Raw genomic sequence first — 55,607 nt, forward strand, 5'->3', positions numbered from 1 at the left:
CACGGCCTCGACGGTCGCCATATCCTGTGCGGCAACGGTTCGGACGAACTGCTCGGGCTTCTGTGCCAGTGCTATCTGGCGCCCGGCGACGAGGCGATCCACACTGAGCACGGATTCCTGGTCTACCGCATCCAGATCCTGGCGCGCGGCGCGACGCCGGTCGCGGTGAAGGAGACCGACGCCACCGCCGATGTCGACGCGATCCTCGCCGCCGTCACGGGGAAGACGAAGCTGGTCTTCCTCGCCAATCCGAACAATCCGACCGGAACCTATCTGCCCTTCGACGAAGTGCGGCGGCTGCATGCCGGTCTGCCCGGCCACGTCATCCTCGTCCTCGACGCCGCCTATGCCGAATATGTCCGGCGCAACGATTACGGCGCCGGCATCGAACTGGTGTCGTCCTCCGAGAACGTCGTGATGACCCGCACCTTCTCCAAGATCTACGGCCTCGCGGGCCTCAGGATCGGCTGGATGTACGGGCCGGAAGCGATCGTCGATGCGCTCGACCGGGTGCGCGGGCCGTTCAACCTCAACGCTGCGGCCATCGCCGCCGGCGCCGCGGCGATCCGCGAGCGCGCCTTCATCGAGAGCGCCATCGACCACAACACACGCTGGCTGGAATGGACCACCGGTGCGCTGGAAGGTCTCGGTCTCACCGTGACGCCGAGCGTCGGCAATTTCGTCCTCGTCCACTTCCCCGACGCGCCCGGCCGCACCGCCGCCGACGCCGACGCCTTCCTGACGTCGAAGGGCTTCATCCTGCGCCGGGTCGCCGGCTACGGCTTTCCCAATGCGCTGCGCATGACCATCGGCACCGAAGAGGCCAATCGCGGCGCGGTCGCCGCCCTCGCCGATTTCCTCGGCCGGGGGCAGCCATGAGCGAGCCGCTGTTTCAGCGCGTCGCGCTGATCGGGATCGGCCTGATCGGCTCGTCGCTGGCGCACAACATCCGCGCCCGCAAGCTGGCCGGCCATGTCGCCATCACCACCCGCCGCGCCGCGACGCTGGCGCGGGCCGAGGCACTGGGGCTGGGCGACAGTTACCATCTCGACGCCTCGGACGCGGTCCGGGACGCCGATCTCGTCATCCTGTGCGTGCCCGTCGGCTCCTGCGGCGCGGTCACCAAGGAGATCGCCGGCGCGCTGAGGCCCGGCGCCATCGTCAGCGATGTCGGCTCGGTGAAGGGCGCCATCGTCCAGCAGATGCAGCCACATCTGCCGAGCCATGTGCATTTCGTCCCGGCCCATCCGATCGCCGGCACCGAGCAGTCGGGACCGGATGCCGGCTTCCTCGAACTGTTCGACAATCGCTGGTGCATCCTGACACCGGTCGAGGGCACCGACGAAGCCGCCGTCGCGAAGCTGCGCGCCTTCTGGGAGGCCTGCGGCTCGGACGTCGAGATCATGACGCCGGAGCATCACGACCTGGTGCTGGCGATCGTCAGCCACGTGCCGCATCTGATCGCCTACAACATCGTCGGCACCGCCGCCGATCTGGAGACGGTGACCCAGTCGGAAGTGGTGAAGTTCTCGGCCTCGGGCTTTCGCGACTTCACCCGTATCGCCGCCTCCGACCCGACCATGTGGCGCGACGTCTTCCTGACCAATCGCGACGCGGTGCTGGAGATGCTGGCGCGGTTTTCCGAGGATCTCGCCTCCCTGCAGCGGGCGATCCGCTGGGGCGACGGCGAGACCCTGTTCGACCTGTTCACTCGCACCCGGGCGATCCGGCGCGGCGTCATCGAGGCCGGGCAGGATACCGCCAAGCCCGATTTCGGCCGCGACCACTCCCCGGCCCCCTCGGCGCCGCCCACCCAGACGCCAGAAGACTGATCAGCGCAGCGGCGGGATCCGGCCGAGCGGAACGACGCCTGCGGCGACATTGCCGTTGCGCACATTGAGGCCGATAACGCTGCGGCCGTTCTCGCTGCGTCCGGCAAAGGACAGCGCCGTGGCGATGGTCTGGGCCGGCGACGCCAGCTCCGGCGCGGCCGCCGCGACCAGCGCCGCGATGCGCGCGGGGTCCTGGACGGCGAGCTCGAAATCGCCGCTCAAGAGGCCATCGACGCCCACCGAGAACTCGCCCGACAGCGCCATTTCGGCGTCGCCGAAATCGATCGACAGCATCCGCAGCGCGCCCTCGCGGCCCGCCATGAGCTCACCCAGGGTCTCCCCGGCGGCCCGCCCGCCGAGCCAGTCCGCCGCGCCGCGGATGGTCAGGTCGAGACCGGCCGTCGCCGGCGGCACCTCTGAGAGTTGTGGCGCCAGGCTGCGGGTGTCGCGGCTCGACAGGGCGACGTCGAGATCGCCGTCGCGGCGCCGCAGATGCGCCTCGACCCGCGCGGCCTCGGCCAGCGGCAGGCGGTCGGCGGCCGGCTGGGTCAGCGCCACCACCGGCGCCTCGATCGTCAGCGCGGCCCGGTCCAGCCCCTCGGTCCAGAAGGACGCGCTCGCCTGCGCCAGTTGCCAGCGCAGCTCCAGCGGCGGCGCGTCCGCCGTGTCGACGATCAACGGCGCGTCCAGCTCGGCGACGACGCGGTTCGGCTGATAGATCTGGGCGGCGGTACGCAGCGCGCCGGACGTCGCGCGCACGCCGTCGCGCGGCGCGTCCAGCGTCACCGCGTCGCAGCGCAGGCCGAGGCGGAACGGATAGCCGAAGACCGCCTGGTTGGCGCAGTCGATCGCCGTGCCGCGCGCCCGTGCATCCTCGATCACCCGGGCGACACGCGTATCGAGCTGGTTCGCCAGATAGTACCAGGCGCCCGACAGGCCCGCCGCCAGAAGCACGACGATCGCGATGATCCAGAGATAGGCGCGACCGGCTTTCCCGGGTCCGCCGCTTGACGTCGCCATGGCGTTATCCTTTGAGGGCCCGACCGATATCGCGGACGGGCGGGGCATTTCGAGGGCAATGGACGATTTGTGGGTATTTGGCTACGGCTCGCTGATCTGGCGGCCGGGCTTCGACTTCACCGAACGCCTGCAGGCGCGGCTCGGCGGCTATCACCGGGCCCTGTGCGTGCGCTCCCACGTCCATCGCGGCACGCCGGAAAAGCCGGGGCTGGTCTTCGGCCTCGACCGGGGCGGCTCCTGCGTTGGCATGGCGTTCCGCGTGCCGGCCGCCGAGCGGGAACCCACCATTGCCTATCTGCGCGAGCGCGAATTGGTCACCCATGTCTATCGCGAGATGACCCTGCCGGTCCGCCTGACCGACGGCCGCAGCGTGCGGGCCCTGACCTATGTGGTCGATCGCGGCCACAGCCAGTATGCCGGCCGCGTCACGGTGGAGCATGCGGCCACGGTGGTGCAGCGCTCGCACGGCCAGTCCGGTGCCAATGTCGACTATGTGACGAGCGCCCTCGACCACATCCACGAGATGGGCTTGCGGGATTCCTGGCTCGAACAGGTGGTCGCGCACCTCCACCGCTAGTCCCGCCACACGCGCCTCAGACGTCGCGCGAGCCCTGCGACGCCGGCAGATGGCCGTCGCTGGCATAGGCCTCGGCCATCAAATCGGCGGAGCGCGTCTCGATGGAATCGCGCAGATGCGACAGGAAGTCGGCGCGGTTCAGCCCCGGTTCGATGATTGGCAGATAGTCGGCACGGATCGTGCCCGGACGCCGCAGGAAGGCGTGGCGCGGCCAGTAGAGGCCGGAATTCAGCGCCACCGGCACGACCGGCACGCCGACATCCTCGTATAGCCGGAACACGCCCTGGCGGTAGTCGGCGATGGCGCCGGGCGCGGTGCGCGTGCCCTCAGGAAAAATGACGATCTGCCGGCCCTCGGCGACGGCCTTGCGGGCGCCCTCGATCATCGAGGCGACGGCGCCGCCGCGCTTGGCCCGGTCGACGGGGATCATCCCCATGCTGGCGGCCAGCCAGCCGAACAGCGGAATGCGCATCAGCTCCTTCTTCAGGATGAAGGTCGGCCGGTCGAGATCGGGAATGATGGCGAAGACGTCCCAGAAGGACTGGTGCTTGGCGGCGATGATCGACGGGCCCGCCGGCACATGCTCGATGCCGGTGATCTTCGAGCGCACGCCGCCGACATGCTCGAGCAGCCAGACGCTGGAGCGCGCCCAGTTCTTGACGACCCACCAGCCCGTCGCCTCCGGGCCGAAGAGCATCAGCGGCCCGAGCACGATCATCTGGACGATCAGATTGGCGTAGAACAGCACGTTGAAGGCGTGCGAACGGACGAAGATCATGGCTGGAAGCGCCTCCGGCATGGGTCGGCGCGGCAGGGACGGACAGGATGGCAGGCCGGCGACGTGCCGACGCCATACGACGTCGGGCGGCGAGAATCGAGGGGCTGAGCGGCGGCCGGCCTCAGGGATCGAGACCGGCGAGTTCGGTGGCGACGCTGTCGGTCTGGGCGACGCCGAAGACCAGCCGCACCCGTGCGGCGATCAGCTTGGCATATTCGGTCAAAAGCACGCGCAGGCCCGCGGTGTTGGGCATCAGTTCGGCCGACCAGAGGTCGTCGCGGCGCACGGCATAGGGCGTGACGGAGCGCAATTCGCCGATGCGGTCGAACTCGCGCAGCGACCGCGGCATGTGATAGTCGCTGGTCACCAGGATGAGGTCGCGGAAACCCTGCTCGCGCGCCCAGTTGCGGGCGATCTCGGCATTGCCGACCGTGTTCAGCGCGGCATAGTCGAGATCGACGCAGCAGGCGAAGAGGTCGCGGTCGGTGTCGGTCATGCGGGCCAGCGTCGCGGCGCTGGTGCCCGGATTGACGCCGCTGATCAAGAGCCGCCGGCCGCGCCCCTCCTTCAGCAGGTCGATCGCCTGGTCGATGCGCAGCGCGCCGCCGGTCAGAACGACGATGCCGTCCGCCGCGCCGATCGGTGCGGGCTTGGCCAGGAGGCTCACCTCCTCGGCAAAGCGCACGAAGCCCCCGGCCAGATAGCCGCCCAGAAGCACGCCGACGAGGACCGCCGCAAGGCACAGCCGTCGCACGCCCCTCGGCATCCAGCGATGCGACCGGCGCACCGGTTTGTCGCCGGGCGCGTCGCGGCCGGGGCCGGAAGAATGGGGGTGGGCCGATGACGCTAGGATCATCGGATCATGTTCCTCTCGGAATGCGACATCGCTTTGTCCGTGTCCTCGTCCTGAGACGCAGTCTTTCCAGTCCAGGGTTAACCGGAGCTTACCGCTCGACCGGCGAGATCATGTCGATCTCCGCGAGATGACGGACCACAGTAAGGCGAGACGTAAACGCCGTCAGCCCCCCCACGGTTGCAACGAGGGCGACGACGCCGACATAGCCGATCCAGCCGATCGAGAAGGACCCGAACAGGGCGCTGATCTGGTCGGCCTCGGGCGTCGCGGTGTTGCTCGCCGTCCAGAACCCCATCATCGCGAAGAGGACCAGCGCCGTCGCGCCGCCGATCACCGCGCCGACGAGGCCGAGCCGCAGGAAGTGGCGCTCGAACTCGCGGGCGATGAAGGCCGAGCGGGCGCCGACGAAATGCAGCACCTCAATGATGTGGCGGTTGCCCGACATCGCCCCGCGGGTCGCGAAGACGACGGTCAGCGTCGTCGCCACCAGCACCAGCGTCAGGACGCCGACGCCGACCAGCACTGTCGCCCGCGCCATGGTCACCAGCCGCGACACCCAGGCGCGGTGATCGTCGAGCTCGGAGGCCGGCACCTCGCTCTGCAGCCGCGCCACGAGGGCGACGAAGTCGGGCGGCGAATCCTGGTCGATGGAGATGATCACCAGCCGCGGCACCGGCAAATCGTCGAGATTGAGCCCGTCGCCGAGCCAGGGCTCCAGCAGCCGGCCGGTGGCCGCGTCGTCGAGAATGGTCGCGCCGGTGACCCCTTGCGTCGTCAGCGCGATGCGCCGCACGTCGGCCAGCGCCGCGGCCATGTCGACGCCGTCGTCGGGCAGCACCTGCACGGTGATCTCGCGGGAGATGTCGTTCTGCCACTGGGACGCCGTGTCCGAGACCAGCGTCACCGCGCCGACGGTCAGGCTCGCCAGGAAGGTCATGATGGCGATGACCGTCATCAGGGCGCGGCCTGCGACATTGGCGCGCGGCACGATCGGCGCCGGCTTGTCCTCGCCGGTCGGGCCGACGAGCCGCAGCACATATTCGCGCAGGTCGATCCAGTGGTCGGCGAGATCAATCATAGATGTCGAGGCGTCCGTCCGAGAGGACCAGGCGGCGCGCGGCCACCTGCTCCATCAGGTCGAGATCGTGGGTGGCGATGACCACCGCGGTGCCGGTGCGGTTGAGCTCCATGAACAGGCGCAGCAGCCGGCGGGCGAGCGGCGGGTCGACATTGCCGGTGGGCTCGTCGGCCAAAAGGATGTCCGGCTGGTCGATCAGCGCCCGGGCGATGGCGGCGCGCTGCTTCTCGCCGCCCGACAGCACCACCGGCGAGGCATGCAGGCGTTCGCCCAGCCCGACCCATTTGATCAGGTCGATCACGTCCTGCCTGTAAGAAGCCTCCTCGCGGCCGCGTACCCGCAGCGGCAGCGCGACGTTCTCGTAGGTCGACAGATGCTCGAGCAGGCGGAAATCCTGGAAGACGACGCCGATGCGCCGGCGGATCGACGGCAGGTCGGTGCGCGACAGGGTCGAGGCGTCACGCCCCAGGACCGTGATCAGGCCGCGGGTCGGCTTCAGCGCCAGGAACAGCATGCGCAGGAGGCTGGTCTTGCCGGCGCCCGACGGGCCGGTCAGGAACTGGAAGGACTGGCGCTTCACCTCGAAGGACAGATCGCGCAGCACCTCCGGCCCCATGTCGTATCGAAGCCCGACATTCTCGAACCGAATCACTGCACAAAGCCCCTGTCTTGTCGCCCTCGATCGTCCAGATGCACCGGACTTGTGGTGAATGTTGGCCGTCCTAACCGGCGAGCGCCGCGACGGCCACCCCGACGCCGGATTCACGGTTTGTTAAGCATAAATCCTTACCGATTGCTGAACGCCGAAGCACAGAGGATGCGATGACCGACTTTCGCACCAACGCTGACACGCGCCGGGCTCCCCGCCGCGCCATCATCATCGACGGCGAGGCCGAGATCGTCGGCCGCCAGGCGCTGCCGCGCCATGCCTCGACGCTCCGCCAGATCGCCCACGAGCCGGCCGGTACCGAACCGATGCCCGCACCAAGCGGGCGGCCCTTCGGACGCCGCGCGACCGGCCATGGCCATGGCGGCTTTCCCGACGCCGCCGCCGAGGAGCGCGACCTGCTGCGCCAGGCGTTCCTGCTGTCGCGCCATGCCTCGCGGCCCGCACAGGACGCCCCGGCCCGCTCGTCGCTTGCCGCGCGCGCCCGGCGGCTCAGCCCCGGCCGTGCCGTCCTCGTCGTCGGCGGCTTCCTGGTCGGCCTCCTCGCCGCGCCGGTCCTCCTTCTGTCGATGCCCGATTCGCCGGTCGCCGCTCCCTATGCGGTCACCAGCGCCTCGGGCCTCGTCCTGCGCCATGTCGATGCCAGCGTCGTGCCGCGCGGCAGCGGCGCCGTCCTGTCGGTCGCCGGCGTGATCGCCAACGACACCGCCGGTCCGCTGACCGTTCCCACGCTCCGCATCGCGCTGACCGATGCCGGCGGCATCACCCGCAGCAAGCCGTTGAACGCGCAGATTTCCGCCCTGCCGGCCGGACAATCGGTGCGATTCCTCTCGGCACTGGCGGTCGCGGATGATACAGCGGGCGACATCAGCGTCGAATTCGAAGACACAGGAGCGGCTGACCGGTGATTACCGTCCGCGGCAAACAGATCGAGCCGCTCTACAGCGTCGAGGAGATCGCGAAGACCGTCGACCGGGTCGCCGGCGAGATCGCGGCCGTGCCGGCCAAGGACCTTCTGGTCATCTCGGTGCTGAAGGGCTCCTTCGTCTTCGCCGCCGACCTGATCCGCGCCCTGCACCATGCCGGGCTCGCGCCCGAGGTCGAGTTCATCTCCCTGTCGAGCTACGGCGCCGGCACCGAACCCGGCGAGATCCGCGTCCTGCGCGACGTGGAGAGCGAGGTCGCCGGCCGCACGGTGCTGCTCATCGACGACATTCTGGAATCGGGCCGCACGGTGAAATTCGCCCGCGACCTGATGCTGTCGCGCGGCGCCGCCGAGGTGCCGATCGCCGTCCTGCTCGACAAGCCGATGCGCCGCAAGGCGGATATCGAGGCCGATTATGTCGGCTTTTCCTGTCCCGACCAGTTCGTCGTCGGCTACGGCATGGATGTCGGCCACGCTTTTCGCGAACTGCCTTTCGTCGGCCGCGTCGTCGACTGACGGCGCCTACCATCGCCTGCCGGACGACCGCCAGAGCGGCCGCCGCCATCTGGCTGCGACGATCGAAAGCCTCGACATGCAAGCTTTGCGCAAGGATTGTGCCTTAGAAGCGCAATTTGGTGTTGCGTAGGCAGACGATGGGAGACCCCTCTTGGCGAGGATTCTGATCGCGGAAGACGACGCCGGTGTCCGCCTCCTGGTTTCGCGGGCGCTCGGGCTGGAAGGTCACGAGGTGACCGTCGCCGAAGACGGCGAAATGGCGCTGGACGTTCTGGTCGAACGGGACGGCGCCTTCGACTTCGTCCTGTCCGACATCCGCATGCCCTGCCTCACCGGCATCGAGCTCGCCCACGAGATCGCCGCCTCCTGGCCGCATCTGCCGGTGCTCCTGATGACCGGCTATGCCGAGCAGATGGAAGCGGCCGAGGATCTGACCGCGATCATCGAGGGCGTGGTGGAAAAGCCGTTCTCGATCGCCGAACTGCGCCGCGAGGTCGCCCGCATCCTGGCTGAACGCGCACAGCAGGGCGACACCGCCGACGCCCCCGCCGCACCGCATATCCGCCGCTGCGCCTGACGCCGCGAATACAGCCGGCCTCTATACCTGACATGCGATGGAAGATACCGCCGCGGCGCTGAGGCGTCGCAGCGGCGATGTCGTCCGACGGCTGATCGGCCTTACGGCGTATCGAGCAGCCGCTCCAGATAGTCCCGTTCCATCTGCGGCGACAGCGCGTCGCCGAGCCGGTTGCGGATGGCGTCCAGGATCTCGCGGGCCCGTTCGGTGTCGATCTCGTCCGGCACGCCGACATCCTGCCCGAAATCGGGACCCTGGGTCTGGCGCTGGCGGCCCAGCGGATCGCGGCCGGAGCGCTGCTGGGCGCCGTTGAAGCCCTGCCCCATCTGGCCGCCCTGTCCCTGCATGCCCGGCTGGCCCTGCCCCTGCTGCATGGCCTCCTGCATCTGCTGCATCATGTCCTGCGCGCCGCGGCGCATGGCTTCCATGGCGCGGCCCTGCTGGCCGACCGCCTCGCCGTCCTCGCCCTCGCCCAGCGCGCCCTCGGCCTTGCCCATCGCCTCGCCGGCCTCGCCGAAGCCTTCCGACGGCTCCATGCCCATGCCCTGCATCTGCTCCTGCAGCGCCTGCAGCTCTTGCTGAAGCTGGCCCTGCTGCTCCTGCAGCTGCTTCATCATCTCGCGCAGCTGTTCGGCCGTGAGCGGCTCGCCCTGTTCGCCCTGCTGGCCCTGCTGCCCCTGCTGCTGCTCGCGCTCGATCTGGCGGCGGCCGAGGTCGAAGGTCTCGTCCATCAGCTGCTGCTGGCGCTGCAGCAATTCGCCCATCTTGTTCATCTGCTGCTGCATGGCGTTCTGTTCGCCATTCTGCGGCTGGCCGGGGCGCATGGCCTGCAGATTGTCCATCATCTGCTGCAGTTCGGAGAGAAGCTGCTGGGCCGCTTCCTTGGAGCCGGACTTCGCCAGATCCTCGATGCGGTCCATCATGCGCTGCAGATCCTGCGGCCGCAGCTCCTGCATGTCGCCGGCCTGCATCTGGTCCTGGTTCATCGGTGGCTGGTTGCGCATCGCCTCGGCCAGCGCCTGCATGTATTCCTGCATGGCCTCGCGCAGTTCCTGCATCAGCTGGTCGATCTCGGCATCCGACGCACCGTTCTCCAGCGCCTCGGAGAGCTGCTCGCGGGCATCGCGCAGCCGCCGTTCGGCCAGTGACAGATTGCCGTCCTCGATGCCCAGCGCGATCTCCCACATGAAGTCCACCGCCGAGACCAATGCCGCGTCGTCATAGGCGGTAGCGATGCGGGTGCGCACGGCCTTCAGCGCCAGATAGGTCGCCGGGCTCTCGATGAATTCGTCGCCGCGCAGGGTCACCGCGTCAAGCATCTGCACGACGCGGGCCGTGCTGTCGGCGTCCAGCGCCAGGATGCGCCGCTGCTCGACCACGGCGCGGGCCAGCGGGTTGGAGAAGCGCCGCTCGGGCAACGTCAAAGTCAGCGCCTCGGAGCGGCCCTCCTGCCCGGCGTCGTCCACCGCGACGAGGGTCATCGCCACCTCGGCGCCGGCATAGGGGCTCTCGGTCAGGTCGGCGCTGGTGCGGCCCTCGGCCGTGCCCTTGGTGCGCCGCGGCAGCGCCAGCCGGATCTCCGGCGGCGCGATCAGCGGCCGCGCATCCGCCGACACGATGTCGTCGGTGACGTCGATCGCGGCATTGGCCTGCCGCACGCCGTAATCGTCGGTGACCTTGTAGGTGAGCTGCAGCGCACCGTTGCGCGCCACGCCCGGCTCGCCCTCGAAGGCAATCTCGGGGTCGAGATCGGGCGTCACGTCGAAGCGCCAGCGGCCGAGGGTGGTGAAGGTGGTGGTCAGCGCCGCCTCGCCCGGCATGTCGAGGGCATAGGCATATTCGCGCGGGCCGGCCGGGGCATCGGCATCGGAATCGCCAGCCTCGTTGGCGTCAGCAACCTCGCCTTCGTCATCGGCGACCGGCGCGATGGCGATCGGCTCGGCGCCGGCCGGGGTGAAGCTGAGCTCGGCGTTGGAGCCGTCGGAAATCCGCACCTCCAGCTCGCTGCCCTCGGGCACGGTGACGGGCGCGTCCGAGGCGACGACATCGGTCAGGAAGATCGGCGCGCGGCCGGTATAGGCCGGCGGCGTCACCCAGGCGTCGACCCGCGCCGAGGCGACGCTGTCGGCCGCGTCCGGCGCCAGCGCATCGACGACGCGGCCGCCGCCCGGACCGAAGGAAAAGGCGAAGGCGGTGACCAGCAGCAGCGCCACCAGCGCGCGCAGGCCATAGGGGTCGATCCGCTCGGTTCGGGTGGCCGGCGCACCGCCGCTGAGATCGCGCAGCCGCTCGGCCATGCGGCGCTGATGGGCGCGCCACAGCGCGGCGGCAAACGGATCGGCGCCGACGGCGCGCTGGTCCTGCGCCTGCAGCGGCTGGTGGGCCAGCCGGCTCGCCGCTTCGACGCGCGCATCCACTGCGGCCGCGCTCGGCAGCCGCAGGCCGCGGTTGCGCCACAGCGCCGCAAGACCGAGCCCGGCGAGAATCGCGATCACCGCGACGCGGGCGAGGAAGGGCAGGGTTGCGAACAGGCCGAACCAGGCGAGGATCAGGAACACCGCGACGAGGCAGGCGAGCGCCAGCACCAGCGGCCAGGCGCGCTCGATCAGGAGCGCCGCCCAGGCCATGCGCCGCGTCGCCGCGACACGCCCGGACGCGGTCCAGTCGCTCTGCCGCTCGTGTCGCGCCATGGGGCCAGCCTCGTTCGTCGCAAGTTTCAGCGAGCGTAACAGTTTTTACGGCGAAGACGAGGCGGGTGACGCAGCTGTGAAGCGGCCAAAAGCCTCAGTCGTCGCCGCCCAGCCAGGGGGGCAGACGGTCCAGCGCGATCATCTCGTCGATGGTCTGGCGCGGCCGGATGGCGTGGAAGGCGTCGCCCTTGACCAGCACCTCGGCGATCAGCGGCCGGGAATTGTAGGTGCCCGACTGCACCGCCCCGTAGGCGCCGGCCGAGGACAGATAGACGAGGTCGCCGGCCTTCACCGCCGGGATGTCGCGGGCGCGGGCGAAGTAGTCGCCGCTCTCGCAGACCGGGCCGACCACGTCGGCGACGAGGCGCGGCGCGTCCGGATCGTCGATCACCGGATGGATGTCGTGCCAGGCATCGTAGAGCGTCGGGCGGATCAGATCGTTCATGCCGGCATCGACGATGACGAAGGTCTTGCCCTCGGCTTCCTTCACATAGACCACCCGGGTGACCAGGATGCCGGCATTGGCGGCGATCAGCCGGCCGGGCTCGAACACCACCTTGCAGTCGAGGTCGCGGACATGGCGCTTGACGATCTCGGCATAGGCCGGCGGGGCCGGCGGCGGGGTGTTGGTGCGGCTGTAGGGCACGCCGAGGCCGCCGCCGAGATCGACATGGGCGATGTCGTGGCCGGCGCCGCGCAGCCGCCGCACGAGGCCCGCCAACCGCTCGAAGGCCTGGTCGAAGGGCTCCAGCTCGACGATCTGGCTGCCGATATGCATGTCGATGCCCGACACCGCGATGCCCGGCAGCGACCGCGCCCGGTCGTACACCGCCTCGGCCCGCTCATAGGCGATGCCGAACTTGTCGGACTTCTTGCCGGTGGAGATCTTTGCGTGGGTGCGCGCGTCGACGTCGGGATTGATGCGGAACGAGACATGCGCCGTGCGTCCGGCCGCCACGGCCCGGGCGGCGATCATCTCGAGCTCCGGCTCCGATTCGATGTTGAAGCAGAAGATGCCCGAGGCCAGCGCCAGGTCGATCTCCGGCACGCTCTTGCCGACGCCCGAGAACATGATCTTTTCGGCCGGGATGCCGGCGCGCAGCGCCCGCAGCAATTCGCCGCCCGATACCACGTCGGCGCCGGCGCCGAGTGCCGCCAGCGTCTTCAGCACCGCCTGGTTGGAATTCGCCTTCATGGCGTAGCAGACCAGCGCGTCGATATCGGCGAAGGCCTCGGCGAACACCGTGTAGTGGCGCGTCAGCGTCGCGGTCGAGTAGCAGTAGAAGGGCGTGCCCACGTCATGGGCGATCGTTTCGACGGAAACGTCCTCGGCATGCAGGACGCCGTCGCGGATTTCGAAATGGTTCATGGCAGGTCAGACGGCACTCGGAAGAGGGGCGGGAACGGCTCAGTTCAGCAGCGGATCGAGGATGAAGCCGCTGCTGGTGGCGCCCTTGTTGCGGCTCACCTCGGCCGGTCCGATGGCGGTGTCGTCCTGGATGCGCGAGACGCGCAGCGCGCCCGAGGCCGAGCCTGCCGTGCCGAAGCCGCTGCTGGCGTTGTTGGCGGCGACCGCGTCGGCGCCGGCCGATGCCCCGGTCTGCCCGGAGGACGGCGCCACCGGATTGTTCTTGATGCCGCAGCCCGCCAGCATCGCCGCAGCGGCGACAAGCAGCAGCGGCAGATAGGTCCGGCTCGATCGAATGGTCATGTCGTCACCCCTCGCCGCGTCCCGGCGTCAGCTTCCCCGTCAGCGGTCATAGCGATTTCCCGGCGGAAAATCACCACCGCCGCGATCGTCATCGCGCGTCGGTCGCCATCCGCTCGCGCCAATAGGCGACCTGCGCCCGCACATTGGCCGGCGCGGTGCCGCCGAAGCTGGTGCGGCTGTTGACCGAGGCGTCGACGCCGAGCACCGAGAACACCGCCTCGCCGATCCGCGCATCCAGCTCCCGCAGGCTGTCCAGCGGCAGCTCCTCCAGCCCGACGCCGCGCGCTTCGGCCAGCGCCACCGCCCGGCCGGTGACGTGATGGGCCTCGCGGAACGGCATGCCGAGTTCGCGCACCAGCCAGTCGGCCAGGTCCGTCGCGGTGGAGAAGCCGTGGCCGGCCGCCTTGCGCATCGCCTCGGTCTGGATGGTCATGTCGCGCACCATGCCGGTGGCAGCAGCCAGCGCCAGGGCCAGCGAATCGATGGCGTCGAAGACCTGTTCCTTGTCTTCCTGCATGTCCTTCGAATAGCTGAGCGGCAGGCCCTTCATGACGGTCAGCAGCGAGATCAGCGCGCCGTTGATGCGGCCCGGCTTGGCGCGCACCAGTTCGGCGGCGTCCGGGTTCTTCTTCTGCGGCATGATCGACGAGCCGGTGGAGAAGGCGTCGGACAGGCGCACGAAGCCGAATTGCGGCGTCGACCAGATGACGATCTCCTCCGCCAGCCGCGACAGATGCGTGCCGCAGATCGCCGCCACCGACAGGAATTCCAGCGCGAAATCGCGGTCGGACACCGAATCCAGCGAATTGCGGGTCGGCTCGCGAAAACCGAGAGCCTTCGCCGTCATGTGGCGGTCGATGTCGAAGCCGGTGCCGGCCAGCGCCGCGGCGCCCAGCGGGCATTCGTCCAGCCGGTTCACCGCGTCGCGGCAGCGCGACAGGTCGCGGGCCGCCATCTCCACATAGGCGAGGCAGTGGTGGCCGAAGGTCACCGGCTGGGCGACCTGCAGATGGGTGAAGCCCGGCATCACCGTGTCGGCGTGGTCCTCGGCCTTGGCGAGCAGCGCCTCGATGAAGCCGGTGAGCGCCCGGTCGAGGGAGAAGAACGCGGTCTTGACGTGCAGCCGGAAATCCAGCGCCACCTGGTCGTTGCGCGAGCGCGCCGTATGCAGGCGCCCGGCGGCGGGGCCGATCAGCTCGGCCAGCCGCGCCTCGATGTTCATGTGAATGTCCTCGCGCTCTCGCGAGAAATTGAACCGGCCGGCCTGTATCTCGCCGCGGATCTCCTCCAGACCCGCCGTGATACTCTCTGCGTCATCCGCCGTGATGATGCCCTGTTGCGCCAGCATGGCGGCATGGGCTTTCGAACCGGCGATATCCTCTTCATAAAGCCGGCGATCGAAATCGATCGACGCGTTGATTTCTTCCATGATCGCGTCGGGACCCGAGGCGAAGCGTCCGCCCCACATCGCGTTGGCGGCACCGGGGACGTTGTCGGGATTCTGGCTCATGGACACTCGAAAGGGCTCTTGACGACATGTCCGAAGCAAAACGATCGACTTCGAACGGGCGGCGGCTCGGTCTCATCGCCGCGGTCGCGCTGGTCTGCGGCATCGCGGCGGGTGGTGCCGTCCTATACGTGAGCGAGAGCGGGTCTGGCAACGAAACCGCCAGCGCCTGCCCGGCCGATGCCGCGATCACCGCGGCGGTGGATGCCGAGGCGCGCGGCGAGGTCGCCGCGGTGCAGGCGCTGGAAACGCCCTTCGACGTCTCGGCCATCGCCTTTTCGGACGGCGACGGCCAGCCCGTCACCCTCGCCGACTTCTCCGGCAAGACGCTTCTGGTCAATCTGTGGGCCACCTGGTGCGTGCCGTGCCGCCAGGAGATGCCGGCGCTGGACGAGCTGGAGCGCCAGGAAGGCGGCGACGATTTCGCCGTGGTGCCGATCAATGTCGACATGGGCGATATCGAGAAGCCGAAGACTTTCTACGCCGAGACCGATCTCACCGCCCTGCCCTTCTATCGCGACGAGACCATGGGCGTGTTCAACGATCTGAAGCGCGCCGGCGTCGCCTTCGGCCTGCCGATCTCCCTCGTCGTCGGCCCCGACGGTTGCGCCCGCGCCGCGATCAACGGCCCGGCCGAATGGGCCAGCCCCGACGCCATCCGCCTGATCGAGGCGGTGAAGGCGAGCGGGACGTCGGCCTGATCGGCAAGCAGGCCGTCAAGGACTGACAGACTTGGACAACTCGCCAACCTTTCGATCGAACTGCAAATCCGAATCGGGTGCGGCGCAACATGGCTAGCGAATCGTGCGAGTCGGGCGTATGAGAAGATGTTGTTGCATCTGACGCAACAGCAGGTTGGGCTGGGAGGAACCACCGAACCTAAGTGAAAACAGATACTTACGTGAACACTCCGAGGCTATCCTCAGAGTGCCCTTCCGTGCGTCTTGCCTCGCTGAACAGTTTAGTTCAGATCATTGGTCGACGGAATTGGAAAAGCCCTCGAACCGCCAAGTACGAGGGCTTCCAATTTACCCGCACGATTTGAGGTCGGGCGCGGGCGCATAGGTATATGCAGGCTCTTTCTGAGTCATATCGATTGCAGCGTCAAGCCCGATCTCGCTCTAGAGCGAAAGGCTCGACACATGGCCCACTACTACAACAAGCCGTCTTACCGTCTTACCTTTGAAGACGCGATCCAGATCCATCTGATGCTGCTGGACGGTTGGTTCAACAACCGGATTGCCGCGCATTTCGATGTGAACCCCGGCCGCGTCTGCGACGTCAAATACGGTCGCCTTCACGACGGTAGCTACGCCGAAGCAATGCGAATCCGATCGGCAGCAGCCTAATCGTCTTTCCGGGCGGCCTCCGTGTGGCCGCCCGGTCCAGCCGGACGGCGGTGAGCGCCACCGCCAGGGCCGCCAGCGGGAACAGCGCAGCGGTCCAGGTGACGTAGCCGAGGCCCGGACCGGAATCGATCACCAGGCCACCGGCAAAGGCGCCCACGGCATTGCCGAGATTGAAGGCGGCGATGTTGAAGGACGAGGCGAGGCTTTCGCCGGCGCCGTCCGCCTTGGACAACACCCACATCTGCAGCGGCGGCACGGTGGCAAAGGCCGCCGCCCCCAGGAGCGTCACGGCGACGAGCGCGGTCACCGTGCCCTGCAGCGCCGGCCCCATCAGAACGAGCACCACGAAGAGCGCGATGAGACTGCCGATCATCGCGGGCACCAGTGCCCTGTCGGCCAGACGACCGCCGAGCAGGTTGCCGGCCACCAGCCCGCCGCCGAACAGCAGCAGGATCGGCGAGATCGCGGCCTCGCCGAAACCGGTGATGCCGGTCAGGAGCGGCGCGATATAGGTGAAGACCGCGAAGACGCCGGCATAGCCGAGCACCGTCGTCAGCAGGCCGAGCAGAACCGGCCGGCGGCCGAGCGCCTTGAGGTCGGCGCGCCAGTCGTCGGCGGCCTCCGGCCTGCCGTCCCGGGGCACGGCCCAGGCGATGACGACCGTGGCGAGAATGCCGACGATCGCCACTGCCCAGAAGGTCGCGCGCCAGCCGGCCGCTTGCCCGAGCCAGGTGCCCAGCGGTACGCCGAGGATGTTGGCGACGGTCAGGCCGGTGAACATCAGCGCAATGGCCGAGGCGCGCTTGTCGGCGGGCACCAGCTTCGTGGCGACGACCGAGCCGACGCCGAAGAAGGTGCCGTGGGCGAAGGCGGTCAGCACCCGTGCGGCCATCAGCAGCCCATAGGTGGGCGCCAGCGCACAGGCGACATTGCCGGCGATGAAGATCGCCATCAATGCCAGAAGCACGGTCTTGCGCGGCCAGCGGCTGGTCAGGATGGTCAGGAGCGGCGCGCCGACGACAACGCCGATGGCGTAGCCGGAGATCAAAAAGCCGGCGGCGCTGGTCGAGACGCCGAGATCGGCGCCGACATCCAAGAGCAGGCCCATGATGACGAATTCGGTGACCCCGATACCGAAGGCACCGGCGGTCAACGCATAGAGAGCAAGAGGCATGACGAAATCCCTGATGATGAACAGGGCCGTCAGATGACAGCTTGTGCTTTGATGAAGTAGACTGCCGCCAGGAACAACATTCAGGACTTCACGTCACAAATGCCACGCCCCGACGCCAATCGCTTTGCCGAGATGGAGGTGTTCGCCACGGTGGTCGAGCGCGGCGGCTTCTCGGCGGCGGCGCGGGTCTCGGGCATGTCGGCCTCGGCGGTCTCCAAGCTCGTCGCGCGCCTGGAAGCGCGGCTCGGCACGCGGCTTGTCCATCGCACCACCCGGCGGTTCCAGCTGACGCCGGAGGGCCAGGGCTTCTACGACCGGGCCGTGGCGATCCTCGCCGATCTCTCCGACGCAGAACGGGCGGCCGGTGCCGGCGAACGGCCCGCCGGGCGCGTGCGGCTCAATTCCAGCGCCTCCTATATCAGCCATGTCCTGGCGCCGATCCTGCCGGATTTCCTCGCCCGCTATCCCGAGATCGGCCTCGACATCGTGCAGACCGATCAGGTCGTCGACCTCGTCGCCGAGCGCACCGACATCGCCATCCGCGCCGGCCCCATGCCGAGTTCCAACCTGATGGCGCGCAAGCTCGGCCAGACGCGCATGATGATCGTCGCCGCGCCCGGCTGGGTGGCCCGGCACGGCCTGCCGCGCACGATCGCGGAGCTGGAAGCGCACGAACGGCTGGGCTTCGGCTATGCGCGGGCGATGAAGGGCTGGCCGCTCAGGAGCGACGCCGGCGAGGCGGTCACCCTGCCGACGCTTGGCCGGGTCCAGATCAATGACGGCGAAGGCCTGCGGCGCCTGGCGCTCGCCGGCGTCGGACCGGCGCGGCTGGCGGCCTTCACCATCCGCGCCGACATCGCCGAAGGCCGGTTGGTGCCGCTCCTCGAAGACGCCAATCCGGGCGACGAGGAAGCATTTCACGCCGTCTTCATCGGCCAGTCCGCCAGCCTCCCCGCCCGCGCCCGCGCCCTGCTCGACTTCCTCGCCGAACACGGACAGGTCAGCTGAGCGACGAACGGCGCTGACACGGCCCTCCGCCGGGATGCCATGGGCGTGTTCAACGAACTGAAGCGCGCGGCGTCACCTTAGGCCTGCCGATCTCCCTCGTCGTCGGCCCCCACGGCTGCGCCCGCGCCGCCATCAACGGCCCGGCCGAATGGGCTCGCCAGGCGCAATCCGGCTGATCGTCGCGGTGAAGGCCAGCGGGGGGGACAGTTTGATCTAAAGCATATCGCATCGAGGCGGTATTCCACCTCACACATCACACGGAAATCGGGTAGAGTTAGCACTCCACAACGGGAGGGTGCGGATGGCCTTCAATCTTTTTATCGCCTACGACTTGCACACGCCGGGGCAGAACTATGATGAGGTGCGAACCCGCATCAAAGACTTGGGACAGTGGCACCAGTTCCAGCTATCCCTTTTCTACGTCAACACCACCTATGATCCCGTAGCGGCTTACAACCACATCATCGCTGTGATGGACGGCAACGACAAACTCGCGGTTGTCGACGCCGCAGGCGGGGTGGTCACCACTTGGGATCGCCCTCCCATCGACGCGATAAACGCCATCTGGACCCAGCGATAGACTGAATCGTGCCCCGTTTCCGTCACGTTGAATGGAAAGCATGGCTCTCTCCACCAAGAAGCCCGGCTATCAAGCTGCGCTTGCTGCGAAGGAAGGTAAAAAGTTGAAAAGAGAAACGCCGTGGGTTTGCCCACACTGCCACTATACTCCGCTGGTAGCCCGCGAAAATCGAGGCGCGCTATTTTACGACGACCGTGACGTCATGGGTCTATGTCCGATTCTACAGGAACAAGCGGCGACTAACAAACCGAGAAAGTGTCCTCACTTAGATTCAATTGCAGATAGACGACTGATTTGGGGCTAGCGTTTAGTCGTCTTATCCGTCTCGTCTTTCGCCGGCGGTGCCTTCGCGATCCGCTTTAGCGTTGCGTCGAATCACTCTGCGTCGTCATCTGTTTTCAGTTCGCGAGCTGCCTCGCGGAATTTATCAGTCTACCTTTTGAGCTTTGGCAACTTCGGGCTCCCGTATGTCCTTTTTCCCGGCGAAGAGAGCCCCGTCGGTCAGGTTATCTGGAATGCATATCTTGAGAAAATCTCCGTCGTCGCGTTTTATCTGACCATCCAGATGCAGTAGGTCAGATCCATCATAGGTGTGAATTTCGTCCAAGTTCCACAGAATAGCTGAGGCTAGATGGATCGCATCAGTCGGCTTCTTTAATAGTTCATGCGTTCGCGCCAACGTTTTTGCAAGACGCGCAACTTCCGTATCGACCTGAATTTTTTTAACAAAACTCTGATCAAACATATTGTCGATTAATGCATCATGCTCGGGCAGAAGGTGGCTTAGTTTCTTTTCGCACCTCGTCTTATAGACTTCAGCTAATGACAAAGTGCTGGTCCATATTTGGACCTCTCCTCGCTCTGCCATCTTCCAGACAATTTCGAGCTCCCGAAGCTTTCTGGACTCCTTACTAACAAGGCCTAGCCAAGCGCACGCATCCCAATAAACATTGCGCACCTTAGCCAAGCTTGCCATCCCAGAAATCGCTTAAGTGCTCATTCGGTGATCGACCTTCTGTTAAATCGATATTCCGAATATCAGATAGCCGAACCGGGGCCGGCTGAATGTCGTGAATCTTAGTCGCTCTAATACGACTGATCTGGCCCAGCTTATTGTAGAATATCTGCCCTCGGATTCTTACTCTTTTTCCAGTCCAAACTTCTGACCAATTATGTGTTGGCCCCGCATCTCTTGCAGCTTCCTCTGATAAAACACAGGGGATCACAGTGAGAGATTTTCGCTCTTTGACATAAAGGGCTGGCTGAGAATAATAGGTTTTCGCTTCAGAAACGTTCGCCTCGATCGATCCCCATTCCTCGCGGCTAAGATCAATGTCGTCAAATTGACTCTGCAGCTCTCGAAGCTCCAAAGCATTAAGACCAGAGCGAGCGGTCTTTTCTACGATCACCGGACGAGGCAGGTCATTATATGCGTCAATTGTAGTACGTCCAACGCCATTTAAATTTCGGCGCAAGAAGGATTTAGCTAAAGAAGCCTTTTCGAAAATCCAGTCATCCGCCGTACCGTTGGATAAGCGGTTCATGCCTTCCACAAACCGTCTCTTTCCGCGATGAGCGATCGGCCCTGCTTCGATAGAAGGATCAACGGAGTAAGCTTCAGCCGTCGCCGTAGCCGGACTGTTTTTGGACATCGCGACTAGGCGCCATTTAACAGCTTCTCCGCCCTGCTCCTCGCAGATAGCTGCAGTTACTAAGTCGAAGGCGTCGATAAATTGGCGCAGAGCATCGTTTACCGTAAGAGGGCCATCCTCTCCGATGTTCGACTCCACCTGGACGGTTAAGCGCTCGACCGTCATTGAACCTCCGACGCCAAAGCTAGCACGGATGCTTTGGGTTGTGCATCAGCTTCACCGTCGCCTCTTAGATATGAGGTGCTGCTACCGCGTCGGGACCGGCGTCTCGCCGCGATAGTCGTAGAAGCCGCGGCCGGCCTTGCGGCCGAGCCAGCCCGCCTCGACATATTTCACCAGCAGCGGACAGGGCCGGTATTTCGAATCCGCCAGCCCGTCATGCAGCACCTGCATGATCGACAGGCAGGTATCGAGGCCGATGAAGTCGGCGAGCTGCAGCGGGCCCATCGGATGGTTGGCGCCCAGCTTCATGGCGGTGTCGATGGATTCGACCGAGCCGACGCCCTCGTAGAGGACGTAGATCGCCTCGTTGATCATCGGCAGGAGGATGCGGTTGACGATGAAGGCCGGGAAATCCTCCGAGACGCTGATCGTCTTGTCGAGGGCGGTGACGTAGTGGCGCGCCGATTCGAAGGTCGCGTCCTCGGTGGCGATGCCGCGCACCAGCTCGACCAGCTTCATCACCGGCACCGGGTTCATGAAGTGGATGCCCATGAACCGCTCGGGGCGGTCGGTGGCCGAGGCGAGCCGGGTGATGGAGATCGACGAGGTGTTGGTGGCCAGGATCGCGCCGGGCGCCAGATGAGGGCAGATCTCGCGGTAGATCTTGCGCTTGACCGTTTCGTCCTCGGTCGCCGCCTCGATGACGAGATCGGCGGTGCCGAGCGCCGCCGTGTCGGTGGTGGTGGCGATCCGCGCCATCGCCGCGTCGCGGTCGGCCTCTGTGATCTTCTGGGAGGCGAGCTGGCGGTCGAGGGTGGCGGCGATCTTGTCGCGGCCGGCGCTGGTGCGGTCCTCGGCGATGTCGTAGAGCGTCACGCCGTAGCCGGCGAGGGCCGAGACATGGGCGATGCCGGAGCCCATCTGCCCCGCGCCGACGATGCCAACGTGCTTGATACTGTCCGCCATCTCGCCTTCGCTCACCTTCGATGTTGCGTCGCGAACCTAGCGGCGGCGCGCGGCTTCGTCAAAGCCGCGCGCCGGACGCTCAGAGCTTGTCCTTCAGCTCGGGCAGGATCTGGAACAGATCGCCGACGAGGCCGTAATCGGCGACCTGGAAGATCGGCGCTTCCTCGTCCTTGTTGATGGCGACGATGATCTTGGAATCCTTCATGCCGGCCAGATGCTGGATGGCGCCGGAAATGCCGACGGCGATGTAGAGATCGGGCGCCACGACCTTGCCGGTCTGGCCGACCTGCCAGTCGTTCGGCGCGTAGCCGGCATCGACCGCCGCGCGCGAGGCGCCGATCGCCGCGCCGAGCTTGTCGGCGACGGGCAGCAGCACCTCGTCGAACTTCTCCTTGGAGCCCAGCGCGCGGCCACCCGACAGGATGATCTTGGCGCTGGTCAGCTCCGGCCGCTCGCTGTGGGCGAGCTTTTCCTCGACGAAGGTCGACAGGCCCGGATCGCCGGCCGCGTCCACCGCCTCGACGGCGGCCGAACCGCCGCTGCCGGCGGCCTGGAAGCCCGAGGTGCGCACGGTGATCACCTTCTTGGCGTCGCTCGACTTCACCGTCTGGATGGCGTTGCCGGCATAGATCGGCCGCTGGAAGGTGTCGGCGCCCTCGACGGCGACGACGTCGGAGATCTGCATCACGTCGAGCAGCGCGGCGATGCGCGGCGCGACGTTCTTGCCGGCGGTGGTGGCCGGCGCGACGATGGCGTCGTAGCCCTCGGCGAGCCTGACGACGAGGTCGGCCAGAGGCTCGGCGAGGCCGTGGGCATAGGCGTCTGCATCGGCATGCAGCACCTTGGCGACGCCGTCGAGCTGGCCGGCGGCCTCGGCGACGGCGGCAGAGCTTGAACCGGCGACCAGCACATGCACGTCACCGCCCATCTGGGCGGCGGCGGTCAGCGCCTTGGCGGTCTGCTCGGACAGGGTCTGGTTGTCGTGTTCGGCGATGAGAAGCGTGGTCATGATCGCGGGTCTCCCTGGCATCCGGCGGTCGCCTGCGCGTTCCGCGCGCGGCCGGCCGGCATCCAATCCTTCAAGGCGCGTGCTCAGAGCACGCCGGCTTCGTTCTTCAGCTTGTCGACCAGTTCGTCGACGCTGGCGACCTTGACGCCGGCCTCGCGCTTGCCCGGCTCGGCGGTCTTCAGGATCTCAAGCCGCGGCGTGATGTCGACGCCGTAATCGTCCGGCGACTTCTCCTCGAGCGGCTTCTTCTTGGCCTTCATGATGTTCGGCAGCGAGGCGTAGCGCGGCTCGTTGAGGCGCAGATCGGTGGTCACGATCGCCGGCATCTTCAGCGCCACGGTCTGCAGGCCGCCGTCGACCTCGCGGGTCACGGTCGCCTTGCCGTCGGTCAGCTCGATCTTGTTGGCGAAGGTGCCCTGGCTCCAGCCGAGCAGCGCCGCCAGCATCTGGCCGGTCTGATTGCAGTCGTCGTCGATCGCCTGCTTGCCGAGAATGACGAGGTCCGGGCTCTCGGCCTCGACCACGCCCTTGAGGATCTTGGCGACGGCCAGAGGCTCGGTCGGCTGGTCGGTCTTGACCAGGATGCCGCGGTCGGCGCCCATGGCCAGCGCGGTGCGGATCGTCTCCTGCGCCTGCTGCGGGCCGACGGACACCGCGACGATCTCCGTCACCGTGCCGGCTTCCTTCAGGCGGATCGCCTCCTCGACGGCGATCTCGTCGAAGGGGTTCATGCTCATCTTGACGTTGGCGAGGTCGACGCCCGTGCCGTCCGGCTTGACCCGGATCTTCACGTTGTAGTCGACGACGCGCTTGACTGCGACGAGAACCTTCATCGGTCGTGTCTCTCCCTTTGTGGGCGCCGAGCGCCCGAAAGCCTCATGTCCTGCCCGGCCCGGCTGCCGCCTGTAGCTGTCAGCGCGCAGGCGACCGGAGCCGATTGGCCGCGAGATATCTGACTTTTACGTAATGGTCAAAGTTTCGCGGTCCCGTAGCGGCCTTGTGCGGTTCCCGCGCCGATCTTGCAAGTGCCGGGTCACGATGGCCCGGTGTCGCCTGCCTCCAGTTCCACCGCCCGCGGCGTCTGGATCTGGCGGTCGAACAGCACCACGCCGCGCCGGCGCAACACCAGCGTCAGCGCCGCCCCGGCCAGGATGCCGCCGGCATGGGCGGCATAGGACACGTCCTCGGCGCCCGACGCGAACAGCACGAACTGCAGGCCGATCCACACCATCAGCAGCAGCCAGGCCGGCAGGTTCAACGGGATGCGTCCGAAGGCCAGCACCCAGACCCAGACCCTTGGATGCAGCATCAGATAGGCCGCCGCGACGCCCGACACCGCCCCGGACGCGCCGATCAGCGTCGCCTCCGAGCCCGGAAACATCAGCGCATGCAGCCCCGCCCCCGCCGCCGCGCAGGCGAGGTAGAAGACGAGGAACTTTACATGGCCGAAGGCGTCCTCGACATTGTCGCCGAACACCCAGAGGAACAGCATGTTGCCGCCGATATGCCAGATGTCGAGATGCAGGAAGGAATAGGTCAGGAAGTTCAGCCAGCCCGGCACCGCCACATAGGCCGGCGGCAGCTCGGCATAGCCGTTCACCACCGCCGGGATGAAGCCGTAGGAGATCTCGAAGGCCGACAGGAACGCCCCGGTCTCGCCGCTCGCCTTGGCGAACAGATAGACCAGCGCATTGGCCGCGATCAGCCCCACCGTCACATACTGGAAGCGGATATGACGCAGGCGGTTGGCGTCGTAGAAGGGGACGAACACGGCAGACCTTTCAGGCTTTGGGCCGAGGGCGTTTGGCCGGAGGCTTTTGGCCGAACTTTTGGCCGAGGAACTTCTGGCCCGGCTCTTGGCCGAAGGCTTTCGACCCTGGCGCTCTTGGCCGGGCTCCCCGGCCAAAGCGCAAGCCGAAACCTCCGCCCCCGCGACGGCCTGCGACCCCCTGTCACCACCGCCGGATGCCGGGCCGCGGAACCTCCCGGCCGCACGGCCCGCGCGGCGATCCCGACGCCTCAGCGGCTGGCGCCGGGCACCCACAGAACATCCGCCTTGCCGTCGTCATTGGCAATGCGACCGGCGACGAACAGATGGTCGGACAGGCGGTTGACGTAGCGCAGCGCGACCTCGGCGACCGTCTCGCCGTCCTTCTTCGCCAGCGCGACCATCAGCCGCTCGGCCCGCCGCGCCACGGTGCGGGCATGGTGCAGATGGGTGGCGGCGGGCGAGCCGGCCGGCAGCACGAAGCTCTTCAGCGGCGCCAGCCGCCCGTTCATGGCGTCGATCTCGCGCTCCAGCGCGTCGACCTGCGAGGCGACGATCTTCAGCGGCTCGTAGGGCAAGGGCTCGCCGGTCTCCGGCGTCGCCAGTTCCGCGCCGAGATCGAACAATTCGTTCTGGATGCGCGCCAGCATGGCGTCGAGCTCGCCCTCGGCATGCAGCCGCACCATCCCGAGAACGGCGTTGAGCTCGTCGATCGTGCCGTAGGTCTCGACCCGCAGATCACTCTTCAACCGCCGCTCGCCACTGCCGAGCCCCGTCTCCCCGGCATCGCCGGTGCGCGTGTAGATCTTGTTCAGCTTGACCATGATGTCTCCGGTTTGGCGACATCATAGGGGATAGGGCGGCGGGGGACAGGGGTGGGATGAGGACAACATCAATACGGCTTCACATTATGGTCGCGAACCATTTACCCCCATCTATAGCTTCGTTGCGTTAAAGCGCGCGTCTTTGAAAAAGGATATATTTCCCCGTATCTGCAGCGCGCTACCCGCCATTAGTCTCGCAGCCTCCAATGGGCGGACCCACCGATTATCGCCGGCTCTACTGAAAATCTATTCTCTGGCGCAGATGAATATTTTATGAGTTGAAATATATCGTTTAGTATTGGTTTAGCGCTGGCTACGTAGCCATGCCCCCACCCCAAAGGCTCCGTTCTTCCGACATCAATCGTATCAATCTGGTTGAACAAGAAAATTGGCGGCAGCAAGCCGACCCGAGCGTAACTGTGAAGCCAGCCCGAGGCGGACAACGCAAAATCGCTTTTGCAGATGTATGAGGTTGTGCGACCGGAGTTTAGAACCACATGATGTGCGAGGTTCAACATTACATCTTGATCTACATCCGCTGCCGCTAAAATAATCTGATTTATCTTCTTCAATTGGCTTGGTTTTTTGTATCCAATAATTTCCAGCGCCCCCGTCACACAACGACACCCCATACTATGGGCTATAATGTTAACGCCGATGTCGCCAACGTTTTCTATGTACTCTAGGATATAGTCGGCCAGCTTGTATTTGCTTGCCTCTACGGTCGCCTCATCGGAAGCATACCCGTTAATGGTTCCTTTCGATGGCCAACTGAACAAGCTAACCCCACGTTCCAAGCCGAGATCAAATCCGATCTGGGCCGCCCAGAGAATTGCGCTTTCGAAATCAGTGTTGTATCCATGTATCAATATGGTCGGAGGCGATGATATTTTAGATCGAGAAAAATTTTCCCGGACAATTTGCCAATGAAGTTCCCCGTCGAGGGAAACGAGCTTCCTGATCTTCAACCTATCATCACCCTTGTATAGTCTCTTCCAGAAGGGTGACCCAATCGATCCAACCTTGTGAGACTTTGGGACAAAAACTTGGCAAGATCCATAGTGCAGCGTATCGCTACGGTCACATCCGAACGAGATATCCGCGGACATCGGAATTATATTTCGGTTTGTCGCGTAGACGACATGGTAGGTAGGTTCCCTTATCTCCGGCGCCCTCCTCCGCAACTGCGTCCATGCGAGACTTCCGTACTCTGAAACGTATGCGTCGGATGGGGTGACTTGTTCAATGGTTTCTAGAACTTGAACTCTTTGGGGCGCCGGTATTGTTAGTGGCTCCACGGATGCTCCCGCGAAGTTTGCGCCCTCCAATTGTGCATCGCGAAAATCTGCGCCGTAAAAATCTGCGCTTGAGAACTCAGCACCAAGAGCGATGACGCGCGAAAGATTCGCTCTGTTGAACTTCGCATTCCGAAAATGCGCCTGAGTCAGGTCGGCGCCTGAAAGATTCGCGCCTGAGAACTTGGATCTTGAGAAATCAAGACCGGAAAGGTTCGCCCCTTGCAAGTCGGCATCCGAGAAATTAAAATTCTTAAAGAAGCCTGAGTCTCTGTCCGGAATTAGCCAATCCAGAATAGCCTCGTTAAAGTCTAGATTTGAGAGATCTGGTTTGAATTTGACAACTCTACGTCGATGATTCCAAGATACATTACCGTCTTTAAGCCACTCAACATGCTCTGCTTTTGCCATCCCGTACTCCTAATTCATTGTATCACTGTATATGCTTGACCTGAACGCCGAGATGGCAACGAAGGACACTGACACGACGGATTATTCGAATTCTGTATCACGATTCCCTGTTTCGCTGCAAAAATGGCGGAATGGTTGGCTCACATTCTACAGGGATACACTTTCCGGAGACCAGTGCGCCGCCATGTTTCAATGCAAGTCTCAAGGAGGTTTGCAGATAAACTGGATTCAGCAACGTCCGAAAATAGATTTTTAGCATTGCTATCCTACAGAGAGGCATCTGGCTACCTGTTATTTGCAGCCGATGAGCGATACTCAGATAATCATCGAACATGGCCGGGTCTTGCACATGCGGGAAATTTCGCGCTGTGTAAACAGCATCGACCTGGTGTGCTGAATCCAACCAAGCAGTTACAGAATATTAACGTTATCCCCATCCCCCACCCCTCCCCCATACTGCCCTGACCGCTGGCCCGCGGAACGGGCGCGAATGATCACCGGGATCGTTCGGGGGCTGGCGGGCGGCGTCCGCGACGGGGCTTCTTCCGGAGAAGCCCCGGCCCGGACGGCCCTTCGCACCGCCGGACCGTCCTCCATTACGAGGGGGCTGCGGAACGGTCCGCTTGAGCGCCTCAGGGCGTGAAGAGCCGGCAGCCACGGATCGCCCTTGCGGGTCCCGTGCCGAAGGGTTGCTCAAGACGCCGCGCGGGATGCCGGAGGCGAACCGCATGACATTAAACCGTCGAGGGGTTCGCCTCCGGCGTCCCGTTGCCTGCTCCATCCCTTCGGCCCGTTCGGGCGCGAGGCCGCGGCCGCATGGGCGCGTGGCGGCACCGGCCGGGGCGAGTGCGCCCGTCCGGGGATTGCTGCATGGCGATGATGCGGGAGCGGCTAGCGGGCGAGCAGCAGCACGCCGACGATGAGGATCACGGCGACGCCCTGCAGCATGACGCGGGCGCGCATCAGCTTCTGCGAGCGATTGCCATCGCCGCCCTTCATCATGTTGAACAGGCCGGCGACGAGGACGCCCGCCGTCACGATCATGACGGCCAGCGCGAGATAGGTGAGGAAGTCGGACATGCCGGCCCTTGTGGCGGTTCGGTTGGCGGGTGTGCGGGTCTCATATAGGCATGCCGCCCGCCGAGGCGAAGGGCGGCCGCCCCGGCGAAGGGTCGCAGTCTCGGTTCGGGCGCGTCGGGCCGGGCGCGCCTCAGGCGCCTCAGACGCTCTTGGAAATGGCGCGGGCCCGCCCGCCGCGCGTGGCGGCGGCGACGCCGACGCCGGCCAGCACCAGCCCGGCCAGCTGGATCGCCGTCAGCGTCTCGCCGAACAGCAGCCAGGCCGTCACCGCGGTGACGCCCGGCACCAGGTACATCAGCGAGGCGACCGAGGAGACCGCGCCCTCGCGGATCAGGAACAGCAGCAGGAACACCGCGCCGATCGACAGGACGATGGTCAGCCAGGCCAGCGCGAAGACCAGTTCGCCCGACCATGTGACGTCCATGGTCTCGACGGTCATGGCGAGGATCAGCGTCGGCACCAAGGCGCCGAGATATTGCAGGGCGGTGCCGGTGCGCAGGTCCACACCGCCGACGAAGCGTTTCTGCCAGACCGAGCCGACCGAGATGGCGATCGCCGACAGGAACACCGGGCCCAGCGTCAACACGCCATAGGCGCCGTCGCCGTCGAGCTTGGGCAGGATCACCAGCGCCACGCCGACAAGGCCGAGGCCGAGACCCATGATGTGGCGCGGCTTGACCCGTTCGCCGAGGAAGCTGGCGGCCAGGATGGTCGTCAGGATCGGCTGCAGCCCGACGATCAGCGCCGCGATGCCGGCGTTCAGGCCATGGCGGACGGCGAAGAACACGCCGCCGAGATACACGCCGTGGATCAGGCTGCCGGCGATCATCGCGTGCATGGCCGGCCAGCGGCCCGGCCAGGGCGCCCGCATGGCGACCACCAGCGTGCCGAGGATCGCCAGCGCCAGCGCATAGCGCAGGCTCAGAAAGGTGAAGGGCTCGGCATAGGGCATCGCATAGCGCGCGCCGATGAAGCCGGTCGACCACAGCAGGACGAAGACGACCGGAAAGAATGGAAGCAGCCTTTGCACGGGCGGGTCGGCCTTCTTGTCATGGGGATCGGCCACTGGTTAGCAGGGCCACGGCCGCGCCGAAAGGCGGAACCGTCAGCCGGGATGACGAAATCGCGCCGGCGGTGTTTGCGCTCGCGCGCCAGGGCGGCTATCGCGGAGCGAACCCGCGCGGTGGCCCATGCAAACGATCTTCGACGTCATCGTGCCGATCTTCAGCCTGATCGTCATCGGTTTTCTCTTCGCCAGGGCCGGCCTGCTGTCGGAGGCGACCGGCGAGGCGCTGGCGCGCTTCGTCTTCGTCGTCGCCGTGCCGATCCTGTTGTTCCGCACGCTGGCGACCGCCCGCTTCGGCGACGCCAATCCGCTGGCGCTCTGGGCGGCCTATTTCGGCGGCGTCGCGATCACCTGGACGGCCGGCACGCTGCTGGTCCGCCGCCTGTCCGGCTCGGACCGGCGCACCGGCGCCATCGCCGGCATCGCGGCGAGCTTCGCCAACACCATCTTCATCGCCATCCCGACCCTGCAGCGCGCCTATGGCGACGCCGGGCTCGAGCCGCTGCTGGTCATCGTGTCGATCCACCTGCCGGTGATGATGATCGCCTCGACGCTGCTGATCGAGCGCGCCGCGCTGCTCGACGCGCGCGACAGCGACGGTGCGTCGGCGGAGGCGATCCCCCTTGCCGCGACGATGAAGCGGGTGGCCCGCAACCTCGCCACCAACGCCATCGTCATCGGCATTCTCGCGGGTCTCGCCTGGCGCGGCACCGGGCTGCGGCTGGGATCGCATCTCGACGAGATCACCGGGCTTCTCGGCAGCACCGCCGGTCCGCTGGCGCTGTTCTCGCTGGGCATGTCGCTGACCCGCTACGGGCTGCGCGGCGAACTCGTCGCGTCCGGCGTGGTGGCGGTGCTGTCGCTCGTCGTCATGCCGGCCATCGTCTACGCCATCGGCAGCCAGCTCGGCCTGCCGCCGCTCTGGTTGAAGGGCGCGGTCCTGACTGCGGCCGCGCCCGCCGGCGTCAACGCCTATCTCTTCGCCGTCTATTTCCGCTCCGGCGAGAAATTCGCCTCGTCGACGCTCTTCGTCTCGACGGTGCTGTCGGTCGTCACCCTCAGCCTCTGGCTGACGATTCTCGGCTGAGGCTCCCCGCCGGCGGCGCGGCCGGCAGGCCGACCATGCGGCGAATGTCCTCGGCGCCGAGCCCGGCCTCGCGCAAGGCGCGGATCGCGGTGTCGCCGGCGCTTTTCGACAGCTTGCGCCCGTCGGGCCCCAGGATCAGCTCGTGATGGTGATAGCGCGGCACCGGCAGGCCGAGCAGCGCCTGCAGAAGGCGGTGGATGCTGGTCGCCGGGAACAGGTCGCGACCGCGCACCACATGGGTCACGCCCTGCACCGCGTCGTCGACCACCACAGACAGATGATAGCTCGTCGGCGTCTCCATGCGGCCGAGCACCACGTCGCCCCATTCCAGCGGCTTCGCCACGACCTCGCCGCCGCCCGCCTCGGGGGCCAAGCCGGTTTCCGCGAAGGTCAGCGTGCCGAGCATGGCGACCGCCTTGGCCGTATCGAGCCGCCAGGCAAAGCGCTCGCCGTCGCGCATTTTGCGCTCGCGCTGGCGGCTCGACAGGTCGCGATCAAGCGCCGGATACAGCGGCGCCCCGTCCGGATCGCGCGGCCAGCGCGTGCCCTCGTCGTCCTCGTAGCGCTGGGCAAAGGCCCGAATCTCGCCCCGCGACATGAAGCCCGGATAGATCAGCTCGGCATCGGCCAGCGCTTCCAGCGCGGCGGCGTAGTCGGCAAAATGCTCCGACTGGCGGCGCGGGGCCACGTCCCAGTCGACGCCGAGAAAGGTCAGGTCGTCTTCGATCTGGCGTTCATATTCGCGGGTGCAGCGGGCCTGGTCGATATCCTCGATGCGCAGCAGGAACTCACCGCCCGCTTCCCGCGCCATCCGGTGATTGACCAGCACCGAATAGGCATGGCCGAGATGCAGCTCGCCATTCGGGCTCGGGGCAAAGCGGAAAACGGCTGGCGCTGGCTGCATCGAATCGGCTTCCTCTCATCTGGCGCGACTTCTACGGTCGCTTCTGGCAAGCACCATGATAGACGGGCGAGACCATGCGGCCGCAGGATGAGCCAGGCAAGGCGGGGATCATTCGCAGCGACGCCGATGTCGCAGCGGGGCTGACCGCGCTGCTGCGGGCCGATCCGCGGCTTGGCGCCATTGCCGCGGTCGCCGGGCCGCTGCCGCTGCGCCGCAATCCCGGCGGCCTGCCGGGCCTTGCCCGCATCATCGTCTCCCAGCAGGTGTCCCGCGCCAGCGCCGAGGCGATCTTCGCCCGGCTGGAGAGCGCGTTCGATATCGCCGATCCGCAGGCTTTCCTGACGGCGGACGACGCGGCCTACCGCCGGGCCGGCCTGTCACGTCCCAAGCAGCGGACGATGCGGGCCGTCGCCGAAGCGGTGCATGGCGGCGCTCTCGACTTCACCCGGGTGGACGCTGCCCCGGCCGCCGCCGCGATCGCCGAGCTGGTCGCGGTCAGCGGCATCGGCCCCTGGACGGCCGAATGCTACCTCCTGTTCTGCGCCGGCCATCCCGACATCTTCCCGTCGGGCGACCTTGCGCTGCAGGTCGCCCTCGCCCACGCCTTCGGACACGACATCCGCCCAAGCGCCCGGCAATCGGCCGAGCTCGCCCTGCCCTGGGCGCCGTGGCGCTCGGTCGCAGCGCGGCTGTTCTGGGCCTATTACGCGGCGATCACCCGGCGCGAGGCGGCGCCCGCCAGCTGACGTAACGCGCTGCGGCATTTATCCACAGATCTTCCGTCGCGTCCGCCGGCAAGGGGCTGCAATGCCGGCCGGACGGCGCCGCCATCCCCTGCGTGACGAGGCTTCACAAACCCGACACGATGGCGCACGATACTCGCACCAGCTTGGTTTTTCTCGATGGGAGGTAGGAAGACTACCTGTGACGATCGCGGTTACTCAGGACTTATCCCCAACCCTCGTTCTGAACGCCGATTTCCGGCCGCTCAGCTATTATCCTCTGTCCCTCTGGTCCTGGCAGGACGCGGTGAAGGCGGTGTTTCTCGACAGGGTGACCATCCTCGCCGAATACGATCGCGCGGTGCACAGCCCGACCTATTCGATGCGCCTGCCCTCGGTCGTCTGCCTCAAGACCTACATCAAGCCGGCACGCTATCCGGCCTTCACCCGCTTCAACGTCTTCCTGCGCGACCGCTTCCAGTGCCAGTATTGTGGCTCGCCCCACGAACTCACCTTCGACCACGTCATTCCGCGTTCGCGCGGCGGTCTGACCACCTGGGAAAACGTCGTGGCGGCCTGTTCGCCCTGCAATCTGAAAAAGGGCGGCCTGATGCCGAAAGCCGCCCGGATGTTCCCCCACCAGACGCCCTTCCAGCCGAGCGTCCACGACCTGCACAATAATGGCCGGCTGTTCCCCCCGAACTTCCTGCACGAGAGCTGGCTCGACTATCTCTACTGGGATTCCGAGCTCGATCCCGAATAGTGCGCTTGCCGGCGACTGCGCACGGCCGCGGCGCCCATCGTTCGCGGCCACGTCGTCACGCGGTTTTGCGCACGCGGTCGTGGACGGCTCTGGACACCGCGCCCTAGATAATTGCCTGACGGGCAGCAGCCCCGTGGTAAGGGGCAAGGTATCGGAATGGACGCGACGGGACCAGACGACGGCTGCACAGCGTCCACCGACCTTGCGTTCTACGAAGCCCTTCCCGTTTCCAGCAGCATTCTCGGCCTCGGCGATGCCAGCGCCTATCGCCCGCTCCCCGCAGACTGGGTCGTCGGCGTCGCCGACATCGTGCGCTCGACCGACGCCGTCAGCTCGGGCGGCTACAAGCGCGTGAACACCGTCGCCGCGGCGGTGATCGCGGCGGTGGCGAACGGCCTTCACGGTCGCGAATTTCCCTTCGTCTTCGGCGGCGATGGTGCCGGCTTCGCCCTGCCCGCCGCACACGCCGAGACCGGCAGGGCCGCGCTCGCATCCGTCGCGGGCTGGGCGCAAAGCGCCTTCGACCTGTCCTTGCGGGTGGCGATGGTGCCGGTCGCGACCATCCGTAACAACGGCCACGACGTGCAGATCGCCCGCTTCGCCCCCTCGCCCGACGTGTCCTATGCGATGTTCGCCGGCGGTGGGCTCGCCTGGGCCGAACGGCGGATGAAGGCCGGGGCATTCCGGATCGTACCGGAAGACGGGGCGACGGCCCGTCCGGACCTCGCCGGCCTGTCCTGCCGCTTTTCCCAGATTCCGGCGCGCAAAGACCTCATCCTGTCGGTGGTTCTGTTGCCGAGACCGGAGGCGTCGACCGAAGCCTTCGCGGATCTTGCCCGCGACATCCTGGAGCTCGGCGTCGAAGAGGGGCACGACGGCAATCCCGTGCCGCCGGAAGGGCCGGAACTGCACTGGCCACCAGCAGGATTGCCCATCGAGGCGGAGGTGCGCAAGGCAATGACCGGGCTGCCGCTCTGGGCCTCCCGCCTCTCCGTCGGCCTCCGTACGCTGCTGTCGCATCTCAGCTTCGTGACCGGTACGCGGGTCGGGGCCTTCGATCCGGCGCGCTACCGCTCGGAACTGGCGCGCAACAGCGACTTCCGCAAGTTCGACGACGGCTTGCGCATGACCCTCGACTGCACCGCCGCGGTGGCGGATCGGATCGAGGCGCGGCTGCGCGATGCCCGCGCTGCGGGGCTCGCGCGGACCGGAACGCACCGTCAGGCCGCGGCGCTGATGACCTGCTTCGTCCCGTCCGCAAGTCGCAGTGACCACGTCCATTTCGTCGACGGGGCGGCAGGCGGCTATGCGGCGGCGGCGGCCATGGCCACGGCCGACATGGCCGGCAGCACCGCCGGCCATGTCAGATGAGCAGCGCCAGGACCAGCGGAAGGCTGGCGGCGGCAAGCAGCGTCTGCAATGTCACCAGTCCCGCCATCAGCGTCGCGTCGCCCTTCAGCTGGTTCGTCAGCACGTAGGACGTCGGCGCGGTCGGCAAAGCGAAGAAGATCACCAGAAGCGCGCCATCGAGGGGCGGCAGCGCCATCAGCCAAGCGACCGCGAAGGCCAGCAGCGGCATGGCGATCAGTCGTGCCAGGCTGTTGGCGGTCAGAATCGTCGTCTCGGCCCGCGCGGCCTTCAACTTGAGGGCAGCCCCCACGCAAAGCAGGCCGAGCGGCAGGCTGGCCGCGGCCAGGAGCCCGAGCAGCCGATCGATACCGAAGGGCATGCCGAGGCCGAGCGCCGCCACGACCGCGCCGGCGAGGCAGGCGAGGATCAGCGGATTGCGGAGGACCGGCATGACCAGTTCGCGCGCGCTGGTATGGCGCTCCGATGTCAGCGCGATCACCGAGAGGACGTTCACCGTCGGGACCATGACCGCGAGGATGACCGCAGCGCGGGCCAGCCCGTCGGGACCATAGAGGCTCGCGACCATGGCGAGGCCGAGATAGGTATTGAACCGGGTGATGCCCTGGACGATCGGCCCGTAGCGCGCGGCGGGCCAAGCGAAGACCCGGCGCAAGGCGAGCATGACCAGCGACGCGGCGGCCAGCACCGCGAAGATCGCGCCGGCCAGCTTGAGGATCGACGGATCGGCCAGAGGTGCGTTGGCGAGACTGGAAAACAGCAGCGCCGGAAACAGCACGAAGTAGTTCAGCTTCTCGGCGGCCGGCCAGAAGCCCTCGCCGGGAAAGCCGGAGCGGCGGAAGCCCAGCCCCGCCACGATCAGGGCAAAGAGCGGCCACAGGGTGAGGAACAGCGTCGACATGCTTCGCTTTCAGGGGAGCGCCGGTCCGCCAGGCCCGGCGGATGCTTCAGGCGAAGCGATCGGCCTTGGCAACCGCGCTGCGCAGCGCGACGGCGGCAAAGAGGGCCGAGGCGATGGCGTTCCAGCCGGCGAAGGACAGGCCGAGGAAGCGTCCCGCCGCTTCGTCGCAGGAGGGCGGCCGGATGGCGTCGATCGCCGACAGGAGGTCGCCGCCGCCCAGGTCACCGCCGCCGACCTGAGCGCAGTCCGTCGGGCCGGGCCAGTAGCCCCATTCGACACCGGCATGGAAGACGCCGAGATACAGCGACACCAGCATGATCACGCCGATCGCCAGGAGAAGCAGCCGGGTCAGGAGCGCCGGTGCGCGGCCCGCAGCCGCCACGAAGGCGACCAGCGCCAGCGGGATCGCCACATAGTAGGGAATGCGCTGCTGCAGGCACAGCGCACAGGGAATGTAGCCGCCGACATACTGGAACAGCAGCGCCGTGCCGACCGTGATCGCGGTCCCGGCGAGGAGGAAGCCGGAAGCCAGCGTCTGTCGAAAGCCGGTCGGGCGCTGGAAGCGGTCAGTCAGTGCCATGCCATCATCCGTTACATCATATAGCGAACGGCGACGAAGCCACCGAACAGAAGGATTATGAAGAGAGTGAAGAGCAGCCCGAGATTCTTCTCGATGAAGCCCTGGATCGGAGCGCCGAAGCGCTGCAACAGCCAGGCCACGAAGAAGAAACGGAGGCTGCGACCGACAATCGAGACGATCGTGAAAGTGATGAGGTTCAGCCCAGTGACGCCGGAGAAGATGGTCAGCACCTTATAGGGAAACGGTGTCAGCGCAGCGAAGAGCACGGCCCAGCCGCCCCAGGCGTTGTAGCGGGCGCTGAGTTCGGTGAAGGCGTCGGCCTTGCCATAGATCTCCAGAATGGGCTGGCCGATCAGGTCGAAGAACAGGGCGCCGATGGCATAGCCGAGAAACGCGCCCAGCACCGATGCGACGGTGCAGATGAGCCCGATCCGCACCCATCTGCGTGGCCGGGCGATGACCATCGGAATCAGCAGCGCATCCGGCGGGATCGGGAAAACGGAGCTTTCGATGAAAGAGACGGCGGCCAGGCCGCGCTCGGCATGGCGGGTCGCGGCAAGCGACATGACCCAGTCATAGAGGCGGCGGAGCATGGCGGATGTCCGTGGAAGCAAAACGGGGCTGGCCCTGTCGCCCGCATAGGACGATCGGCAGGCGAACGCAACGGACAGCGAAAGCCGACGCACGGACCATTGACCCGAAGGGCGCCGCGGCTATAGTCCGCCAACGAACGGATCTGAACCGTTCGCCCCTGTGGCGGAATTGGTAGACGCGCGCGACTCAAAATCGCGTTCCGCAAGGAGTGCTGGTTCGATCCCGGCCAGGGGCACCAATGTTCCGGCACAGTCTCGGAACGCCATGACGACCACCGACACCCCCTACGATCTTCTGTATTCCGGGTTCCACTGGGACTTGCCGGCCAGGTTCAACATCGCCGAGGCCTGTGCCGATGCCTGGGCCCGCGACGCAGCGGACCGGATCTGCCTGATCGAGGATCGCGGTGCCGAGCCGGCACTGACGATGAGCTATGGCGAGTTGGCGCGGCGCTCGTCGCGGCTGGCCGCGGCCTTCGCAGCGCGCGGCGTGAAGCGCGGCGACCGGGTGGCGATCGTCCTGCCGCAGAGCTTCGAGACGGTGATCGTCCACCTGGCGGTCTACCGCCTCGGCGCCATCGCCGTGCCGCTGGCGCTGCGTTTCGGACCCGAGGCTCTGGAGTTCCGCCTGCGTGCCTGTAGTGCGAAGCTGGTGGTGATCGATGCGAGCGGACTGTCGGTCCTGGCGGAGATCACTGGGGCCCTACCCGACCTCACTGACATCGTCACCGTCGGGCAAGCGCGAGGCGATCTGCCCGAACTGGGCGACCTCGAACGCGCGGCGGCGGGCGTGGTACCGATCGCCGAGACCACACCGGACGATCCGGCGATGATCATCTTCACTTCCGGCACCACCGGCTCCCCGAAGGGAGCCCTGCACGGGCACCGGGTGCTTCTCGGCCACCTGCCGGGCATGCGCTTTCACCATGAGAACATGCCACAGGCCGGAGACCGGATATGGACGCCCGCCGACTGGGCGTGGGCCGGCGGCCTGCTCAACGCGCTGCTCCCGTCCCTGCTGCTCGGCGTACCCGTCGTTTATTCCCGCGCACGCTTCGACCCAGCCGCGGCCTTCGCGCTGATGGCCCGGCAGAAGGTGCGCAACGCGTTCCTGCCGGCGACGGCGCTGCGGATGATGAAGGGCGCTGCAAATGCGCAGGCGCTCGCCGGGCTCGATTTGCGCACGGTCGGCTCGGCCGGCGAGACGCTGCCCGCCGACACCTTCGCCTGGGCGCGTGACGTTCTCGGCGTCACCGTCAACGAATTCTACGGCCAGACCGAGTGCAATATGGTGTTGGGATCGGCGGCTGCCTTCGGCGTCTCCCGCGCCGGCGCCATCGGCAAGCCGGTGCCCGGCCACAAGGTGGCGATCGTCGATGCCGATGGCCGCGAAGTGCCACGCGGGGTCACCGGCACGATCGCGATTGCCGCGCCCGACCCGGTCATGTTTCTCGGCTACTGGCAAAACCCGAAGGCGACGAGCGAGAAATTTCGCGGCGACTGGCTCCTGACCGGCGATCAGGGACAGATGGACGCGGACGGCTATGTCGAGTTCGTCGGGCGCGACGACGACATCATCACCTCCGCCGGCTACCGGATCGGACCGGGAGAGGTCGAGAATTGCCTGCTCGCCCATCCGGCCGTGCACATGGCGGCCGTCGTGGGAAAGCCGGATCCGCTGCGCACCGAGATCGTAAAGGCCTATATCGTGCCCGCTGCCGGCCACGCGCCCAGCGAGGACCTCGCCCGTACGATCCAGCTCCATGTGCGCGAGCGCCTGTCAGCCCACGAATATCCGCGCGAAATCGCCTTCGTCGAGGCCATGCCGCTGACGACCAGCGGAAAGATCGTGCGACGCGAATTCCGCGATCGTGCCGCGCGCGAGGCGGAGGAGGCGGCGAAGGCGAGCGCAGCCTGAAGGCCGGTCAGCGGAAGGACAGCATCCCCTGCACGCGCTGCCGCATGATGCGCGCGAGGTTGCGCGAGCGGCGCATGGAGGCCAGCCCCCGGGCAACCTTGTCGACGCGCGCCCCGGTCTGCGGGGTCAGGCCGACGACGATCGTGCCAACCACAATGCGATCAGGCCAGAAGCGGTTCATCACGAAATGGTCGGGGACGGTGCAGGAATCGGCACGCTCGACGGCGGGATCGGCGAGCAATGCCCGCGTCGCGGCCGCGACGATCTGCTGGCCCGGAGACGTGGCGGCGAAAGCCTCGTCATAAGCGGTCTTCCACGTGTAGGCTTGGCCGCGATCGACGAGCACGACGAGACTCGCCACGGGGCGACTGCCTGTCTTCAACGTATAGATCCTGACCCGGTCGTCCTGTGCGAGCGCGTTGATCGCCTCGCGGGCGAAGGCGGACCGGTAGCGGTCTATGATCAGCGCGGTCCGCGCGCGGCCCTTCCATCCGCTTGCCTCGAGCGAGAAGAAATCCTCCAGCGCCAGCCGCACGTCATCAGGTTGCCGGGCGGTCTCCAGCAAGACCGGACCGGTCGCCGCCAGACGACGGGTCTGGCGGGCGAGTTCCCGGCGGCGGCGGCCAGACAGCGGGCTTGGCCGCACGGTGTCGGCGCTCTTGACCAGCGCTGCGCGGGACACGCGGTTGGCGACGGCCGTCGGCAGACCGGCTTTTGCAGCGGCGGCGAGCAGCGTCGTGGCCATCGGTCCGTCGATGCGCACGTCCGGAATGACGAGCACGTCGGGGAGGCCGAGTTCGGCGGCGGTCAGGGTGGAGAGGAAATTCGAGAGCGTGCCGGCAGGATCGTCACCGTCCACCGGCAGCGTTCCCAGGGGACCAAAGGGATGTGTCCAGGCGCGGATCGTCGCGACGCCACCGATAAAGGCCGACCGTTCGACCGAGAATGGCATCAGCAAGCGAAGCCGGCTGCGGCTGCCCTTCTCGTCGCGCACGACCATGAGACGCACCTTGCGGTCGTCGAGACGCGGCATGGCCGGTGCGAGAAACTGCGGGTCGAAAAATACATTGGGTTCGATCGCGCGCCGCGACAGATGAGCCAGTTCGTCGATCAGGCCGAAAACCGCATTCGGTGCATAGATCGACAAATGGCGCGAGACGCGGCCGAACGGAACCGTCAGATCGAGCTCGGGGGTCGCATTCACCGCGCCCTCGTACAGCGGCACGCCCGAGGCCATCGGCGGGAGTCCGCCGATGAGATCACTCATCGAGGGTTTGGCTACCATGGGTCACCTTCAGCAGCCCCTGCCTGATCCGCTGGCCACGCATCATGCGTAGTCGGCTACAAAGTAGCGGGAGGGGCTTAACAAGGCATATGCCGAGGACTTTAAAAAAGTACGGACTTCACCCGTGATCAGCCGGAAAATCCCCCGGAGGCGAGAAACTCGAGCTCTTCGGGGGTGGATTGGCGCCCCAGGATGGCATTTCGGTGCGGAAACCGGCCGAAACGCGCGATGATGTCGCGATGCTCGGCAGCGGCCTTGCGGTTGCCCGTCCCGCCGATGGTTTCCATCCACTCCACGCAGGCTTCCTGATCCGCAAGATTCTCCGAATGCATCAGCGGCATCGCGAGGAAAGCGTTCAGATCCTCTCCCACGATCCGGTCGTCGCCGCGGGCAAGCGCCGTTCGGGCGATCGCCAGCGCCTTGGCATCGGTGGCAAAGGCCTGCGGCGAATTGCGGAAGATGTTGCGCGGAAACTGGTCCAGCAGAATAACAAGCGCCAAGGCCCCGGTCGGCTCTTCGATCCAGGCATCGCGTTCGCCCGCTGCCGCCTGCTCGTAGATGTCGCCGAAACGCTGCCGGATCGTCGCATCGAAGGCATCGCTCTTGGCGAACCACCGCTCAGGTCCGGCGTCTCGCCAGAAATCGACGATGATCTGGGGATCGATCGCATAGTCGCTCATGTCGGACCTTCATTGCGGGGATGGGGGTTCAGGCACCGCCACCAGATAGGATCGAGGCAACTGCGAAAGAAGATCGGACCAGTTGGCTGAACGACCGCTCCCACTGCAAGGTGGCTGGTGAGCGAGCCGCTCAGGGAAAGCTGTAGCCCGGCACCGCCAGCGGGTTGTCTTCCAATGCCGTGCGATCGGGCGCGTCGATGCGCGCGCCGCCGGTGAAGGCGGCGAAGAGATCGCGGACATAATTCTCGGGCAGCGCATCACCGATGAGCACGATGCGCGTCTCGCGGCGGGTCCCTTTTGGCCAGGCGGCAAGTTGCGCTGGGGGATGCTGGTACTCGCGAACACCATGCAGGACGACGGGGCGATCCGGGGCCTCGCGCAGATGGACGATCGCCTTCATCCGAAGGATATGCTCGCCCTGCGTGGCGCGCAGCAGGTCAAGAAACGCCTCGACCGCTTCCCAGGCGACCGGGTTTGCTTCGACCAGCGAAAACGAGCGGACGTTGCCATGGGGGTGGCCCTCGCTCGCATGGTGGCCTAGGCCATGGTGATGATGCCCTGCGTGGTGCGCGTGCACGCCGTCGCAACTCGCCTCCGACCGAGCTTCGGCATCATCTGCGAGCCCCAGCCAGCGCCTTGCATCCACCACGCCGGTGGTCGGATCGTAGAGGCCGCAATGTAGAAGCCGGTCGGCCAACGGCTGGCCATCACCGGCCTCGACCAGTCCGGCTCCGGAATTCAGGCGCCGTACGGCCGCATCGAGCTTGGACCGCGCGCCCTGGTCGGCAAGGTCCGCCTTAGTGACGACGATGCGGTCGGCGACGGCGACCTGCTGGCGCGCCTCACTGCGCTCGGCAAGATTGCGGCTCCCGGCAAGGCAATCCACGACTGCGATCACGCCATCGAGGACATAAGCTTCAAGGAGCGCCGGCTGCGCCATCAGCGACGCCAGGATCGGTGCTGGGTCCGCAAGCCCCGTCGTCTCGACGACCACCCGCTCGAGAGGCGGTTCGCCGGACCGGGGACGCTCCGCCAGTTCGAGGAGGGTCTCGACGAGCTCGCCGCGCACGCTGCAGCACAGGCATCCGTCCGACAGTTCGATCACGCCATCGCTGGACGCGGTCTCGATCAGAAGCTGGTCAATGCCCGCCTCGCCGAATTCGTTGACCACGACGGCCGTGTTCGTGACCGCCGGCTCGGAAAGCAGGCGGTTGAGCAGCGTCGTCTTGCCGGAACCGAGGAAGCCGGTCAGGACGGTGAGGCGGATCGGGGCGCGGGTCAGTTTGCCGGCCGTTCTGCGGCGCTCGGCATCGGCTCGGTCGTCGCCTTGCGCAGATCGGCAGCGTCGTCACGCCGGATGGCGAGCCGTGAGGTCTTGCCGTCCCGATCAATACCCAGATCCGTGGCGCGCTCGTCGACATCCCCTGAGCCGGTGGCTTCGACGACTACCTCGTTCTCGTCCGTCTCGACAGCCTCCCCGGAGGGTGCCGCCGGCAGAGGCGCATCGGCTGGTGCGGGCACTTGCGGCGTCGCATCGACTTCGGTGGGCGTCGCCGGCGTATAGTCGGGACGTGGGGTCGGCAGCGGAATGCCATAGGCGGAGATGATCGAGATGCCGGGTTCTGCGATCGCGTTGCCGGCAGCGCCGCCGAGGCTGACCCGGAAGACCACCGGCGAGCGGTCGAGATCACGCAGGTAGGGCGAGCCGAAGGTCTCCTCGCGGTCGCGTTCCTCCACGCGCTCGTTGGCCCGCGCCGTACGGCCTTCCGCCGAGCAGATGTAATCGGAGACATCCAGCGGTTCGGTGTCGGATGCGACCGGCAACTCGTCCACCCGGATGTCGACGGAGGCGGGATCGGTTGCAAAGCCCGCCTCGAGGATTTCGGCCGACAGCCGTTCGCGTGGAATGGTGCCGTTTGCACCAATCACCACGGCCACGAGCGTACGGCCGTTGCGGGTCGCGGACGACACGAGGTTAAAGCCCGAGGCACAGATGTAACCGGTCTTCATGCCATCGGCGCCGTCGAAGCGACCGAGCAACTTGTTGCCGTTCTTCAGAATCGCCGTGCCGTTGGAGATCGCCTCCGTACCGAAATAATCGGCGAAGGCCGGAAATTCGCGGCGGATCGCAACGCCCAGAATGGCGAGATCCTTGGCCGATGAATGTTGCCCTTCTCCCGGCAGGCCGTTGGCGTTGATGAAACGGGTGTCTTGCATGCCGAGTTGCGCGGCGGCGTCGTTCATCATCGCGACGAACTCTTCCATCGATCCACCGACCGTCTCGCCGATGGCGTAGGCAATGTCGTTGGCCGACTTCACGAGCATCATCCGCAGGGCGAAGTCCAGACGGATCACCGAGCCCGGCTTGAATCCCATCTTGCTGGGAGCTTCGGCGGCAGAACGCCGCGTGACGATCACCGGCGAGTCAAGTGACAGCCGGGATTCGCGAAGCGCCCTCAGCGCCAGATAGGCCGTCATCAGCTTCGTCGTCGAAGCTGGATAGCGCCGTTCGGTCGCATGTTGCTGCGACAGGACCTTGCCCGTCGCCACGTCCACGACGATCGAGGCCATCGGCGGCGCCGTATCCGTCGCGGCTGCATCGGCCTTCGCTGCCTGGGCCAGTGCGGCCCCGCCGGCCAGGGGCACGACAGCGAGAACCAGCGCCAGAAGGCAAACGAGGGGAAAAACGGGAAATGGTCGGGACGCGCGCGTCTTCACGCTGGATTCCTTCATTGATTGCGGTCAGGCTGCCGTTTTTCGTCGATCCGATAAAGCAGACGGGCGCCTAACCTTGGGCTGTGTCCCAAGCATGGCAATGCCGGGTTGACGCATCGACCTCACATTCCCTTGTAGGTCCGAACCAGAGAGTCGGAAAGTCGCCCATGCCTGTCAACAACCGAATTGCCGATGCCCAACCGGAGATCGCCGGCTGGCGCCAGCACCTGCATCAGCGTCCCGAACTGCTCTATGAGGTCCATGAGACTGCGGCGTTCGTTGCCGGCAAGCTGCGCGACTTCGGCTGCGACGAGGTGATCACCGGAATGGGCCGGACCGGCGTCGTGGGGCTGGTGCATGGACGCAGCGGTGCGGGCGGGCCGATGATCGGCCTTCGCGCCGACATGGACGCGCTGCCGATCACCGAGGAGACGGGCGTCGCCTATGCGTCCAGGATGCCTGGCATGATGCATGCCTGCGGCCATGACGGCCATACGACGATGCTGCTCGCCGCCGGCCGCAGCCTTTGCGAGACGCGTGCCTTCGACGGAACCGTGGCGCTGATCTTCCAGCCTGCGGAGGAAGGCGGCGCCGGGGCCAAGGCGATGATCGATGACGGGCTGTTCGAGCGATTGCCGCTCAGCCGTGTCTACGGCATGCACAATCTGCCGGGCATGCCGGTCGGCCGGTTCGGCATGCGGGGCGGCCCGATCATGGCCTCGACGGACGAATTCGCGATCACCGTCGACGGGCGCGGCGGCCATGCCGCCCTGCCCCATCGCACGGTCGATCCGATCGTCGTTGGCGCGGCCATCGTCCAGGGACTGCAGGCGATCGTCGCGCGCAATGCCGATCCGCTGCAGTCCTTGGTCGTCTCCGTCACCCAGTTCCATGCTGGCTGCGCCCACAACGTGATTCCGGACGAGGCCGTTGTGTCTGGAACGGTCCGGGCCCTGTCGCTCGAACTGCGGGAACTCGCCGAAGCCCGGATCCGCGAGATCGCGCAGGGGATCGCCACCGCCCATGGCGCGCATGTGCGGGTCGACTACGATCGCAACTACCCGATCACCATCAACGATGCGGCGGAAGCCGAGTTCTGCGCCGGGATCGCCGCCGACATCGCCGGGGCCGATGCGGTGGATGCGGCGGCGCCACCGTTGATGGCCGGCGAGGATTTTTCCTACATGCTGGAGAAATGTCCCGGAGCCTACGTTTTCATCGGCAATGGCGACAGCGCCAGCCTGCACAGCGCCAGCTATGACTTCTCCGACGAGGCTCTCGTCTTCGGCGCTAGCTATTGGCAGCGCCTTGCCGAAGCTGCTCTCGCCCGAAACTGAGGGGTTTGGGCGGATTTTCGGCTGTGATCGGCGTGAGAATGTGTCAGTTGGCGAGCGCCAGGGCCTCTCTCTCGTCGACAGACACGACCTCGCGAAGTTGGGGCCGCCCATACACAACCACCTGATCGCGGCCTGCGCTCTTGGCTTCGTAGAGCGCCGCATCGGCACAGCGGTACAGCGTGTTCGGGTCGTCGCCATGTTGCGGCGCTCCGGCAACGCCGATGCTGACCGTCAGTGACAGGTTCTGGTCGCCGGCGATCAGCGGAGCAGCCTCGATGGCGTGCCGGATTCGCTCGGCCGTGCGCCGGCCTTGCGGCAGTCCGGTCTGCGGCAGGATCACGGTGAATTCCTCGCCGCCATGGCGGCAGACATAGTCGCCTTCGCGCACGCAGGACCGCAGAATGCGGCTGACGACCTTCAACGCCTCGTCGCCGGCCTCATGTCCGTAGGTATCGTTGACCTGCTTGAAATGATCGAAATCCACGACGAGCAGCGTCACGCCGATCTCGGCGCCGCGCCTTTGTGCCAGTTCCTCTGCGATCAGCGCGTCATAGGCCCGACGGTTCGCCAGGCCGGTCAGGGCATCGGTGAAGGCATCCACCTCGAGGCTCTGTTCGCGCCGCATCATGCGGGTCTCCCGCTGCATCATCGACCCCATCACGAAGACGCCCGCGACATAGGTCGGCACCACGAAGGGGATCAGGTTCAGGGTGAAACCCAGCGGATCTGGCAAGGGCAGGAATACGAACAACGCGATGTGGGCCGAGACGATCAGGCCGAGCGCAATGAGGTTGCGACGCCGCGCGACTCGGCCGCGCCGGTACAGCCTGCCCCATAGCAGCCCGATCGCGGCTGCCAGCACGATCGTGACGACCCCGACGGGCGCACCGGCACCGCTCAGCCAAATTCTATAGGCGGCGCCTGCAAGGCCCGCGGCCAGCGCCGCCGGCCAGCCGACGAACGCTCCGGCCAGAGCGACAATGACGCATCGCGTGTCGATGATAATGCCGTCGGCCAGATGCGCCGGGGACAGCATTGATGCGACAGTTCCCAGTGCGAACACAGGCGCATGCAGCCACCGCTTCAGCGTCGGATCCGACATCAGCCGCTCGATGGTACCGAACGCCAGGGCGATCAGCGCCATCAGGCCGAGCCCGTTCAGAAGCACTAGGATGAGGTCGAAACGGGCCACAGCGCTCGGTCAATCGGGTCAATGAACTCATTCAACTATGACGGCAAGTTTGTTCGAAACAATTAATGTCCTGTATCCGGCCAATGATTTGCTCAGACCCGGCGGGTAGATCGCGCGACATCACAATTCCATGGCGCAACCATCTCACGCAGTGGGCAGCGCGTCTTGCAGGCAAGCCATTTGCCTGTCATGCCGAAGGTGTCGGCCATGCGGAATGGGGCCGCGGCCCGGGTGCCGTCGTCCTGAATACCGACGGAATGGAAGGATGTATATTGGCGACTGACGCCCATCGAAAGCTCATCACCCGCCTCGACATGATCGCGGATTTGAACGATGAGGATCGCGCCGCCCTGTCGGCCCTGCCCATCGCCGTTCGCGACGTCGCCGCCGACACGGACATCGTCAGCGAGGGCGAGACGGTCTCCCAGTGCTGTATCCTCATCGAAGGCTTCACCTACCGCTATCGCAACATCCGCGATGGCCGTCGGCAGATCATCGCCTTCAACGTCCCCGGTGATATTCCGGATCTGCACAGCCTGCATATTCGCCGCATGGACCACAGTTTCGCAGCCACCACGCCGTCGCGCGTGGGGTTCGTGTCCCACAAGGCTGTTTGGAACCTCTGCCGGGAGCGCCCCAATGTCGCCGCTGCTCTGTGGCTCGAAACGTTAATCGACGGCGCGATCTTCCGCGAATGGATCGTCGGGCTGGGCCGCCTGTCCGGCAAGAGCCGCACGGCGCATCTTCTCTGCGAACTCGCGGTCAGGCTGCGGGCGGTGCAGCTTGCGCCGGACCTCGTCTACCATCTGCCGCTGACGCAGCACGAATTGGCTGACGCGCTCGGCCTCACCGTCGTGACGGTGAACCGGGTGCTGCAAGAACTCAAGGCTGAGAACCTGATCGAGCGGGAGCGTTCCCGCATGACGATCAAGGACTGGTCCGCCTTCGCTCGCGTCGGCGACTTCGATCCGAAATACCTGCACTTTCGCCAGCAGGTGTATATGGCACCAGGTTCGCCGAAGGAGAATTGAGGGTCGCGCCGCCTCACCGATCGCTGGCGTTGCGGAACGGTGGACGGCCCCGCACGACGTGGCCAGGTGCGAATCGCGCCTCGCGGATGCTGCGCCGCGACGAACGACTAAGTGGCAGAAACCTTGAATTTTTCGTCAGATTGGTGTAGCGTCGTCACACAGTCGGCCTCATGGCCAGCTCTTGACGCCGTCCAGCGCTCTCGGGCCTGTCCGAAAAGGATGCTTCCCCTACCGAGAAGAATGTCCGTCCGCTTGCGACCGCTCGGTCCATGCGGCGCTCATGCGGAAACACGGGAGGCGATTACACCGATCGACTGCGGTCCGGCAAGTACCACCGGGCCCCAAGCAAACGGCGGCGCCTGCGCCGCCACCCGTGTCTAGCGGCTGCCGCGGCCAGGCACAACAGGGAGTTTAAAAAAGCGTATGAGCAGTCAGAAGAAGGCTTCCAACCGCCAGGGTTTCAAGACCGGAGAGAGCATCGTCTATCCGGCTCATGGCGTCGGCCAGATCGTAGCGATCGAGGAGCAGGAAGTAGCGGGCATGAAGCTCGAGCTCTTCGTCATCGACTTCGAGAAAGACAAGATGCGCTTGAAGGTCCCGGTCGCCAAGGCCGAATCCGTCGGCATGCGCAAACTCTCTGAAACGGACTTCGTCGAGCGCTCGCTGAAGGTCGTACAGGGCCGCGCCCGCGTGAAGAAGACCATGTGGAGTCGCCGCGCCCAGGAATACGATGCCAAGATCAATTCAGGCGACCTGATCCAGATCGCCGAAGTGGTCCGCGACCTCTATCGCGCCGACAGCCAGCCAGAGCAGTCCTATTCCGAACGCCAGCTCTACGAAGCCGCGCTCGGCCGCATGGCCCGCGAACTCGCGGCCGTCAACGAGGTCTCCGAGACCGAGGCGGTGCAGCTGATCGAGCTCAACCTCAACAAGGGCCCGAAGCGCGTCGCCAAGGGCGAGGAAGAAACGGAAGCCGAAGGCGAGGCGGACGCACCGGCCGCTGCCACAGGCGAGACCGACGAACAGGAAAAGGCGGCCTAAGGTCACCTTCGAACCTACCTGTCGTCCACGGACGAAGCCGGGCCGGCCACCGCAAGGTGCGCCGGCCTTTCTTGTGGTGCAGAGTCCCAAGCGCCGTCGTTGCCTCCGCGTGCAAACTGGCATAGGCTCCGCACACGGCGATCCTGATCGCCTTTGCGCGATTTTGCTCGCCGGCCGCCATCGGCCGGTTCCCTTGCCGAATACGGCACTCCCGCTACCTAAACCAAAAAAGTTTTCCCCTCCGGGAACGTTTGCGGCCAGTCCGTGTTTCATCAACACCGACGCGTGAACCCGCAAGCAGCCTCGCTCGGTAGGCCACAGCGCCTCATAAGCTTGACCGGAGGGTAACCGATGAAGTCACAGTCCGCTCGCCGTACGCTGATCCGCGCGGCCATGTCAGCCCCGTACCTGCAGCGCGAAGAAGAGTACGAACTGGCGGTGCGCTGGAAGGAAAAGCGCGACCAGGAAGCCCTTCACAAGATCACCTCCGCCCATATGCGCCTCGTCATCTCGATGGCCGCCAAGTTCCGCCATTTCGGTCTGGCGATGAACGACCTTATCCAGGAGGGCCATGTCGGCCTGCTGGAGGCCGCGGCCCGGTTCGAGCCGGAACGGGAAGTGCGCTTCTCCACCTACGCGACGTGGTGGATCCGGGCGTCGATCCAGGACTACATCCTGCGCAACTGGTCGATCGTTCGCGGCGGCACCTCTTCGGCCCAAAAGGCCCTCTTCTTCAACCTGCGCCGTCTGCGGGCTCGGCTCAGCCAGGGCGCCGACGGCGGTGTTACCGGCAGCGCAATGTACAAGGAAATCGCAACGGCACTGAAGGTGTCGGAGGGCGACGTGGCGCTGATGGATTCCCGGCTGTCCGGCCCCGATTCCTCGCTCAATGCGCCGCTGATGGAAGACGAATCCGGCAGCGCCGACCGACAGGACTTCCTCGTCTCAAACTCGCCCCTCCCGGACGAGATGGTCTCCGTGTCGATCGACGACGAGCGTCGCGTGACCTGGCTGCACAGTGCCCTCGACGTTCTGTCCGAGCGCGAGCTGAAGATCATCCGCGAGCGCCGTCTGCAGGACGACGGCGCGACCCTGGAAGCGCTCGGCACCAAGCTCGGCATCTCCAAGGAGCGGGTGCGCCAGATCGAGACCCGTGCGCTGGAGAAGCTGCGCGCCGCGCTGCTCGAGACCAACGCCGACCGCAGTGCCTATGTGAGCTGATTGCCAGCATCACTTCGAACGAAAAAGGGGCTCCCGATCGGGCGCCCCTTTTTCGTTGGATCATTGTCTGACGCCTTGGCCGACTACTCGGCGACGATCTTGTAGCGCGTACCTGGCTTCACGTTCTCATCCGCATCGAGATCATTGAGCAGCCGGAACATCGCCGTCTTGCCCTCGACCCCAACCATGCGGGCAGCCAGCGATGTTGTGCTGTCGCCCGCCGACGCCGTGACGATCCGGATACGCAGCGGCTTCAGGCTCTCCTTCTCGGCCGTCGAGAGGAGCCGGAACGAGTTCGCCACCTTCCCGGCGATTCCGGCCGCCGTGCCGGCGGAACTTGCCTGTACGGCCGTCAGGAAGCGATAGACCTGTCCGCCGACCCGCACGACGGTGACGTCGAAGACATATTCGCCGCCCTCGGCCCGAGCCGACACCGCATCGAGATTGCCGATCTTGAAGGCGCGGATGCTCGACGGATCGAGCCCGCCGATCCAGCCACTGTTGACGTAGTCGACCAAGCCGGTGGTCTTGGGCAATGCGACGCCATCGAACCGGATCGCGGTGTCGTTGGGTCCGCTCGCCAGCACCGCCTCCGCGGTGTTGTCGATGACGAAGCCCTTCGGCACTTCGAAGGTGATGCCGAGACCGGGATGATAAAAGCGCTGTTCGCGGACATAGCCTTCGACGGCGGAGTCGCCGAACAGCATGCCGTCGATGCCCGCCAGATAGCGATCGCGATCCGTCGTTCCAGTGCCCGGCTGACCGTATTCGCGCGCATGGCGGTTGGCGAGATCGATGCGCTGCGGCGCCGACGGATGCGAGGCGAGGAAGTCCAGCTCGGGATCGCCGGCCTGGAAGGCCGTGCGGATCTTGGCATACGAATCCATCGCCTGCAGGAAGCGCGCTGCGGCGAACGGATCGAAACCGGCCTTGGCGATGTGGCGAATGCCGAGAATGTCGGCCTGCAGCTCCTGCTGGCGCGAGAACTGGGCAAGGCTCAGCTTGCCGCGCGCCAGGGCGACCTGCCCGGCCGGCTCGCCCGCCAGCACTTCGCTGACGACCCGGCTGGCGATCTCGGCGGCCTGCTCGCGCTGCTGGCGCTCGATGCCGTGATTGGCGGTGATATGCGCCATCTCGTGGCCGATCACCGCAGCGACCTCGGCCGAGTCGTTGGCCAGCGCCACGAGACCACGGGTGATGTAGACATAGCCGCCCGGCAGCGCGAAGGCGTTGACGTTGGGCGAGTTCAGAATGGTGATGCGATAGGCGCGGTTCGGGTCGTCAGTCTCGGCAGCCAGCTTGCCGACGATGGTCGCCAGCGTGCGCTCCAGCTTGGGATCGGAATAGGCGCCGCCATAGGCCGCCAGGATCTTGGGGTGCTGGGAGCGTCCGATGACCGATTGCGGATCGCTGCGCTGGACGTTCTCGAAGGTGATCGGACGACGCGTCGCGGCATAACCCGCCTGCACGCTGCTGCTGGCAGGCGAGAGGCCATCCAGCCCCGCTTCGATCGTGGTGCAGGCGCCGGTCGCCAGCAACGCGCCCAGCGCGACACCGCCGATCATGCGGCGCACATGGCGTCCCGCACGACCAGGACCGGAGTTCATTGCCATCGCTGCGATCGTCGCCCCCACAGAACCGCTTCGCTTCCCGAGACTCAAGGCTTATCCGAACCGCTGTCACACGGGTTAGGATCGATCAGCAACAGATTTCGAAAAAGCGCCGCCGCTTTGCCTCGTGCCTTCCCCTGTCCGCTATCAGGAAAATCCGCCGGAAATACGTCAGTCGCGAAGTTAGCCGGTCGCCCCTCTGTCGGTCCGGGTCAAGGGCGTTCCCCAGGGGCAATCGTGCCGAGATAGCGGGCCACCCGCGGATCGTCGTCTCCGGCCAACAGTCTACGCGTCGGTCCGATGGCCGCGATCTCGCCGGCGTCGAGAAATGCCGTCCGGTCGGCGTGGCCGACAGCGTCCTCGGGATGGTGCGTGACCATGACAATCGCGGGCGGTTCCGCGCGCCCCGCCCGCAATTCGGTCAGGATCACCAGCATCTCGCGGCGCAAGGCAGGACCGAGCGCGGCGAAGGGCTCGTCGAGAAGGAGAAGCGGCCGGTCGCGCAGGAAGACCCGCGCCAGAGCTACGCGCTGCCTTTCGCCGCCCGACATCTCGGCCGGACGCCGCTTGCCGAAGCCCGCCAGCCCGACCGCGTCCAGAGCCGCCTCGACGCGGCGTCTGTCGGCAGCAGCCACCCGGAGATCGGGGGCGATGCCGAGGGCGACATTGTGGAAAACGTCGAGATGGGGAAACAGATTGTTGTCCTGGAAGACGATGCTGAGCGGGCGTTCCGCCGGCGCGACACCAGCCATCGCACGCCCGTCGATGGCGATCGTGCCGGCGGAAGGCGCAGCGAACCCCGCCACGAGGTCGAGCAGCGTCGACTTGCCGGCGCCGCTCGGACCGATGACCGCCAGCCACTCGCCGGCCTCCACCGCAAGATCGAAGTGCATCTCGCTGCCGCCATGGGCAAAGCGGACGTTGTCGAGGACGAGGGCCTTCTTCATGCCGGATGGTCCCTTCGTGCAAGTCCACGCTCGGCCAGCGCCATCAGCGACAGACACAGGATGCCGAGGAGCAGCGCCAGTCCAGCCGCGTCGGCCGTGCGATAGCTGCCCATGCGCTGCAGCAGGAGATAGGGCAAGGTCACCAGGTCCTGGCTGCCGAACAGGGCGATGGCGCCGAGATCGCCGAGTGAGATCGCAAGGGCGAAGGCGAAGCCAAGGGCGACGGGCGCGCGCAAGACCGGCCAGTCCACGACCAGCAACCGCGACAGGCCTGCAAGGCCGAGGCTGTCGGCCAGCCGACCGGTCGCCTGGTTGGCCGCTGCGAGAGCCGGCCCGACGATGCGTACGATGAAGGGCACGGCCATTGCCGCGTTGGTCGCGACGACGACGTAGGGCGCGGCGGCAAAGACATCGGTGACCTGCCGCAGCGACAGGAACCAGCCGGCCCCGACCACGATGGGGGGAACGACGAGCACGAGACTGGCCGTCGTCTCCAACCCGTTGCCAAGCACCACCCTGCGTGGGGTCAGCCGGTCCCCCGGCGCGTTGCGCAGCGCCTCGATGGCAAGGACGATGGCCAGCGAGACGGCCATAGCGAGAAGGGCCGCAGCCGTCGCGATGACGATGCTGGTGATCGCCGCACGATGGACCGCCGGATCGGCCAGCAATCGCGCGAGGTCTGCTTCCAGGCCGCGCACCACCACCGCGACGAAGGGCGCCAGGACGAAGCCGATGCCGAAGAGCAGCACGAGCGCGTCCAGGAAGGCACGTACGGGACTGCGGCGATCGTAGCGCAGCGCGCGGCCGCCCAGGCCGAAACCCGCGGCGGCATCACCGCCGAGCCGGGTCGCCAGCCACAGGACGATTGCCGTCAGGCCGATCTGGACGAGGGACAGCGTGATCGCACGGCCGGGATCGAAATCGTAGCGCAGGGACTGGTAGATCGCGACTTCCAGCGTCGTGGCGCCAGGCCCGCCGCCCAGTACCAGCACCAGCGTGAAGCTGGTGACGCACAGCATGAAGATGAGGCTCGCGGCTGCCGGCAGTGCACCGCGCAGGGCCGGCCATTCGACAAGTCGGAAGGTGGCCATTGGGCTCAGCGACAATTGCCCGGCGAGCTTCCAGCTTTCGGCCGGCACGCGGTCGAGCCCGGCCAGCATCAGCCGGGCGGCCAGCGGCAGGTTGAAGAAAACGTGGGCGATCAGGATGCCCGAGAGACCATAGATGTCGAGCCGGGCCAGTCCGATCGCCGCAAGAGCGTCCGAGAGGAGGCCGTTGCGACCCCAGATGGTGAGGATCGCCAGTGCGCCGACCAGCACGGGCAGCACCTGCGGCAGGAGGAACAGGCGCAGCACCGCACGGCGACCGGGAAAGCGGGCACGATGCAGGGCCAGTGCCAGCGGGATGGCGCCCACCACCGACAGGAGGGTCGACAGCACCGCCTGCTCGAGGGTGAACAGGACGACGCCGAGGAGATAGCGATCGCCGGCCACCGCCCGGAAATCGGGCGCGGCGCCCGTCGCAAGGAGAAGCACAACGAAGGCGCCGGCCAGGAAGCCGACGAGGGTGCCGGCAGCGCCAAGGCCGAGGCCGATCCGCCAGGCACGATCCGCAGCAGCGGTCATGAATGCCTCACCGGGACGCGCACTCGATCGTCAGCGGCCGATCGCTTCGAGCCATTCCTGCGTCCACGCCTTGCGGTTGGCGGCCACCGTTTCCGGATCGATCATCAGCGGCGTCTCCACCTGCACCAGGCGACCGAACGCCTCGGGCAGATCGATGCCGCCCGCGACCGGCAACGTCCAGTTGGTGGTGGGGATCAGCGATTGCACCTCGGCGGTCAGCATGTAGTCGAGGAAGCGCGTCGCCAGTTCGGCTGTCTCGGTCGTCTTCAGCATCGCCGCCACCTCGATCTGCAGGTAGTGGCCCTCCGCGAAGGCCGCGGCCTGATAACGGTCGGTGTCTTCCTCGATCATGTGGTAGGCGGGCGATGTCGTGTAGCTGAGAACCATCGGCACCTCGCCGCTGGTGAACAGGCCATAGGCCTCGCTCCAGCCCGGCGTCACGGTCAGGATGCGCTTCGACAGCTGCTCCCATTTGGCGGCGGCTTCGTCGCCATAGATCTTCTTCATCCACAGCATCATGCCGAGGCCCGGTGTCGAGGTCCGCGCGTCCTCGATGGCGATCTTCACCTCGGGATCGCCATTGACCAGATCGTCGAGGCTCGCCGGTGGTTCGGCGATCATCTCGCTGTCGTAGACGAAGGCGAGATAGGAATAGTCGTAGGGGACGAAGATGTCGTCCGAGAAGCCGGTCGGCACGTCGAGACCCGAGAGATCCGCCCCGCTCGGAGCGAACATGCCGGTTGCCTTGGCCTCGGGGATGAGATCGGTGGTCAGGCCAAGGACGACATCGGCTTCGGTCGAGGGGCCTTCGAGCTTGAGACGATTGAGGATCGCGACGCCGTCCTCGAGCCCGACGAACTGCAGGTCGCAGTTGCACACCGCTTCGAAACCCGCCTCGATCTTCGGGCCCGGCCCCCATTCGGGCGTGAAGCTCTCATAGGTATAGACGGTGAGCACCGGCTTGTCGGTCTGCGCGACCGCTCCGGTCACGCCGGCCAGAAGGGCGCAAACGCCGAGATGGCGAACGGACATCGGCGGGAGGAAGAGAGGTCGGACCATGGTGGTGCCTTTCGAGACGGCGGCCTTCGAAACGAAAGCATCCGCGAGACACCCGCCGACGCCCGCATCCCTCCGCCGGTATGAGCCGGATCAGGTTCGACGGGTCGGCATGCGCCTCTCAGCCCGAAGGCACCCCGTGTGAGCACGGCAAGACTTAGAGGTCACGCCGCTTGCCGGCAAGGGCGGCCGCGCACCCGGACCACGTGCCAGCTCTGCTGTCCTGCCCCAATGCCGAGCCCTCGCGTCGGACTGCAAGGCTGCGCTCCGACGTGGCGAGCAGGCGATGCCCTGGCCGGCAATCTCCTTACGATGTCGAAGCAGCCGATTGGCGTTTGCGGCCCGATGCTGTAGGCGAGCCGCGATGTCGCGCTTTTCCATTCTCCTTGCCGGCCATATCGCCCCCACCCCTGCGCTGATCGCTGCGGTGGAGGGCACGCGGGTCATCGCCGCGGATGACGGCCTGCGCCATGCCGCTGAGCTGCAGGTGACGCCGGAACTCTGGGTCGGCGATTTCGATTCCAGCCCGCCGCGACCGGCGATCGAACTGACCAGCCTGCCCCGCGAACCCTATCCCCGCGACAAGGCGATGACCGACGGCGAGATCGCCATCGAGGCGGCGCTGACGCGGGGTGCGACCGGGCTGCTTCTGGTCGGTGCGCTGAGCGGCCCGCGCAGCGACCACGCCTTCGCACATCTGATCCTGGCCCTGCGCTATGCCGCCCGCGGCGTCGACGTGGAGCTGTTCGACGGCATCGAACGCGCCTGGCCACTGGGACCGGACCGTCGAGCCTTCGATCTTGCGCCCGGCATGCAGTTCTCGATCCTGAAGTTCTCGGATCTTTCCGGCCTGACGATCTCCGGTGCGAAATGGCCACTCGACGCTGTCGACCTGCCATTCCACTCGATCCTTACACAGTCGAACGAGGCGCTCGGGCCGATCGCCGTGACGGTCCGCCAGGGCACGGCGCTCCTCGTCGCCCAGGCCGATCCCAAGGTGCGCTGATCCGTGACATCCCCGCACGAGTGCGCCGCAAGCAGACTTGGCGAACCCTGCGCCTTCGACTACGTTGCGCGCGGTTGGTCCCGTAGCTCAGCAGGATAGAGCATCAGATTCCTAATCTGAGGGTCACTGGTTCGAATCCAGTCGGGATCACCAATGGCTTTGCGCCCTGCGGCACGGCCACATGCGAGCTCCTCGCCGCGTAGCGAGGCACGGGGATATACAAGCTACAACCGAATACATCGCGTTGAGCAGCCACTGATCCCAGTCTGTTAATGTGCTGATTCTCCCGAATCGTTGCTTCGATTGCTGGTGCTGACGCTGGGCCCTCGCACACTTCGGCACGGTGGAACGCCCCGCCAGCGCGCCTTCAACGCACCGGTTCACTGTGAACTCCCCGTGACTGTTAAGCATTTTAGTAAGCAGGAGTCATTTAACACTCTATCGAAACAAGGCCACTTGCATCTGCCGTGAGGGGATGGGATGTGTGCCCCCAAAATACAACGCGAATCTGTCTTTGACGTGAGATGCAGGCCAACCGGTGATGTTGCACCATAATTGTCTCGGGGTATCGGCGGAGTGCAGAGCACCAGGTCGCGGCAAACAATCGTGTTGCTTACAGCCGGAGTTCGCAGGAAGCATCCGTCCCTGAATTGACGACCTCTCCTTATGTGGTCCATCCGCCTGCGTCGCAGATCAAAGGACCAGTCCAAACAGTGAGGTCATCCACTCAGAATGGATGAGCCAGAAAGAGCCAATCCAAAATACATGCATACATTCATGGACTTCATGAGACGGGTCTTTGCGCGGCATCACTGGATCCCCATGAGTATCGACCTGCGCCGCTCGCCTTTTGGTCTTCGCCCGCTCACGGCTGCGTCTGCTCCGACGCTGATACAGCGCGGAGTCCAGGATCGTTCTCGCATCCTCATGTCGGCCGAAACCAATGT

The 55,607-nt window shown here is 66.1% G+C and carries 53 protein-coding genes, 2 tRNA genes and 1 riboswitch (2 of these 56 cut by a window edge); of the genes, 22 read left to right on the plus strand and 33 right to left on the minus strand.

The window, feature by feature from the left end:
* Together hisC and SI859A1_RS15965 are read left to right on the plus strand one after the other, a co-directional pair.
* A protein-coding gene (gene hisC, locus SI859A1_RS15960; RefSeq protein ID WP_040325910.1) for a histidinol-phosphate transaminase crosses the window boundary here: on the plus strand, nucleotides 1–879 show its 3' portion. The gene continues 219 nt to the left of window position 1, outside the view; the window shows 879 of its 1,098 coding nt (coding positions 220–1,098); its start codon lies beyond the left edge, outside the window; its stop codon occupies nucleotides 877–879.
* The gene (locus tag SI859A1_RS15965) at nucleotides 876–1,832 is read left to right on the plus strand and encodes a prephenate/arogenate dehydrogenase family protein (protein WP_009210738.1); all 957 of its coding nucleotides are present in this window, start codon (nucleotides 876–878) and stop codon (nucleotides 1,830–1,832) included. The genes hisC and SI859A1_RS15965 overlap by 4 nt, the downstream gene beginning before the upstream one ends.
* On the opposite strand, the gene SI859A1_RS15970 is transcribed toward SI859A1_RS15965, so the two are convergent.
* The gene (locus SI859A1_RS15970; protein ID WP_009210739.1) at nucleotides 1,833–2,852 is read right to left on the minus strand and encodes a DUF2125 domain-containing protein; all 1,020 of its coding nucleotides are present in this window, start codon (nucleotides 2,850–2,852) and stop codon (nucleotides 1,833–1,835) included.
* Between SI859A1_RS15970 and SI859A1_RS15975 the strand changes: the two genes are divergently transcribed.
* A complete protein-coding gene (locus tag SI859A1_RS15975) occupies nucleotides 2,851–3,429 on the plus strand; it encodes a gamma-glutamylcyclotransferase (protein ID WP_009210740.1) in 579 nt (192 codons plus the stop codon). The genes SI859A1_RS15970 and SI859A1_RS15975 overlap by 2 nt on opposite strands.
* Nucleotides 3,430–3,445: 16 nt before the next feature.
* Here SI859A1_RS15975 and SI859A1_RS15980 read toward each other — a convergent pair whose 3' ends face one another.
* The 4 genes from SI859A1_RS15980 to ftsE all read right to left on the minus strand — a co-directional run bounded on the left by SI859A1_RS15980 (nucleotide 3,446) and on the right by ftsE (nucleotide 6,793).
* Nucleotides 3,446–4,207 carry a lysophospholipid acyltransferase family protein gene (locus tag SI859A1_RS15980; protein WP_040325912.1) on the minus strand — a complete coding sequence of 254 codons (762 nt, stop codon included), beginning with the start codon at nucleotides 4,205–4,207 and terminating at the stop codon, nucleotides 3,446–3,448.
* Nucleotides 4,208–4,328: 121 nt separating this feature from the next.
* Nucleotides 4,329–5,063: a YdcF family protein gene (locus SI859A1_RS15985; RefSeq protein ID WP_009210742.1), complete on the minus strand. Its 735-nt coding sequence runs from the start codon at nucleotides 5,061–5,063 to the stop codon at nucleotides 4,329–4,331.
* Between the two features lie 88 nt (nucleotides 5,064–5,151).
* Complete coding sequence (locus tag SI859A1_RS15990) at nucleotides 5,152–6,141, minus strand: cell division protein FtsX (RefSeq protein WP_009210743.1); 990 nt, start codon at nucleotides 6,139–6,141, stop codon at nucleotides 5,152–5,154.
* Entirely contained in the window at nucleotides 6,134–6,793 is a 660-nt protein-coding gene (gene ftsE / locus SI859A1_RS15995; RefSeq protein ID WP_024349859.1) for a cell division ATP-binding protein FtsE, read from the minus strand. The genes SI859A1_RS15990 and ftsE overlap by 8 nt, the downstream gene beginning before the upstream one ends.
* A gap of 170 nt (nucleotides 6,794–6,963) precedes the next feature.
* Here ftsE and SI859A1_RS16000 point away from each other — a divergent pair, with 170 nt between their 5' ends.
* The 3 genes from SI859A1_RS16000 (at nucleotide 6,964) to SI859A1_RS16010 (ending at nucleotide 8,826) form a co-directional block, all read left to right on the plus strand.
* Entirely contained in the window at nucleotides 6,964–7,716 is a 753-nt protein-coding gene (locus SI859A1_RS16000; RefSeq protein WP_040325913.1) for a hypothetical protein, read from the plus strand.
* Nucleotides 7,713–8,249 carry a hypoxanthine phosphoribosyltransferase gene (gene hpt / locus SI859A1_RS16005; RefSeq protein ID WP_009210746.1) on the plus strand — a complete coding sequence of 179 codons (537 nt, stop codon included), beginning with the start codon at nucleotides 7,713–7,715 and terminating at the stop codon, nucleotides 8,247–8,249. Before SI859A1_RS16000 ends, hpt begins: the two co-directional genes overlap by 4 nt.
* A gap of 151 nt (nucleotides 8,250–8,400) precedes the next feature.
* The gene (locus tag SI859A1_RS16010; RefSeq protein ID WP_009210747.1) at nucleotides 8,401–8,826 is read left to right on the plus strand and encodes a response regulator; all 426 of its coding nucleotides are present in this window, start codon (nucleotides 8,401–8,403) and stop codon (nucleotides 8,824–8,826) included.
* A gap of 101 nt (nucleotides 8,827–8,927) precedes the next feature.
* On the opposite strand, the gene SI859A1_RS16015 is transcribed toward SI859A1_RS16010, so the two are convergent.
* The 4 genes from SI859A1_RS16015 to argH all read right to left on the minus strand — a co-directional run bounded on the left by SI859A1_RS16015 (nucleotide 8,928) and on the right by argH (nucleotide 14,737).
* Nucleotides 8,928–11,516, minus strand: a complete 2,589-nt coding sequence (locus tag SI859A1_RS16015; RefSeq protein ID WP_009210748.1) for a TIGR02302 family protein — start codon at nucleotides 11,514–11,516, stop codon at nucleotides 8,928–8,930.
* Nucleotides 11,517–11,610: 94 nt separating this feature from the next.
* The gene (gene lysA, locus SI859A1_RS16020; RefSeq protein WP_009210749.1) at nucleotides 11,611–12,885 is read right to left on the minus strand and encodes a diaminopimelate decarboxylase; all 1,275 of its coding nucleotides are present in this window, start codon (nucleotides 12,883–12,885) and stop codon (nucleotides 11,611–11,613) included.
* 39 nt (nucleotides 12,886–12,924) lie between these two features.
* Nucleotides 12,925–13,227 (minus strand): hypothetical protein, encoded by a 303-nt coding sequence (locus SI859A1_RS16025; protein WP_040325914.1) that lies wholly within the window; start codon nucleotides 13,225–13,227, stop codon nucleotides 12,925–12,927.
* Between the two features lie 88 nt (nucleotides 13,228–13,315).
* Nucleotides 13,316–14,737, minus strand: coding sequence for an argininosuccinate lyase (argH, locus tag SI859A1_RS16030; protein ID WP_040325915.1), 1,422 nt, complete (start codon nucleotides 14,735–14,737; stop codon nucleotides 13,316–13,318).
* Between the two features lie 26 nt (nucleotides 14,738–14,763).
* Between argH and tlpA the strand changes: the two genes are divergently transcribed.
* A complete protein-coding gene (gene tlpA, locus SI859A1_RS16035) occupies nucleotides 14,764–15,435 on the plus strand; it encodes a thiol:disulfide interchange protein TlpA (RefSeq protein ID WP_009210751.1) in 672 nt (223 codons plus the stop codon).
* A 580-nt stretch (nucleotides 15,436–16,015) separates the two neighbouring features.
* Here tlpA and SI859A1_RS16040 read toward each other — a convergent pair.
* Entirely contained in the window at nucleotides 16,016–17,257 is a 1,242-nt protein-coding gene (locus SI859A1_RS16040) for an MFS transporter (protein ID WP_009210752.1), read from the minus strand.
* A gap of 99 nt (nucleotides 17,258–17,356) precedes the next feature.
* Here SI859A1_RS16040 and SI859A1_RS16045 point away from each other — a divergent pair, with 99 nt between their 5' ends.
* Complete coding sequence (locus tag SI859A1_RS16045; protein WP_009210753.1) at nucleotides 17,357–18,265, plus strand: LysR family transcriptional regulator; 909 nt, start codon at nucleotides 17,357–17,359, stop codon at nucleotides 18,263–18,265.
* Nucleotides 18,266–18,566: 301 nt separating this feature from the next.
* Nucleotides 18,567–18,845 (plus strand): hypothetical protein, encoded by a 279-nt coding sequence (locus SI859A1_RS16050; protein ID WP_040325916.1) that lies wholly within the window; start codon nucleotides 18,567–18,569, stop codon nucleotides 18,843–18,845.
* A gap of 427 nt (nucleotides 18,846–19,272) precedes the next feature.
* On the opposite strand, the gene SI859A1_RS21060 is transcribed toward SI859A1_RS16050, so the two are convergent.
* From SI859A1_RS21060 to SI859A1_RS16090, 10 genes are all read right to left on the minus strand, one after another.
* A complete protein-coding gene (locus tag SI859A1_RS21060; RefSeq protein WP_081451422.1) occupies nucleotides 19,273–19,821 on the minus strand; it encodes a type II toxin-antitoxin system VapC family toxin in 549 nt (182 codons plus the stop codon).
* A complete protein-coding gene (locus SI859A1_RS21525) occupies nucleotides 19,805–20,662 on the minus strand; it encodes a hypothetical protein (protein WP_009210754.1) in 858 nt (285 codons plus the stop codon). Before SI859A1_RS21525 ends, SI859A1_RS21060 begins: the two co-directional genes overlap by 17 nt.
* 81 nt (nucleotides 20,663–20,743) lie before the next feature.
* Nucleotides 20,744–21,625: a 3-hydroxybutyryl-CoA dehydrogenase gene (locus SI859A1_RS16055; protein ID WP_040325917.1), complete on the minus strand. Its 882-nt coding sequence runs from the start codon at nucleotides 21,623–21,625 to the stop codon at nucleotides 20,744–20,746.
* Nucleotides 21,626–21,704: 79 nt separating this feature from the next.
* Nucleotides 21,705–22,634: an electron transfer flavoprotein subunit alpha/FixB family protein gene (locus SI859A1_RS16060; RefSeq protein ID WP_040325918.1), complete on the minus strand. Its 930-nt coding sequence runs from the start codon at nucleotides 22,632–22,634 to the stop codon at nucleotides 21,705–21,707.
* A gap of 83 nt (nucleotides 22,635–22,717) precedes the next feature.
* Nucleotides 22,718–23,467, minus strand: coding sequence for an electron transfer flavoprotein subunit beta/FixA family protein (locus SI859A1_RS16065; RefSeq protein WP_009210757.1), 750 nt, complete (start codon nucleotides 23,465–23,467; stop codon nucleotides 22,718–22,720).
* A 200-nt stretch (nucleotides 23,468–23,667) separates the two neighbouring features.
* Nucleotides 23,668–24,405 carry a rhomboid family intramembrane serine protease gene (locus SI859A1_RS16070; RefSeq protein WP_040325919.1) on the minus strand — a complete coding sequence of 246 codons (738 nt, stop codon included), beginning with the start codon at nucleotides 24,403–24,405 and terminating at the stop codon, nucleotides 23,668–23,670.
* A 248-nt stretch (nucleotides 24,406–24,653) separates the two neighbouring features.
* A complete protein-coding gene (locus tag SI859A1_RS16075) occupies nucleotides 24,654–25,226 on the minus strand; it encodes a cob(I)yrinic acid a,c-diamide adenosyltransferase (RefSeq protein WP_009210759.1) in 573 nt (190 codons plus the stop codon).
* A 188-nt stretch (nucleotides 25,227–25,414) separates the two neighbouring features.
* Nucleotides 25,415–26,932, minus strand: coding sequence for an alpha/beta hydrolase (locus SI859A1_RS21065; protein ID WP_009210760.1), 1,518 nt, complete (start codon nucleotides 26,930–26,932; stop codon nucleotides 25,415–25,417).
* An 891-nt stretch (nucleotides 26,933–27,823) separates the two neighbouring features.
* Complete coding sequence (locus SI859A1_RS16085) at nucleotides 27,824–28,012, minus strand: twin transmembrane helix small protein (protein WP_040325920.1); 189 nt, start codon at nucleotides 28,010–28,012, stop codon at nucleotides 27,824–27,826.
* A gap of 139 nt (nucleotides 28,013–28,151) precedes the next feature.
* Entirely contained in the window at nucleotides 28,152–29,042 is an 891-nt protein-coding gene (locus SI859A1_RS16090; protein WP_244401038.1) for a DMT family transporter, read from the minus strand.
* Nucleotides 29,043–29,202: 160 nt separating this feature from the next.
* Here SI859A1_RS16090 and SI859A1_RS16095 point away from each other — a divergent pair, with 160 nt between their 5' ends.
* Nucleotides 29,203–30,165: an AEC family transporter gene (locus SI859A1_RS16095; protein ID WP_009210763.1), complete on the plus strand. Its 963-nt coding sequence runs from the start codon at nucleotides 29,203–29,205 to the stop codon at nucleotides 30,163–30,165.
* Here SI859A1_RS16095 and gluQRS read toward each other — a convergent pair.
* Nucleotides 30,137–31,069: a tRNA glutamyl-Q(34) synthetase GluQRS gene (gene gluQRS / locus SI859A1_RS16100; protein WP_009210764.1), complete on the minus strand. Its 933-nt coding sequence runs from the start codon at nucleotides 31,067–31,069 to the stop codon at nucleotides 30,137–30,139. The genes SI859A1_RS16095 and gluQRS overlap by 29 nt on opposite strands.
* A 74-nt stretch (nucleotides 31,070–31,143) precedes the next feature.
* On the opposite strand from gluQRS, the gene SI859A1_RS16105 reads away from it, so the two are divergent.
* From SI859A1_RS16105 to SI859A1_RS16115, 3 genes are all read left to right on the plus strand, one after another.
* Nucleotides 31,144–31,815 carry a DNA-3-methyladenine glycosylase family protein gene (locus tag SI859A1_RS16105; RefSeq protein WP_009210765.1) on the plus strand — a complete coding sequence of 224 codons (672 nt, stop codon included), beginning with the start codon at nucleotides 31,144–31,146 and terminating at the stop codon, nucleotides 31,813–31,815.
* Between the two features lie 178 nt (nucleotides 31,816–31,993).
* The gene (locus SI859A1_RS16110; protein WP_009210766.1) at nucleotides 31,994–32,554 is read left to right on the plus strand and encodes an HNH endonuclease; all 561 of its coding nucleotides are present in this window, start codon (nucleotides 31,994–31,996) and stop codon (nucleotides 32,552–32,554) included.
* 156 nt (nucleotides 32,555–32,710) lie between these two features.
* Complete coding sequence (locus SI859A1_RS16115; protein ID WP_050767563.1) at nucleotides 32,711–33,925, plus strand: DUF3095 domain-containing protein; 1,215 nt, start codon at nucleotides 32,711–32,713, stop codon at nucleotides 33,923–33,925.
* On the opposite strand, the gene SI859A1_RS16120 is transcribed toward SI859A1_RS16115, so the two are convergent.
* Genes SI859A1_RS16120 through SI859A1_RS16130 form a run of 3 tightly spaced genes read right to left on the minus strand, consistent with a single transcriptional unit; the run spans nucleotide 33,918 to nucleotide 35,996 of the window.
* The gene (locus tag SI859A1_RS16120) at nucleotides 33,918–34,823 is read right to left on the minus strand and encodes an AEC family transporter (RefSeq protein ID WP_009210768.1); all 906 of its coding nucleotides are present in this window, start codon (nucleotides 34,821–34,823) and stop codon (nucleotides 33,918–33,920) included. The genes SI859A1_RS16115 and SI859A1_RS16120 overlap by 8 nt on opposite strands.
* A 46-nt stretch (nucleotides 34,824–34,869) precedes the next feature.
* Nucleotides 34,870–35,403 carry a disulfide bond formation protein B gene (locus tag SI859A1_RS16125; RefSeq protein WP_009210769.1) on the minus strand — a complete coding sequence of 178 codons (534 nt, stop codon included), beginning with the start codon at nucleotides 35,401–35,403 and terminating at the stop codon, nucleotides 34,870–34,872.
* Between the two features lie 11 nt (nucleotides 35,404–35,414).
* Nucleotides 35,415–35,996 (minus strand): YqaA family protein, encoded by a 582-nt coding sequence (locus SI859A1_RS16130; RefSeq protein ID WP_040325921.1) that lies wholly within the window; start codon nucleotides 35,994–35,996, stop codon nucleotides 35,415–35,417.
* 154 nt (nucleotides 35,997–36,150) lie between these two features.
* On the opposite strand from SI859A1_RS16130, the gene SI859A1_RS16135 reads away from it, so the two are divergent.
* Nucleotides 36,151–36,235: transfer RNA gene (locus SI859A1_RS16135), tRNA-Leu, on the plus strand.
* A gap of 26 nt (nucleotides 36,236–36,261) precedes the next feature.
* A complete protein-coding gene (locus SI859A1_RS16140) occupies nucleotides 36,262–37,914 on the plus strand; it encodes an AMP-binding protein (RefSeq protein ID WP_009210771.1) in 1,653 nt (550 codons plus the stop codon).
* 7 nt (nucleotides 37,915–37,921) lie between these two features.
* Here the strand turns inward: SI859A1_RS16140 and SI859A1_RS16145 are convergent, their stop codons facing one another.
* The 4 genes from SI859A1_RS16145 to SI859A1_RS16160 all read right to left on the minus strand — a co-directional run bounded on the left by SI859A1_RS16145 (nucleotide 37,922) and on the right by SI859A1_RS16160 (nucleotide 42,597).
* Nucleotides 37,922–39,199 carry a GNAT family N-acetyltransferase gene (locus tag SI859A1_RS16145; RefSeq protein ID WP_009210772.1) on the minus strand — a complete coding sequence of 426 codons (1,278 nt, stop codon included), beginning with the start codon at nucleotides 39,197–39,199 and terminating at the stop codon, nucleotides 37,922–37,924.
* Between the two features lie 128 nt (nucleotides 39,200–39,327).
* Entirely contained in the window at nucleotides 39,328–39,879 is a 552-nt protein-coding gene (locus SI859A1_RS16150) for a DUF924 family protein (protein WP_009210773.1), read from the minus strand.
* Between the two features lie 130 nt (nucleotides 39,880–40,009).
* Nucleotides 40,010–41,161: a CobW family GTP-binding protein gene (locus SI859A1_RS16155; RefSeq protein WP_040325922.1), complete on the minus strand. Its 1,152-nt coding sequence runs from the start codon at nucleotides 41,159–41,161 to the stop codon at nucleotides 40,010–40,012.
* Nucleotides 41,158–42,597 carry a D-alanyl-D-alanine carboxypeptidase family protein gene (locus tag SI859A1_RS16160; protein ID WP_244401040.1) on the minus strand — a complete coding sequence of 480 codons (1,440 nt, stop codon included), beginning with the start codon at nucleotides 42,595–42,597 and terminating at the stop codon, nucleotides 41,158–41,160. The genes SI859A1_RS16155 and SI859A1_RS16160 overlap by 4 nt, the downstream gene beginning before the upstream one ends.
* Nucleotides 42,598–42,761: 164 nt before the next feature.
* Between SI859A1_RS16160 and SI859A1_RS16165 the strand changes: the two genes are divergently transcribed.
* Nucleotides 42,762–43,931, plus strand: a complete 1,170-nt coding sequence (locus SI859A1_RS16165; protein ID WP_009210776.1) for a M20 aminoacylase family protein — start codon at nucleotides 42,762–42,764, stop codon at nucleotides 43,929–43,931.
* Between the two features lie 43 nt (nucleotides 43,932–43,974).
* On the opposite strand, the gene SI859A1_RS16170 is transcribed toward SI859A1_RS16165, so the two are convergent.
* Nucleotides 43,975–45,123: a GGDEF domain-containing protein gene (locus tag SI859A1_RS16170; RefSeq protein WP_009210777.1), complete on the minus strand. Its 1,149-nt coding sequence runs from the start codon at nucleotides 45,121–45,123 to the stop codon at nucleotides 43,975–43,977.
* Nucleotides 45,124–45,395: 272 nt separating this feature from the next.
* Between SI859A1_RS16170 and SI859A1_RS16175 the strand changes: the two genes are divergently transcribed.
* The 3 genes from SI859A1_RS16175 to SI859A1_RS16185 all read left to right on the plus strand — a co-directional run bounded on the left by SI859A1_RS16175 (nucleotide 45,396) and on the right by SI859A1_RS16185 (nucleotide 48,416).
* Nucleotides 45,396–46,154 (plus strand): Crp/Fnr family transcriptional regulator, encoded by a 759-nt coding sequence (locus SI859A1_RS16175; protein WP_244401042.1) that lies wholly within the window; start codon nucleotides 45,396–45,398, stop codon nucleotides 46,152–46,154.
* Between the two features lie 423 nt (nucleotides 46,155–46,577).
* Nucleotides 46,578–47,195, plus strand: a complete 618-nt coding sequence (locus tag SI859A1_RS16180) for a CarD family transcriptional regulator (RefSeq protein ID WP_009210779.1) — start codon at nucleotides 46,578–46,580, stop codon at nucleotides 47,193–47,195.
* A 351-nt stretch (nucleotides 47,196–47,546) separates the two neighbouring features.
* Nucleotides 47,547–48,416, plus strand: coding sequence for an RNA polymerase factor sigma-32 (locus SI859A1_RS16185; RefSeq protein WP_009210780.1), 870 nt, complete (start codon nucleotides 47,547–47,549; stop codon nucleotides 48,414–48,416).
* An 83-nt stretch (nucleotides 48,417–48,499) separates the two neighbouring features.
* On the opposite strand, the gene SI859A1_RS16190 is transcribed toward SI859A1_RS16185, so the two are convergent.
* The 4 genes from SI859A1_RS16190 to thiB all read right to left on the minus strand — a co-directional run bounded on the left by SI859A1_RS16190 (nucleotide 48,500) and on the right by thiB (nucleotide 53,630).
* Nucleotides 48,500–50,023 (minus strand): M48 family metalloprotease, encoded by a 1,524-nt coding sequence (locus SI859A1_RS16190; protein WP_040326663.1) that lies wholly within the window; start codon nucleotides 50,021–50,023, stop codon nucleotides 48,500–48,502.
* Between the two features lie 215 nt (nucleotides 50,024–50,238).
* Nucleotides 50,239–50,973, minus strand: a complete 735-nt coding sequence (gene thiQ / locus SI859A1_RS16195) for a thiamine ABC transporter ATP-binding protein (RefSeq protein WP_009210782.1) — start codon at nucleotides 50,971–50,973, stop codon at nucleotides 50,239–50,241.
* Complete coding sequence (thiP, locus tag SI859A1_RS16200; protein ID WP_009210783.1) at nucleotides 50,970–52,598, minus strand: thiamine/thiamine pyrophosphate ABC transporter permease; 1,629 nt, start codon at nucleotides 52,596–52,598, stop codon at nucleotides 50,970–50,972. The genes thiQ and thiP overlap by 4 nt, the downstream gene beginning before the upstream one ends.
* Before the next feature lie 30 nt (nucleotides 52,599–52,628).
* The gene (gene thiB / locus SI859A1_RS16205; protein ID WP_040326664.1) at nucleotides 52,629–53,630 is read right to left on the minus strand and encodes a thiamine ABC transporter substrate binding subunit; all 1,002 of its coding nucleotides are present in this window, start codon (nucleotides 53,628–53,630) and stop codon (nucleotides 52,629–52,631) included.
* 77 nt (nucleotides 53,631–53,707) lie between these two features.
* A riboswitch (TPP riboswitch) is annotated at nucleotides 53,708–53,804 on the minus strand.
* A gap of 214 nt (nucleotides 53,805–54,018) precedes the next feature.
* Between thiB and SI859A1_RS16210 the strand changes: the two genes are divergently transcribed.
* The 3 genes from SI859A1_RS16210 to SI859A1_RS16220 form a co-directional block, all read left to right on the plus strand.
* Nucleotides 54,019–54,660 carry a thiamine diphosphokinase gene (locus SI859A1_RS16210; RefSeq protein ID WP_009210785.1) on the plus strand — a complete coding sequence of 214 codons (642 nt, stop codon included), beginning with the start codon at nucleotides 54,019–54,021 and terminating at the stop codon, nucleotides 54,658–54,660.
* Nucleotides 54,661–54,736: 76 nt separating this feature from the next.
* Nucleotides 54,737–54,813: transfer RNA gene (locus SI859A1_RS16215), tRNA-Arg, on the plus strand.
* A gap of 669 nt (nucleotides 54,814–55,482) precedes the next feature.
* A protein-coding gene (locus tag SI859A1_RS16220) for a hypothetical protein (RefSeq protein ID WP_148233873.1) crosses the window boundary here: on the plus strand, nucleotides 55,483–55,607 show its beginning. The gene runs 205 nt beyond the window's last position; only the first 125 of its 330 coding nucleotides appear in the window; the start codon lies at nucleotides 55,483–55,485; its stop codon lies off the right edge, out of view.

The organism is Aurantimonas manganoxydans SI85-9A1 (assembly GCF_000153465.1).
GTDB lineage: Bacteria > Pseudomonadota > Alphaproteobacteria > Rhizobiales > Rhizobiaceae > Aurantimonas > Aurantimonas manganoxydans.

Bases quoted from the DNA above. Each gene is read 5' to 3' on its own strand.
- SI859A1_RS15965 (WP_009210738.1), top strand. From the start codon at position 876: ATGAGCGAGCCGCTGTTTCAGCGCGTCGCGCTGATCGGGATCGGCCTG.
- SI859A1_RS15975 (WP_009210740.1), top strand. From the start codon at position 2,851: ATGGCGTTATCCTTTGAGGGCCCGACCGATATCGCGGACGGGCGGGGC.
- SI859A1_RS15970 (WP_009210739.1), bottom strand. From the start codon at position 2,852: ATGGCGACGTCAAGCGGCGGACCCGGGAAAGCCGGTCGCGCCTATCTC.
- SI859A1_RS15980 (WP_040325912.1), bottom strand. From the start codon at position 4,207: ATGATCTTCGTCCGTTCGCACGCCTTCAACGTGCTGTTCTACGCCAAT.
- SI859A1_RS15985 (WP_009210742.1), bottom strand. From the start codon at position 5,063: ATGATCCTAGCGTCATCGGCCCACCCCCATTCTTCCGGCCCCGGCCGC.
- SI859A1_RS15990 (WP_009210743.1), bottom strand. From the start codon at position 6,141: ATGATTGATCTCGCCGACCACTGGATCGACCTGCGCGAATATGTGCTG.
- SI859A1_RS16000 (WP_040325913.1), top strand. From the start codon at position 6,964: ATGACCGACTTTCGCACCAACGCTGACACGCGCCGGGCTCCCCGCCGC.
- SI859A1_RS16015 (WP_009210748.1), bottom strand. From the start codon at position 11,516: ATGGCGCGACACGAGCGGCAGAGCGACTGGACCGCGTCCGGGCGTGTC.
- lysA (WP_009210749.1), bottom strand. From the start codon at position 12,885: ATGAACCATTTCGAAATCCGCGACGGCGTCCTGCATGCCGAGGACGTT.
- SI859A1_RS16025 (WP_040325914.1), bottom strand. From the start codon at position 13,227: ATGACCATTCGATCGAGCCGGACCTATCTGCCGCTGCTGCTTGTCGCC.
- argH (WP_040325915.1), bottom strand. From the start codon at position 14,737: ATGAGCCAGAATCCCGACAACGTCCCCGGTGCCGCCAACGCGATGTGG.
- tlpA (WP_009210751.1), top strand. From the start codon at position 14,764: ATGTCCGAAGCAAAACGATCGACTTCGAACGGGCGGCGGCTCGGTCTC.
- SI859A1_RS16040 (WP_009210752.1), bottom strand. From the start codon at position 17,257: ATGCCTCTTGCTCTCTATGCGTTGACCGCCGGTGCCTTCGGTATCGGG.
- SI859A1_RS16045 (WP_009210753.1), top strand. From the start codon at position 17,357: ATGCCACGCCCCGACGCCAATCGCTTTGCCGAGATGGAGGTGTTCGCC.
- SI859A1_RS16050 (WP_040325916.1), top strand. From the start codon at position 18,567: ATGGCCTTCAATCTTTTTATCGCCTACGACTTGCACACGCCGGGGCAG.
- SI859A1_RS21060 (WP_081451422.1), bottom strand. From the start codon at position 19,821: ATGGCAAGCTTGGCTAAGGTGCGCAATGTTTATTGGGATGCGTGCGCT.
- SI859A1_RS21525 (WP_009210754.1), bottom strand. From the start codon at position 20,662: ATGACGGTCGAGCGCTTAACCGTCCAGGTGGAGTCGAACATCGGAGAG.
- SI859A1_RS16055 (WP_040325917.1), bottom strand. From the start codon at position 21,625: ATGGCGGACAGTATCAAGCACGTTGGCATCGTCGGCGCGGGGCAGATG.
- SI859A1_RS16060 (WP_040325918.1), bottom strand. From the start codon at position 22,634: ATGACCACGCTTCTCATCGCCGAACACGACAACCAGACCCTGTCCGAG.
- SI859A1_RS16065 (WP_009210757.1), bottom strand. From the start codon at position 23,467: ATGAAGGTTCTCGTCGCAGTCAAGCGCGTCGTCGACTACAACGTGAAG.
- SI859A1_RS16075 (WP_009210759.1), bottom strand. From the start codon at position 25,226: ATGGTCAAGCTGAACAAGATCTACACGCGCACCGGCGATGCCGGGGAG.
- SI859A1_RS21065 (WP_009210760.1), bottom strand. From the start codon at position 26,932: ATGGCAAAAGCAGAGCATGTTGAGTGGCTTAAAGACGGTAATGTATCT.
- SI859A1_RS16085 (WP_040325920.1), bottom strand. From the start codon at position 28,012: ATGTCCGACTTCCTCACCTATCTCGCGCTGGCCGTCATGATCGTGACG.
- SI859A1_RS16095 (WP_009210763.1), top strand. From the start codon at position 29,203: ATGCAAACGATCTTCGACGTCATCGTGCCGATCTTCAGCCTGATCGTC.
- gluQRS (WP_009210764.1), bottom strand. From the start codon at position 31,069: ATGCAGCCAGCGCCAGCCGTTTTCCGCTTTGCCCCGAGCCCGAATGGC.
- SI859A1_RS16105 (WP_009210765.1), top strand. From the start codon at position 31,144: ATGCGGCCGCAGGATGAGCCAGGCAAGGCGGGGATCATTCGCAGCGAC.
- SI859A1_RS16115 (WP_050767563.1), top strand. From the start codon at position 32,711: ATGGACGCGACGGGACCAGACGACGGCTGCACAGCGTCCACCGACCTT.
- SI859A1_RS16120 (WP_009210768.1), bottom strand. From the start codon at position 34,823: ATGTCGACGCTGTTCCTCACCCTGTGGCCGCTCTTTGCCCTGATCGTG.
- SI859A1_RS16125 (WP_009210769.1), bottom strand. From the start codon at position 35,403: ATGGCACTGACTGACCGCTTCCAGCGCCCGACCGGCTTTCGACAGACG.
- SI859A1_RS16130 (WP_040325921.1), bottom strand. From the start codon at position 35,996: ATGCTCCGCCGCCTCTATGACTGGGTCATGTCGCTTGCCGCGACCCGC.
- SI859A1_RS16140 (WP_009210771.1), top strand. From the start codon at position 36,262: ATGACGACCACCGACACCCCCTACGATCTTCTGTATTCCGGGTTCCAC.
- SI859A1_RS16145 (WP_009210772.1), bottom strand. From the start codon at position 39,199: ATGGTAGCCAAACCCTCGATGAGTGATCTCATCGGCGGACTCCCGCCG.
- SI859A1_RS16150 (WP_009210773.1), bottom strand. From the start codon at position 39,879: ATGAGCGACTATGCGATCGATCCCCAGATCATCGTCGATTTCTGGCGA.
- SI859A1_RS16165 (WP_009210776.1), top strand. From the start codon at position 42,762: ATGCCTGTCAACAACCGAATTGCCGATGCCCAACCGGAGATCGCCGGC.
- SI859A1_RS16180 (WP_009210779.1), top strand. From the start codon at position 46,578: ATGAGCAGTCAGAAGAAGGCTTCCAACCGCCAGGGTTTCAAGACCGGA.
- SI859A1_RS16185 (WP_009210780.1), top strand. From the start codon at position 47,547: ATGAAGTCACAGTCCGCTCGCCGTACGCTGATCCGCGCGGCCATGTCA.
- SI859A1_RS16190 (WP_040326663.1), bottom strand. From the start codon at position 50,023: ATGAACTCCGGTCCTGGTCGTGCGGGACGCCATGTGCGCCGCATGATC.
- thiQ (WP_009210782.1), bottom strand. From the start codon at position 50,973: ATGAAGAAGGCCCTCGTCCTCGACAACGTCCGCTTTGCCCATGGCGGC.
- thiP (WP_009210783.1), bottom strand. From the start codon at position 52,598: ATGACCGCTGCTGCGGATCGTGCCTGGCGGATCGGCCTCGGCCTTGGC.
- thiB (WP_040326664.1), bottom strand. From the start codon at position 53,630: ATGTCCGTTCGCCATCTCGGCGTTTGCGCCCTTCTGGCCGGCGTGACC.
- SI859A1_RS16210 (WP_009210785.1), top strand. From the start codon at position 54,019: ATGTCGCGCTTTTCCATTCTCCTTGCCGGCCATATCGCCCCCACCCCT.